The organism is Streptococcus sp. HMSC072D03, from assembly GCF_001812855.1.
In the GTDB taxonomy this organism is placed as follows: domain Bacteria; phylum Bacillota; class Bacilli; order Lactobacillales; family Streptococcaceae; genus Streptococcus; species Streptococcus salivarius_D.
Map to the genome: position 1 here is coordinate 210047 of NZ_KV810649.1, position 46562 is coordinate 256608.

Annotated in this window: 46 protein-coding genes (1 of these 46 cut by a window edge); 35 read left to right on the forward strand and 11 right to left on the reverse strand. The window is 38.8% G+C overall.

From position 1 onward, the window contains the following. On the reverse strand, positions 1-163 hold the beginning of the coding sequence (pabB, locus tag HMPREF2877_RS04930; RefSeq protein WP_070578945.1) for an aminodeoxychorismate synthase component I. 1568 nt of this gene lie to the left of the window's left edge; only the first 163 of its 1731 coding nucleotides appear in the window; the start codon lies at positions 161-163; its stop codon lies off the left edge, out of view. Between the two features lie 199 nt (positions 164-362). Here pabB and HMPREF2877_RS04935 point away from each other — a divergent pair, with 199 nt between their 5' ends. The 3 genes from HMPREF2877_RS04935 (at position 363) to metF (ending at position 4226) form a co-directional block, all read left to right on the forward strand. Beyond that, positions 363-662 (forward strand): hypothetical protein, encoded by a 300-nt coding sequence (locus tag HMPREF2877_RS04935; protein WP_070578948.1) that lies wholly within the window; start codon positions 363-365, stop codon positions 660-662. Positions 663-914: 252 nt separating this feature from the next. Beyond that, a complete protein-coding gene (gene metE, locus HMPREF2877_RS04940) occupies positions 915-3164 on the forward strand; it encodes a 5-methyltetrahydropteroyltriglutamate--homocysteine S-methyltransferase (protein WP_070578951.1) in 2250 nt (749 codons plus the stop codon). A 186-nt stretch (positions 3165-3350) separates the two neighbouring features. Then, entirely contained in the window at positions 3351-4226 is an 876-nt protein-coding gene (gene metF / locus HMPREF2877_RS04945) for a methylenetetrahydrofolate reductase [NAD(P)H] (RefSeq protein WP_021144026.1), read from the forward strand. Positions 4227-4360: 134 nt separating this feature from the next. Here metF and HMPREF2877_RS04950 read toward each other — a convergent pair whose 3' ends face one another. From HMPREF2877_RS04950 to HMPREF2877_RS04970, 5 genes are all read right to left on the reverse strand, one after another. Then, on the reverse strand, positions 4361-6079 hold the full coding sequence (locus HMPREF2877_RS04950; RefSeq protein WP_004182081.1) for a phospho-sugar mutase: 1719 nt from the start codon (positions 6077-6079) through the stop codon (positions 4361-4363). Positions 6080-6231: 152 nt separating this feature from the next. After that, positions 6232-6792 carry an ECF transporter S component gene (locus HMPREF2877_RS04955; protein WP_004182060.1) on the reverse strand — a complete coding sequence of 187 codons (561 nt, stop codon included), beginning with the start codon at positions 6790-6792 and terminating at the stop codon, positions 6232-6234. 66 nt (positions 6793-6858) lie between these two features. Further along, complete coding sequence (locus HMPREF2877_RS04960) at positions 6859-7431, reverse strand: ECF transporter S component (RefSeq protein ID WP_045772381.1); 573 nt, start codon at positions 7429-7431, stop codon at positions 6859-6861. A gap of 28 nt (positions 7432-7459) precedes the next feature. Continuing rightward, positions 7460-8005, reverse strand: coding sequence for a phosphopantothenoylcysteine decarboxylase (gene coaC / locus HMPREF2877_RS04965; protein ID WP_022496697.1), 546 nt, complete (start codon positions 8003-8005; stop codon positions 7460-7462). Continuing rightward, positions 7998-8681: a phosphopantothenate--cysteine ligase gene (locus HMPREF2877_RS04970; protein WP_070578955.1), complete on the reverse strand. Its 684-nt coding sequence runs from the start codon at positions 8679-8681 to the stop codon at positions 7998-8000. Before HMPREF2877_RS04970 ends, coaC begins: the two co-directional genes overlap by 8 nt. 194 nt (positions 8682-8875) lie before the next feature. Here HMPREF2877_RS04970 and HMPREF2877_RS04975 point away from each other — a divergent pair, with 194 nt between their 5' ends. The 3 genes from HMPREF2877_RS04975 to HMPREF2877_RS04985 all read left to right on the forward strand — a co-directional run bounded on the left by HMPREF2877_RS04975 (position 8876) and on the right by HMPREF2877_RS04985 (position 12823). Next, complete coding sequence (locus HMPREF2877_RS04975) at positions 8876-10546, forward strand: formate--tetrahydrofolate ligase (RefSeq protein ID WP_004182072.1); 1671 nt, start codon at positions 8876-8878, stop codon at positions 10544-10546. Between the two features lie 197 nt (positions 10547-10743). Further along, on the forward strand, positions 10744-11418 hold the full coding sequence (locus HMPREF2877_RS04980; protein WP_002891134.1) for a response regulator transcription factor: 675 nt from the start codon (positions 10744-10746) through the stop codon (positions 11416-11418). After that, entirely contained in the window at positions 11408-12823 is a 1416-nt protein-coding gene (locus HMPREF2877_RS04985; protein WP_004182392.1) for a sensor histidine kinase, read from the forward strand. Before HMPREF2877_RS04980 ends, HMPREF2877_RS04985 begins: the two co-directional genes overlap by 11 nt. Before the next feature lie 77 nt (positions 12824-12900). On the opposite strand, the gene rpsT is transcribed toward HMPREF2877_RS04985, so the two are convergent. Together rpsT and coaA are read right to left on the reverse strand one after the other, a co-directional pair. Further along, positions 12901-13137 carry a 30S ribosomal protein S20 gene (rpsT, locus tag HMPREF2877_RS04990; protein ID WP_004182129.1) on the reverse strand — a complete coding sequence of 79 codons (237 nt, stop codon included), beginning with the start codon at positions 13135-13137 and terminating at the stop codon, positions 12901-12903. Positions 13138-13206: 69 nt separating this feature from the next. Continuing rightward, entirely contained in the window at positions 13207-14127 is a 921-nt protein-coding gene (gene coaA, locus HMPREF2877_RS04995; RefSeq protein WP_038676170.1) for a type I pantothenate kinase, read from the reverse strand. Positions 14128-14239: 112 nt separating this feature from the next. Here coaA and HMPREF2877_RS05000 point away from each other — a divergent pair, with 112 nt between their 5' ends. From HMPREF2877_RS05000 to HMPREF2877_RS05035, 8 genes are all read left to right on the forward strand, one after another. Further along, the gene (locus HMPREF2877_RS05000) at positions 14240-14830 is read left to right on the forward strand and encodes a class I SAM-dependent methyltransferase (RefSeq protein WP_014633038.1); all 591 of its coding nucleotides are present in this window, start codon (positions 14240-14242) and stop codon (positions 14828-14830) included. Further along, complete coding sequence (locus HMPREF2877_RS05005) at positions 14827-16104, forward strand: pyrimidine-nucleoside phosphorylase (protein WP_014634600.1); 1278 nt, start codon at positions 14827-14829, stop codon at positions 16102-16104. Before HMPREF2877_RS05000 ends, HMPREF2877_RS05005 begins: the two co-directional genes overlap by 4 nt. Before the next feature lie 33 nt (positions 16105-16137). Then, positions 16138-16800, forward strand: a complete 663-nt coding sequence (gene deoC / locus HMPREF2877_RS05010) for a deoxyribose-phosphate aldolase (RefSeq protein WP_070578959.1) — start codon at positions 16138-16140, stop codon at positions 16798-16800. Further along, a complete protein-coding gene (locus HMPREF2877_RS05015) occupies positions 16787-17185 on the forward strand; it encodes a cytidine deaminase (RefSeq protein WP_022496691.1) in 399 nt (132 codons plus the stop codon). The genes deoC and HMPREF2877_RS05015 overlap by 14 nt, the downstream gene beginning before the upstream one ends. Positions 17186-17252: 67 nt before the next feature. Next, complete coding sequence (locus HMPREF2877_RS05020) at positions 17253-18317, forward strand: BMP family lipoprotein (RefSeq protein ID WP_277619134.1); 1065 nt, start codon at positions 17253-17255, stop codon at positions 18315-18317. 98 nt (positions 18318-18415) lie between these two features. Beyond that, positions 18416-19954: an ABC transporter ATP-binding protein gene (locus HMPREF2877_RS05025; RefSeq protein WP_022496690.1), complete on the forward strand. Its 1539-nt coding sequence runs from the start codon at positions 18416-18418 to the stop codon at positions 19952-19954. Continuing rightward, complete coding sequence (locus HMPREF2877_RS05030; RefSeq protein ID WP_070578962.1) at positions 19947-21014, forward strand: ABC transporter permease; 1068 nt, start codon at positions 19947-19949, stop codon at positions 21012-21014. Before HMPREF2877_RS05025 ends, HMPREF2877_RS05030 begins: the two co-directional genes overlap by 8 nt. A 1-nt stretch (position 21015) precedes the next feature. Continuing rightward, the gene (locus HMPREF2877_RS05035) at positions 21016-21972 is read left to right on the forward strand and encodes an ABC transporter permease (RefSeq protein ID WP_037600844.1); all 957 of its coding nucleotides are present in this window, start codon (positions 21016-21018) and stop codon (positions 21970-21972) included. Positions 21973-22064: 92 nt separating this feature from the next. On the opposite strand, the gene HMPREF2877_RS05040 is transcribed toward HMPREF2877_RS05035, so the two are convergent. Continuing rightward, entirely contained in the window at positions 22065-22700 is a 636-nt protein-coding gene (locus HMPREF2877_RS05040; protein ID WP_022496688.1) for an MBL fold metallo-hydrolase, read from the reverse strand. Positions 22701-22795: 95 nt separating this feature from the next. On the opposite strand from HMPREF2877_RS05040, the gene HMPREF2877_RS05045 reads away from it, so the two are divergent. The 17 genes from HMPREF2877_RS05045 to HMPREF2877_RS05125 all read left to right on the forward strand — a co-directional run bounded on the left by HMPREF2877_RS05045 (position 22796) and on the right by HMPREF2877_RS05125 (position 40908). Then, positions 22796-25282 carry a bifunctional DnaQ family exonuclease/ATP-dependent helicase gene (locus tag HMPREF2877_RS05045; protein WP_038676166.1) on the forward strand — a complete coding sequence of 829 codons (2487 nt, stop codon included), beginning with the start codon at positions 22796-22798 and terminating at the stop codon, positions 25280-25282. 157 nt (positions 25283-25439) lie between these two features. Continuing rightward, a complete protein-coding gene (locus HMPREF2877_RS05050; protein ID WP_004182029.1) occupies positions 25440-25922 on the forward strand; it encodes a cell wall elongation regulator TseB-like domain-containing protein in 483 nt (160 codons plus the stop codon). A 4-nt stretch (positions 25923-25926) separates the two neighbouring features. Beyond that, a complete protein-coding gene (locus HMPREF2877_RS05055) occupies positions 25927-27108 on the forward strand; it encodes a pyridoxal phosphate-dependent aminotransferase (protein ID WP_070578965.1) in 1182 nt (393 codons plus the stop codon). A gap of 36 nt (positions 27109-27144) precedes the next feature. Beyond that, a complete protein-coding gene (asnS, locus tag HMPREF2877_RS05060) occupies positions 27145-28491 on the forward strand; it encodes an asparagine--tRNA ligase (protein WP_002891115.1) in 1347 nt (448 codons plus the stop codon). A 26-nt stretch (positions 28492-28517) separates the two neighbouring features. Beyond that, the gene (locus HMPREF2877_RS05065; protein WP_070578968.1) at positions 28518-28925 is read left to right on the forward strand and encodes a hypothetical protein; all 408 of its coding nucleotides are present in this window, start codon (positions 28518-28520) and stop codon (positions 28923-28925) included. 109 nt (positions 28926-29034) lie between these two features. Beyond that, the gene (locus tag HMPREF2877_RS05070; RefSeq protein WP_013990481.1) at positions 29035-30234 is read left to right on the forward strand and encodes an MFS transporter; all 1200 of its coding nucleotides are present in this window, start codon (positions 29035-29037) and stop codon (positions 30232-30234) included. 352 nt (positions 30235-30586) lie between these two features. Next, positions 30587-30967 carry a RidA family protein gene (locus HMPREF2877_RS05075; protein WP_002891112.1) on the forward strand — a complete coding sequence of 127 codons (381 nt, stop codon included), beginning with the start codon at positions 30587-30589 and terminating at the stop codon, positions 30965-30967. Between the two features lie 174 nt (positions 30968-31141). Next, positions 31142-31795: a 7-cyano-7-deazaguanine synthase QueC gene (queC, locus tag HMPREF2877_RS05080; RefSeq protein ID WP_004182407.1), complete on the forward strand. Its 654-nt coding sequence runs from the start codon at positions 31142-31144 to the stop codon at positions 31793-31795. After that, positions 31795-32238, forward strand: a complete 444-nt coding sequence (gene queD, locus HMPREF2877_RS05085) for a 6-carboxytetrahydropterin synthase QueD (protein WP_004182408.1) — start codon at positions 31795-31797, stop codon at positions 32236-32238. The genes queC and queD overlap by 1 nt, the downstream gene beginning before the upstream one ends. Continuing rightward, positions 32231-32947 carry a 7-carboxy-7-deazaguanine synthase QueE gene (gene queE / locus HMPREF2877_RS05090; protein ID WP_004182409.1) on the forward strand — a complete coding sequence of 239 codons (717 nt, stop codon included), beginning with the start codon at positions 32231-32233 and terminating at the stop codon, positions 32945-32947. Before queD ends, queE begins: the two co-directional genes overlap by 8 nt. A gap of 122 nt (positions 32948-33069) precedes the next feature. Continuing rightward, complete coding sequence (gene queF, locus HMPREF2877_RS05095; protein ID WP_004182410.1) at positions 33070-33561, forward strand: preQ(1) synthase; 492 nt, start codon at positions 33070-33072, stop codon at positions 33559-33561. 257 nt (positions 33562-33818) lie between these two features. Then, entirely contained in the window at positions 33819-35846 is a 2028-nt protein-coding gene (locus HMPREF2877_RS05100) for a CAP domain-containing protein (protein ID WP_070578971.1), read from the forward strand. Positions 35847-35972: 126 nt separating this feature from the next. Further along, positions 35973-36743, forward strand: a complete 771-nt coding sequence (locus HMPREF2877_RS05105) for a DUF1003 domain-containing protein (protein ID WP_013990485.1) — start codon at positions 35973-35975, stop codon at positions 36741-36743. Beyond that, positions 36724-37614, forward strand: coding sequence for an RNase adapter RapZ (rapZ, locus tag HMPREF2877_RS05110; protein ID WP_013990486.1), 891 nt, complete (start codon positions 36724-36726; stop codon positions 37612-37614). Before HMPREF2877_RS05105 ends, rapZ begins: the two co-directional genes overlap by 20 nt. Beyond that, positions 37611-38585 carry a YvcK family protein gene (locus tag HMPREF2877_RS05115; RefSeq protein ID WP_014633047.1) on the forward strand — a complete coding sequence of 325 codons (975 nt, stop codon included), beginning with the start codon at positions 37611-37613 and terminating at the stop codon, positions 38583-38585. The genes rapZ and HMPREF2877_RS05115 overlap by 4 nt, the downstream gene beginning before the upstream one ends. Beyond that, positions 38582-39493, forward strand: a complete 912-nt coding sequence (gene whiA / locus HMPREF2877_RS05120; RefSeq protein ID WP_070578974.1) for a DNA-binding protein WhiA — start codon at positions 38582-38584, stop codon at positions 39491-39493. Before HMPREF2877_RS05115 ends, whiA begins: the two co-directional genes overlap by 4 nt. Positions 39494-39510: 17 nt before the next feature. Then, positions 39511-40908, forward strand: coding sequence for a C69 family dipeptidase (locus HMPREF2877_RS05125; protein WP_070578977.1), 1398 nt, complete (start codon positions 39511-39513; stop codon positions 40906-40908). Positions 40909-40962: 54 nt separating this feature from the next. On the opposite strand, the gene HMPREF2877_RS05130 is transcribed toward HMPREF2877_RS05125, so the two are convergent. Further along, complete coding sequence (locus HMPREF2877_RS05130) at positions 40963-41784, reverse strand: PrsW family glutamic-type intramembrane protease (protein ID WP_070578980.1); 822 nt, start codon at positions 41782-41784, stop codon at positions 40963-40965. 157 nt (positions 41785-41941) lie between these two features. Here HMPREF2877_RS05130 and HMPREF2877_RS05135 point away from each other — a divergent pair, with 157 nt between their 5' ends. The 3 genes from HMPREF2877_RS05135 (at position 41942) to HMPREF2877_RS05145 (ending at position 44562) form a co-directional block, all read left to right on the forward strand. Next, positions 41942-43486, forward strand: coding sequence for a metal ABC transporter solute-binding protein, Zn/Mn family (locus HMPREF2877_RS05135; protein WP_045772396.1), 1545 nt, complete (start codon positions 41942-41944; stop codon positions 43484-43486). Positions 43487-43704: 218 nt separating this feature from the next. Then, positions 43705-44103, forward strand: a complete 399-nt coding sequence (locus tag HMPREF2877_RS05140; protein ID WP_004182418.1) for a hypothetical protein — start codon at positions 43705-43707, stop codon at positions 44101-44103. Positions 44104-44247: 144 nt separating this feature from the next. Then, a complete protein-coding gene (locus HMPREF2877_RS05145; protein ID WP_004182419.1) occupies positions 44248-44562 on the forward strand; it encodes a hypothetical protein in 315 nt (104 codons plus the stop codon). Positions 44563-44616: 54 nt separating this feature from the next. Here HMPREF2877_RS05145 and HMPREF2877_RS05150 read toward each other — a convergent pair whose 3' ends face one another. Next, positions 44617-45624 carry a YeiH family protein gene (locus HMPREF2877_RS05150; RefSeq protein WP_004182420.1) on the reverse strand — a complete coding sequence of 336 codons (1008 nt, stop codon included), beginning with the start codon at positions 45622-45624 and terminating at the stop codon, positions 44617-44619. 172 nt (positions 45625-45796) lie between these two features. Here HMPREF2877_RS05150 and HMPREF2877_RS05155 point away from each other — a divergent pair, with 172 nt between their 5' ends. Further along, a complete protein-coding gene (locus HMPREF2877_RS05155; RefSeq protein WP_070578983.1) occupies positions 45797-46510 on the forward strand; it encodes a glycoside hydrolase family 73 protein in 714 nt (237 codons plus the stop codon). The last annotated feature ends 52 nt before the right edge of the window (positions 46511-46562 follow it).

Below are 46562 nucleotides of genomic sequence, written 5' to 3' on the forward strand. Positions count from 1 at the left end.
AAACATAACCTACTGCATAATAGCCCTTATTTTGATAGGCTTCGACTTCAGTTAAGAGATGCTTAACTTCCTTAATGTCCTTTGTTTTTAGTTCTTTAATGGCGTCTGTAAAGATTTGTCTGACACCAAGTTCTTTAAAATCAATAACAGTTTTCTTATGCATACTTAGAGTATAACATAAGAAGTTTCCCTCTGGTTCTTTTTCATGTTTTAATTCTCTTTCTCAAAATTTTAACTAAAAATGAACTTTTTTGACAGTTTTACATATGTTATAATAGTGGTGACTAAAAGAAGATTTCAGAGGGAAGTATGACAAAAAAAACAATTTAAAGAAGGGTAACAGCAGTTTTTTACATAAAAAAATGAAAAGAGGGACATCTAAAAGTAATTCATGGAAGCATCAAATGTACGAGCTAGAAATTGCCATTGCTAAAGAGTCAAGTAACAAAAAAAGAAATGAACTTATTAACATTCATAATAGCTATATGAGTGAGTATGATAGCTTAAAGAAACAAATCATTTGGTTAGTCGTATTGGGAATTTGTTTCTTATTGGTATTGGTAGTTTTTGGTTATTATATTTGGAAAAGTTACAATAGTGAGAATATGTCTTATACATCATCTTGCCTTCAAGAGAAAGTACTGAGCACCTATAGAGCTTAGTATCCTAATCCTAGTAAATAATAGAGTCTCTAGACAAAAGTCTAGGGATTTTTTGTTATAAAAAAGGATTTATCAGGTTGGTATATAGTTATTAGCTATAACAATATCTAAACAAAAGGAGATAACAGGAGCTGGAAACCCTTTGTTTTATAGGTTATAGTCTAAAACTATATATAGAGAAAACTAATAGCAATTATACAGACACCCATTTCTTTGGTAAGATAAGTTCAACAACAAAGAGGAGGACACAAGATGTCAACTACTATCATTGGTTTCCCACGTTTGGGTGAATTCCGCGAATTAAAATTTACAACAGAAAAATACTTTAGAAATGAAATTACTGCAGATGAACTTTTAACAGCAGCCAAAGACTTGCGTGCAAAACACTGGAATATTGTTAAAGAGAAGGGTATCAGTGAAATTCCTTCAAATGATTTTTCACATTACGATAACTTCCTTGATGCAGCTTTCCTTTTCAATGTCGTACCTGAATCTGTTCAAAACTTGGATTTGACAGATCTTGAACGTTACTTTGCTTTGGCGCGTGGTTACCAAGGTGAAAAAGGGGATGTACGTGCCCTTCCTATGAAAAAATGGTTTAACACTAACTACCATTACATCGTTCCTAAATTTGAAAAAACAACAGAAGTTAAACTTGCTGGTCACAAGATTTTTGATGAGTACCAAGAAGCTAAAGAATTGGGACTTAACACACGCCCAGTTGTGGTTGGACCATTCACATTCCTTCAATTATCTGACTTTGAAGATGGTGTGAAAGCAGAAGACTTTGTAGACAGCTTTGTGGCAGCTTACCAAGAAGTCTTCGCAAAATTGGCTGAGCTTGGTGCGACTCGTATTCAACTCGATGAGCCAGCCCTTGTTAAAGATTTGACAGCTGAAGAAAAAGCTCTCTTCTTGAATATCTACAACAAACTCTTGGCTGATAAAAAAGGTCTTAAAGTCTTGATCCAAACTTACTTTGGTGATGTTCGTGATGTCTACAATGATCTTGTGAACTTGCCAGTTGATGGTATTGGTCTTGACTTTGTTGAAGGTAAGAAAACACTTGAATTGGTTAAAGGTGGTTTCCCAGCTGATAAGACTCTCTATGCCGGTATCGTCAACGGTAAAAACATCTGGCGTAACAACTACGAGAAGAGTCTTGAAATTCTTGAACAAGTTCCAGCTGAAAATGTTGTTTTGACAACATCTTGCTCACTTCTTCATGTACCATTTACAACTGCTAACGAAGAATTTGAACCAGCTATCTTGAACCACTTTGCTTTTGCGGTTGAAAAATTGGACGAATTGCGTGATTTGGATGCTATCCGCAATGGTCAAGGTGCAGAAGCCCTTGCAGCCAACAAAGAACTCTTTGCGACTGAGCGTGTTGGTGAAAATGCTGAACTTCGTGCTCGTATTGCAGGCTTGACTGAAGCTGATTACACTCGTTTGCCAGCATTTGCAGAACGTGAAGTGATTCAAAAAGATGCTTTCAAACTTCCATTGCTTCCAACAACAACTATCGGTTCATTCCCTCAAACTAAGGAAGTTCGTGCTAAACGTTTGGCTTTCCGTAAGAATGAATTGTCACAAGAAGAATACGATGCATTCCTTGCTGAAATCACTGATGAATGGATTAAATGGCAAGAAGAAGTTGGATTTGATGTGCTTGTACACGGTGAATTCGAACGTAACGACATGGTTGAATACTTCGGTCAAAACTTGTCAGGTTACCTCTTCTCTAAAAACGGTTGGGTGCAATCATATGGTATGCGTGGGGTTAAACCACCAATCATTTGGGGTGATGTGACTCGTCTTAACCCAATCACTGTGAAATGGTCTAGCTACGCACAAAGCCGTACTGACAAACCTGTTAAAGGTATGTTGACTGGACCTGTTACTATCCTTAACTGGTCATTCCCACGTGAAGACATCTCTATCAAGGATTCAACTCTTCAAATTGCTCTTGCAATCAAAGATGAAGTTCTTGACCTTGAAGCTGCAGGCGTTAAAATTATCCAAATTGACGAAGCTGCTCTTCGCGAAAAATTGCCACTCCGTCGTAGTGACTGGTACGAGGATTACCTCGACTGGGCTATTCCAGCCTTCCGTTTGGTTCACTCAACAGTAGCACCAGACACACAAATCCACACTCACATGTGTTACTCAGAATTTACAGATATCATCCCAGCTATCGACAACTTAGATGCTGACGTTATCTCATTTGAAGCTAGCCGTTCAAATCTTGAAATCTTGGATGAACTTAAAGCTCAAAACTTCCAAACAGAAGTTGGACCTGGGGTTTACGATATCCACTCACCACGTGTCCCACAAGACGGTGAAATTGACCACACTATCGAAGCAATCTTGGCTAAAGTACCAAGCGGTAAAGTTTGGATCAACCCTGACTGTGGTTTGAAGACTCGCGGAATCAAAGAAACTAAAGAAAGCTTGATCAAGCTTGTAGAAGCTGCAAAAGCAGCTCGCGAAAACTTGTAAGCAGAAGTTATCATACGTTGAAGACCTTCTTCCTTAAGTGTAGAAGGTTTTCAATAGCGAATAATTTTCTAAAGATTTTTGCAAGCAGGCTATGATTAACAAGTGTTTAACTGAACTCATGAAGTCAGTAGGCACTTAAAACAGCTTTCGTCTTAACAAAAATCTAAAAAGAAGAAGGTATAAAATATGACAAGCCAAACACCATCACTCTCTTTTGAAGTCTTTCCACCTAACCCAGCAGTAGGTAATGAAAAAATCCTACGTGCTCTTGAGGATATGCAAGGATTGGCTCCACACTTTATCAGTGTGACAGCTAGTAATAACAAATATAATATCAAAGAGACGACGGTTCCTTTGGCAGATCATATTCAAAATGACCTAGCTATCCCAACGATTGCCCACCTTCCAGCTATCTATTTGAGTAAAGAAAAGGTTGCTGATACCTTACGTGACTTGGATGCCGTTGGTGTACACCGTATCTTAGCCCTACGTGGCGATATCATTCCTGGTGTGGAACCTCTTAAAGACTTTAAATATGCCACTGATTTGATTGAATTTATCAAGGAAGAAGCTCCTCAATTTGATATCATCGGTGCCTGCTATCCTGAAGGGCATCCAGATTCGCCAAATCAAATCTCTGATATCCAAAACCTTAAGAAAAAGGTTGATGCAGGTTGTTCTGGTCTTTTAACCCAACTCTTCTTTGACAATGAACGTTTCTATGATTTTCAAGATAAATGTACCTTGGCTGGAATTGATGTACCAATTCATGCGGGTATTATGCCAATTTTGAATCGTAACCAAGCTCTACGTTTGCTTAAGACTTGTGAGAATATCCATTTGCCACGTAAGTTCCGTGCCATTTTGGATAAGTATGAGCATGATCCTGAGTCACTTAGAGCGGCAGGTCTTGCTTATGCGATTGACCAGATTGTCGACCTTGTTACTCAAGATGTTGCAGGCGTTCACCTCTACACCATGAATAATGCAGAAACTGCTCGTCATATTCACGAAGCGACTCATTCCTTATTTAAGCATCATTCACAAGTTAGCGCTCTATAATTGAATCATAAAACTACCACCTATAGTTTAATCTATAGGTGGTTTCGTGTTTATAGTATGAAAAAAGTGACTTCCTTAATTCTAGTAGTGTAATGTATAAAAAAGACTCAGAGCTTAGCTCTAAGTCTTAAATATTACTCGCCTACGAAAGCATTGATTTCTGCTTCGATATTCGCAATTTTTTCTTTAGCATCTGCTTCAGATTCACCAACTGTAGCGATGTAGAATTTGATTTTTGGTTCTGTACCTGAAGGACGAACGGCAAACCATGAATCATCAGCCAAGATGTATTTAAGCACGTTACTTGGAGGAGTTGTCAATTTTTCAACGCCGTCAGCAGTAGTAGCTGTTTGTTCCAAGAAGTCTTCTGTCTTAGCAATGTCTGTGTTGTTGAATTGTTTAGGAGCATTGCCACGGAATTTATCCATGATTTTCTTGATTTCAGCAGCTCCGTCAACACCTGAAAGGGTAACAGAGATGGTTTTTTCTGCGAAGTAGCCGTATTGTTTGTAGATTTCTTCGATACCATCTGCCAAAGTCATGCCACGTGAGCGGTAGTAAGCTGCGATTTCAGCAACGATAAGAACAGCTTGGATAGCATCTTTGTCACGTACGAATGGTTTGATGAGGTAACCGAAGCTTTCTTCGAAACCAAGCATGTAAGTGTGGTTGTGTTGTGTTTCAAATTCATGAATTTTTTCACCAATAAATTTGAAACCAGTCAAGACGTTAAACATCGTTGCGCCGTAGCTTTCTGCAATCTTAGTAACCAACTCAGTTGATACGATTGATTTACAGAGGGCAGCATTGGCAGGAAGTGTACCAGCTGTTTTGTGAGCTTCAAGAATGTATTTAGCAATGATAGCTCCGATTTGGTTACCAGAAAGGTTGAGGTAAGAACCATCTGGTTGACGAATTTCAACACCAAGACGGTCAGCATCGGGATCAGTTGCAACCAATACATCAGCGTCTACTTTGCGACCAAGTTCTTCAGCAAGAGCAAATGCTTCTTGGTTTTCAGGGTTTGGAGATTTAACGGTTGAGAAGTCAGGGTCTGGTACAGCTTGCGCTTCAACAACTTGTACAGCTTCAAATCCAGCTTGCGCAAGAGCACGACGTGCCAACATTTCACCAGTACCATGAAGTGGAGTGTAGACAATCTTCATGTCACGACCGTATTCATTGATTAAGTCTTGGTTGATGTTAACGCCTTTAACTTCTTTCAAGTATTCAGCGTCGACGTTTTCACCGATAACTTCAATCAAGCCGCTAGCTTTGCTTTCTTCAAGGTCAGCCAATTGCACAGTGAAAGGATTTTCGATAGCACGGATGTAGTCTGTCAATGCATCTGCATCTGCTGGTGGCATTTGTCCACCGTCTTCTCCGTAAACCTTGTAACCATTAAATGGTGCAGGGTTGTGGCTGGCTGTTACCATGATACCAGCAAATGTGTGAAGATGACGTACTGCAAATGACAATTCAGGTGTTGGACGAAGGCTTTCAAATACGTAAGATTTAATACCGTGAGCTGCCAAAACTTGTGCAGATTCAAATGCAAATTCTGGAGAGAAGTGACGGCTGTCATAGGCAATAGCAACACCACGTTTTTTAGCTTCTTCCCCTTTTGAGTCAATCAATTGGGCCAAACCTTCAGTTGCTTGGCGAACAACGTAAATGTTAATGCGGTTAGTACCAGCACCAATCAATCCACGCATACCAGCTGTACCGAATTCAAGGTTGGTATAGAAGGCATCTTCTTTCGTTTTTTCATCCATTGCGACCAACTCATCATGAAGGTAAGCAGGCAATTCAGCGAAGTCGAGCCATTTTTGATAATTTTCAGTGTAAGACATAGCAATCTCCTTTATATTTTTAACCGCTTACATTATAACAAATTTTTTCAGAAAATTCTAGCGATAATTGTAAATCTTTTTAAAAAGAAAATGGTATCTAAAATGTAAATGAAAATAAAAGAGCCAAGACATATCAGTCTCGACCTAACTAATTATTTTAATCTTTCAAGTGTCGGAACGGCTGCAGTTGTGACAAGAACTGTAGCAATAACTTCAATAAGAGAGTTTGTTGTCAAAATTAAAGCAAGAAAATGTTGAAAACTACCACCATAGATGTTACCGAAGAAGATATAAATTCCCAATAGAACAAAAATGGTATTGGTCATAGACCCGACAATAGCAGCTGTCACTAAACCAGTACGATTGTGTAGCCATCGATAGACGAAGTAAGGAGTCACTCCGATTAAAATACGTGGAAACAGTGCAATAATGAGAGAATAGAGATTTCCATGTGAGACAAAGGGACTAAAGAGGAAACTTGCTGGCGTCAAAACCAATGTATTCATGGTCACACTAAAGAGGCCCATGAGGAGTCCCAAAACAGCTCCGATTCTAGGTCCATAAATGACGGAAGCGATAACAACAGGAATATGAACTAAGGTCGGTTGAATACCAGACGGAACAAATTCGAGAATGAAGGAAGTTACAAAATGAATGGTGAGCATTACTGCAAAAAAGATGGCAATTCTTGCAATAGCGGTTGATTTTTTCATAAAAATTCTCCTTAACGGTTTATAGAATAGTATCTGATTTTCGGCACTATCCATAGATTAAATGATTTACTTTTTCAATCGTAAAAGCATAGGAGTGATACTTACTGTCAAAAGTCCAGCAATAATCATTTCAGCAATCGAATTTGTTGTGAAAATGGTTGCCATCAGTGTTTTGCCACCTGCTGTGTAGAAGTTAGGGATTAGGAAATAGATGCCGAGAAGTACGAAAAATGTATTTGTGAAAGCACCTAAAACCCCAGATAGCATCAGACCTAGACGGTTTTGAAGTAATTTGTAGACAAAGTAAGGGAAAATACCGATCAGGATACGAGGAACGATGGCAATGACTGCAGATGCCCAAGTTCCCCCTTCAACAAAAGGACTAAAGAGATAGCTACTAACCGTATAGATAACAGTGTTTCGAATAATACTCATAATTCCCATGAAGCCACCCAAATAAGCTCCAATTTTAGGACCGTAGACGATGCTAGCGATAATAACTGGGATATGGGTTAGGGTTGGTTTGATTGGAAGTACAAAAGCAGCAAAGATGGTTTGACTGAGTACTTCGATTACAACCATTGTAGCTATCAAGAGGGATAACTGAGCCGTTTGGTTTGCTTTATTTTTCTTATTCATCATAAACTCCTTTTTATTCTCTGCAAGGCTATTTTGTTAAAGCATTGTCAATGGATTCAATAATGTCATCAATATCAGCTAAGGCACCACGTCCTGTATCTCCACAAGCCAGTAAACCTGATTTTGGAAGAATTTCTTGGTAGCCAAGGTCATGCAAAGTATTTAGATTCTTCTTAGTCAGTGGATTTTCATACATTTTCGTATTCATTGCAGGGGCAATTAGTTTTGGGGTGGTGCTAGGTAAAGCTAAAGCAGTAGCAGTAAGCATATTATCGGCTAGACCATATGCTAATTTGGCAATGGTATTTGCTGAAGCTGGAGCTACAACAAAGAGGTCAGCTTCTTTACCTAAGTCAATATGATTAATACGTTCAGCCAATTTTTCTTCCATGACATCAGTGTGAACAGGGTTCTTCGAAAGGACTTGAAGTGTCAGAGGGGTGATAAAGGCTTGAGCAGCTTCAGTCATAATGACGTGAACGTCATAACCTTTTTTCTTTAACCTACTTGTTAGATCAGCTGCTTTATAGGCAGATATTGATCCTGAAACAGCAAGGATGATACGTTTAGTCATGGCATATCCTTTCAAATAAGGCTCGAGCAATCGCAGATTTAGTCGTAACTTTCTCCTCGTTTTTTTCGTCAACAAGATAGGCAATATGCTGATTTGGAGTAATGTCACTCAAGTCGTTGGCAACAATAATATCAGCTTTGTTGTGTTTCAGACTTGCACGAGCAACCTCAAAAAGCTCTTCTTTACTTACATTAACCAAAAGTTTGAAGCCAATCAATTGAATATCAGGATTCCATTGTTTGACGAGGCTAATGACCTTCGGTGTTTTTTTAAGAAAAAGAACCTGATAATCAGAAGCCGATGATATCTTGCTTTCAGTGTTAGATTTATGCAAGAATTGAGCGAGATCTTCGGTGTCCTCCAGTTCAGCAAAATCCGTCATATAAATAGGAGTATAATCAGAGACTGCCATACTATGTATAAGAACATCGTGCTCTTTGACGAGTGGCTCCATCTTTTTGAGAAGACTTTCTACGTTCGTAATTTCTGTAATCTTTAGATTTTCTTTCGGTTCTGGTTTAACCGCTGTCTTGGTCGTTACTAAGGTTACTTGGTGACCCTTAGCCAAGAAAAGTTCAGCGATTTCCTTTCCTAGATAACCTGTTGAATGGTTTGTGATTTCACGTACAGCATCAATCTTTTCAGTGGTACCACCCGATGTAATCAAAATTTTCATAGTAGTATTGTACTAAAAATTGGGTCTTTAGTAAATAAAAAGTAAGTATTTTTGAGGCGTACCCCTATAAATTAAAGTTATAACGATTTATAACAAAACAAAAACCGAACATTGAAAAGTAATTAACCAAAAATAATGCGTTTTTTATCAAACTCTGATATAATAGATTCTAGAAAAATATAGAGGAGTGTCTCATGAAAACAGATATCGAAATTGCTCAAAGTGTAGAATTAAAACCAATCACAGAAGTAGTTGAAAAAGTTGGAATCGGCTTTGACGATTTGGAACTCTACGGAAAATATAAGGCAAAATTGTCATTTGATAAAATCAATGCTGTCAAAGACAATAAGCCAGGAAAATTGATTTTGGTGACAGCTATCAACCCAACACCAGCTGGTGAAGGGAAATCAACCATGTCAATTGGTCTTGCAGATGCTCTTAACAAAATTGGTAAGAAAACAATGATTGCCCTTCGTGAACCATCACTTGGTCCGGTTATGGGAATCAAAGGTGGTGCTGCAGGTGGTGGTTACGCTCAAGTGCTTCCGATGGAAGATATCAACCTCCACTTCACAGGGGATATGCACGCTATTACTACAGCGAATAATGCTTTGTCAGCCCTTCTTGACAACCATATTCATCAAGGAAATGCTCTCGGCATTGACCAACGCCGTATCATTTGGAAACGTGTGGTTGACCTTAATGACCGTGCGCTTCGTCATGTAAACGTTGGTCTTGGCGGACCACTTAATGGTATTCCACGTGAAGATGGTTTTGATATTACTGTTGCGTCTGAAATCATGGCGATTCTTTGCTTGGCTACTGATATTAATGACCTTAAAGAACGTTTGGCAAATATTGTAGTTGCCTACCGTTATGATCGTACACCAGTTTATGTACGTGATCTTGAAATTGAAGGTGCGCTTACCCTTATTCTTAAAGATGCCATCAAACCAAACTTGGTACAGACAATTTATGGGACACCAGCCTTGGTACACGGTGGTCCATTTGCCAACATCGCTCACGGATGTAACTCAGTTCTAGCTACAGCTACAGCTCTTCGTTTGGCTGATTATACGATTACTGAAGCAGGTTTCGGTGCTGACCTTGGTGCTGAAAAATTCCTTGATATCAAGACTCCAAACCTCCCAACAACTCCTGATGCCGTTGTTATTGTTGCAACACTTCGTGCTCTCAAAATGCACGGTGGGGTAGCCAAAACTGACCTCTCTGAAGAAAATGTTCAGGCCGTTCGTGATGGCTTCGCAAACTTGAAACGTCATGTAGAAAACGTTCGTAAATTTGGTCTTCCAGCAGTCGTTGCTATTAACGAGTTTGTTGCTGATACAGAAGCTGAAATTGCAGCCCTTAAAGAACTTTGTGCAGAAATCGATGTTCCTGTTGAATTGGCTAGCGTTTGGGCTAATGGTGCTGATGGTGGTATTGACCTTGCCAACGCAGTAGTTGATGCTGTTGAAAATGGTAATGCCGACTATAAACGTCTTTATTCTGATGATGATAGCTTGGAAGAAAAAATCACTAAGATTGTTACTGAAATCTATGGTGGTAAATCAGTTGTCTTCGAGAAAAAAGCTAAGAACCAACTCAAACAATTTGCAGAATTCGGTTGGGATAAATTGCCAGTATGTATGGCTAAAACACAATATAGCTTCTCAGATAACCAATTCTTACTTGGAGCACCAGAAGGTTTTGATATCACTATCCGTGAATTTGTTCCTAAAACAGGTGCTGGATTTATCGTAGCTCTTACAGGAGACGTCATGACAATGCCTGGTCTTCCAAAAGCACCAGCAGCCCTCAAGATGGACGTAGCTGAAGACGGAACAGCTGTTGGTTTGTTCTAAGAAGAAATATCGATATAAACAGTACCTATTGGTGCTGTTTTTTTGTTAGAGTTATGAAAAACTTAAGGAAAGTTTAGTAGACTAAATCTAAATAAAATAAGATCAAAGCACTAGATGATTACGTCTATTTTAGATATAATGATAAAACTTAGTCAAAGTGTTATTTGTATCTTTGACACCTAACAAGGGGGATAACTATGATTAAAATACTACTAGTAGAAGATGATTTGAGTTTGTCGAACTCAGTTTTTGATTTTTTAGATGACTTTGCTGATGTGATGCAAGTCTTTGATGGAGATGAAGGTCTCTACGAAGCTGAAAGTGGCGTCTATGATTTGATTCTTTTAGACCTTATGTTACCTGAAAAAGATGGTTTCACGGTTCTTAGAGAATTACGTGAAAAAGGTGTAACAACTCCTGTACTTATCATGACGGCTAAGGAAAGTCTAGATGATAAGGGTCATGGCTTTGAACTGGGTGCAGACGACTATCTAACCAAACCTTTCTATTTAGAAGAGTTGAAGATGCGTATTCAAGCACTTTTGAAACGATCTGGTAAATTTGACCAAAACACACTTTCTTTTGGTGATGTTCGTGTCAATCTTGCTACAAATTCAACCTTTGTGGGGGATAAAGAAGTAGAACTTCTTGGTAAAGAGTTTGATTTATTAGTTTACTTCTTACAAAATCAAAACGTAATTTTGCCTAAGTCACAAATTTTTGACCGTCTTTGGGGATTTGATAGTGATACCACAGTATCAGTTGTTGAGGTTTATGTTTCTAAAATTCGTAAGAAACTTAAAGGAACAGACTTTGCTGCCAATCTCCAAACCTTGAGAAGTGTGGGGTATATTTTGAAGAATGCTGACTAAATTTTTCAATTATCTCTTTAGGAGAATCAAGTCAGACGGATTTAAGTCGTTCATTCATTTCTTTGCCACTTTTTCTGGTATTTTCCTTATCATGACTGTCATGATTTTGCAGATTCTGAGTTACGGCGTTTATTCCAATGTGGACTCTAGTCTGAAAATGGCAGCCACTAAAACCAATTCTTATTTAGAAATGGAAATGCTAAAACGGGAACTTTTTCTGACTTCTGAGGTAGATCAAAATAATACGACAACCATTTACCAAGCCTATGATACTAAAGAGTCGACAGCTGAAACACCTGACTCGAGTGGCTCTAAGAAAGAGCCTAAGAAGAAATCAAAAATTGAAGATACCCCTCACGATTTATCTGTTGCGGCAAATACTAGTGTCTTGGTACTTGATAAGAATGGAAAAGTCCTTAATGTTGTTGATAAATTTTCAAGCTTATCCAATTTACCAATAGACAAAAATAACATTGATGTTATCAGCAAGGGAAGTGCTCAGAATTATTTCGATCAAACGGAAAAGTACCGTCTGATTACTGAAAAAGTAGATAATAGCCTCTATCCTGATGCTAAGTACCTTGTTATTGCGATTAATACAACTCAATTGGAAGAAGCCACTGAACGTTATGTTAAGCTAATTGTCATCATGATGAGTTTCTTCTGGCTTTTATCTGTTGCGGCTAGTATGTATTTGGCTAAGTGGTCAAGACGTCCTATCCAGGAAAGCTTGGAGAAGCAGAAGGCTTTTGTTGAGAATGCTAGCCATGAGTTACGGACACCGCTTGCTGTGATTCAAAACAGATTAGAAGTTCTTTTCCGCAAGCCTGAGAGCACCATTCTAGATAATTCAGAGAATATTGCTTCAAGTCTTGATGAAGTACGCAACATGCGTCTTTTGACGACTAATCTTTTGAACTTGGCTCGTCGTGACGATGGTATTAAACCAGAAATCGAAACCTTAGAACCTGCTTTCTTTGATACAGTCTTTACCAACTATGCCATGATTGCAGAAGAAAATGAGAAAGGTTTCACGGCTCAAAACCAAGTTGGTCGTCCAATCCAGACTGATAAAACGTTATTGAAACAGTTAATGACCATCTTATTTGATAATGCGATTAAATATACGGAAGATGACGGACATGTTACCTTTACTGTCCGCACTAATGACCGGCATCTTTATATTTCTGTAGCTGATAATGGTCCTGGAATATCAGATAGTGATAAGAAAAAAATCTTTGATCGATTTTATCGCGTAGATAAGGCTAGAACCAGACAAAAAGGTGGGTTTGGACTTGGCTTATCCCTAGCGCAACAAATTGTTTTAGCCCTTAAAGGAACAATTGTTGTTAAAGATAATCAACCAAAGGGAACGATTTTTGAAGTTAAGATCACCGGAGTTTAATTAATAAAGAAAACCTGCTAGACGATAATCTAGCAGGTTTTTTAGGTAATAAAAAAACTCCTAAATGGAGCTTTCAATTAGTTAGCCAATTTAGCTGCAAGACGTGATTTATCGCGGCTTGCTTTGTTTTTATGAATCAAACCTTTAGAAGCGGCTTTATCGATGCTAGCTGATGCAGCACGGTAAGCTTCTTCAGTTGGGTTAGCGTTGAATGCTTTAATAGCAGTACGCAAAGCTGATTTTTGAGCTGAGTTTTTTTCGTTTTGTTTAACGTTAAGTTCAGCGCGTTTGATAGCTGATTTAATATTTGCCAATGTTTTCACCTCCAAAATTTATCTAACTATGTCATTATACGTTATTTTAGGCCCCTTGGCAAGCTTTTTCTATTTTTTTAAGTGGATGAAGTCGATTTTATGATTGTCTCCCTTGTGAAGAATCAGTTCAGCTCGACTTCGTGTAGGTTCGATATAATTTTCCAGGTTAACCAAATTGATATCACGCCAGGTTTTTTGTGCTAAAGATAAAGCTTCATCCTTACTAAATTTAGTGAAACGATGGTAGTAGTTGTTTTCATCTTTTTTGGCGAGCTCAAGAAGGGTTTGAAAACGTTCGAGATACCAGGATTCGATATTATTAACTTCAGCGTCAATGAAGAGAGAAAAATCGAAATAGTCACTCATGTAGAGCCGTTGGTTAATAGGGTTCTGGAAAACATTAATCCCTTCGACAATTAAAAAATTAGGCTGTCTGATTTCTTGGGTAAGTCCTGGTACAATATCATAAATTTCATGAGAGTAAACAGGAATATTGACATCACCACCATTTTTTATAGTATCTAAAAAGTTGAGAAGAAGTGGCATATCGTAGGACTCAGGGAAGCCCTTACGATTAAGGATGCCTTTTTCTTTCAAGGTTTGGTTAGGATAGAGAAAGCCATCAGTTGTCACAAGTTCAACATTAGATTGGGGAAAGGTACGCTGCAACAAGAGTTGAAGCAAACGACTGGTAGTGGATTTGCCAACAGCAACTGAACCAGATACCCCAATAATAAATGGACGGTTAGTCTGTGATTTTTGTAAAAAGATACTCTTAGAAAAGGTTAGATCGTTGGCAGTTTTCTGATAGATACGAATGAGATTGATAAGGGGAAGATAAATGTCACTAACTTCTTGCACATCAATCTTATCATTAAGGCTTCGAATGGAATCCAGTTCTTCTGCAGTCAATGGGGCATTGTCCTCTTTATGAAGGCGTTGCCATTCCTTGCGTGATATCGTTTCGAAATTGATAAATTCATTTAGCATAAATAATATTATAGCAGAAAAAAAGGTCGAATGTAAGCCTTGTCATTTCACTAGTCTTACTTTGCTATTTATGATACGATAAAGAAAAAGTACTATCTAGAAGGAAAAAATAATGTCAAAAATGTATTATGCTGAGACGCCAGATGCGGCTCATGATATTCATGATTTAAAGGTTAATTTATTAGGAGAAAGTTTTCAGTTTTATACAGATGCTGGGGTTTTCTCTAAAAAAATGATTGATTTTGGGAGTCAAGTGCTTTTGAGTGCATTGGATTTGGAAGCTGGCAAAACGCTTTTAGATGTGGGTTGTGGCTATGGTCCTCTCGGTATCAGTTTAGCCAAGGTCCAAGGAGTTAAAGTCACTATGATCGACATCAATAGTAGGGCGATTGATTTAGCTAGACAAAATGCTCAACGAAATAAGGTTGAAGCTACTATCTTCCAATCAAATATCTATGAAAATGTCACTGGAAGTTTTGACTATATTATTTCTAATCCACCTATCCGTGCGGGCAAGAAGGTGGTTCATCAAGTTATCGAGGAGGCATATGATTATCTCAATCAAGGTGGTAACCTAACTATTGTTATTCAGAAAAAACAAGGTGCTCCGTCAGCTAAGGCTAAGATGGAGGATGTGTTTGGTAATGCTGAAGTCGTTAAAAAGGCTAAAGGATATTATATCCTTAGAAGTGAGAAATTATGAGAACAGTTGATTTAATTGAAAAGAAAAGAGATGGTGGCGAGTTAAGCACAGAGGAAATTTCATATCTCATTAATGGCTATGTGTCTGGGGAAATACCAGACTATCAGATAGCTGCTTTGGCGATGGCGATTTATTATCAAGGTATGTCTATTCGTGAAATCCATGATTTGACCACTGATATGGTTGCTTCAGGTGAACAATATGATTTGTCAGAAATTCCAGGTGTTAAGGTAGATAAACATTCGACCGGAGGTGTTGGTGATAAGGTAACCATCATTCTGATGCCGCTTGTAGCTAGCTTTGGTGTTCCAGTGGCTAAGATGAGTGGTCGTGGTCTCGGACACACAGGTGGAACGATTGACAAATTAGAGTCTATCAAAGGCTATCAGGTTGAGCGTAGTAAGAAAGAATTCATTCAGCAAGTTAAAGACATTGGGATTTCCCTTATTGGTCAGTCTGAGCATTTGGTTAAGGCTGATAAACTTCTTTATGCCTTGCGTGATGTCACTGCAACAGTAGATTCCATTCCTCTAATCGCAAGCTCTGTTATGTCCAAAAAGATTGCAGCAGGCGCTGATAAGATTTTACTGGATGTTACTGTTGGTCAAGGCGCTTTTATGAAAAATATGTCTGACGCTGAGAAGTTGTCTGAAACCATGGTTGCACTAGGTCATGAGGTCAATCGTGAAACGATTGCAGTTATTACAGATATGAGCCAGCCACTAGGTAAGGCTATTGGTAACCGTTTAGAAATCACAGAGGCTATTGAAATTATGCAAGGTAAGGGACGTGAAGATATCACTGACTTTATCTGTGAGTTGGCTGAGATTCTATTAGATTTGGCTCAGGTTGAAGCTAGTCAGGAAGAGATTCGTCAGCACTTAGTGGGTGGAAAAGCCCTTGCTAAGTTTGAAGAACTCATTCAAGCTCAAGGTGGTGATTTGACTGATCTTTATCGTCATAGCAGTGCTCCTGTCGTGACAGATATTCATGCTCATGAAACAGGTTACATTAAAGAGTTACCTGCAATGGCATTTGGAAAATTTGCTATGCAATTAGGAGCAGGTCGAGCTACGAAGTCAGATAGTCTTAATTATGAAACAGGAATTGTATTTGAAAAGAAAGTTGGCGATTCTGTGACTCAGGGAGACCTTATTGCCAAGGTCTATAGCCAAGAAATTTTATCTGAAAAAATGCTGACTGAATTCGAAAAAAATGTTATTATGGGTAGTGAATGTAAAGAAACGACAGAAATATTAAAAATAATTCGCTAACACTTAATTTAATCCTAATCAAGGAGTTTGTTTATGTCTGTTAATAGCTATATTGACCATACCTTACTAAAAGCTGATGCTAATAAAGAACAGATTCTTTCCTTAATTGATGAGGCTAAGAAGTATGAGTTTGCCAGCGTCTGTGTTAATCCAACTTGGGTCAAAACGGCAGCTGAATTGCTAAAAGATAGTTCTGTTAAAGTTTGTACGGTTATCGGTTTTCCTTTGGGAACATCGACTTCTGCAGTTAAGGCTTTTGAAGCCAAGGATGCTATTGCCAATGGGGCGGATGAAATTGATATGGTAATCAATATCGGTGCTCTTAAATCTAGAAATCTTAAATTAGTTGAAGACGATATTAAAGCTGTTGTTGAAGCTAGTGGAAGAAAACTTGTGAAGGTTATTATTGAAACTTGTCTATTGACTGATGAAGAAAAGGTCGAAGCTTGCCAATTAGCAAAACTGGCAGGTGCAGATTTTGTGAAGACATCTACAGGGTTTTCTACTGGTGGTGCTACCATTGAAGATATTGAACTTATGCGAGAAGCTGTTGGTCCTATTATGGGAGTCAAGGCATCTGGTGGAGCACGTACACTTGAGGCGGCTAAAGCCTTTATCAAAGCTGGTGCAACCCGTATTGGTACTTCGTCAGGAGTGGCCATAATGAAAGGGCAAGAAAGTCATGACAGTTATTGAAAAAGAGCAAGTGATAAATGCAGCACAAGAGGCAGCTGAAAATGCCTATGTTCCCTACTCTAAGTTTAGAGTTGGTGCGGCTTTGATTACAAAAAATGGAGAAATCTTTCAAGGCTGCAATATAGAAAATGCCTCTTTTGGATTGACCAATTGTGCAGAAAGAACGGCTATTTTTAAAGCGGTATCTGAAGGACACCGTGATTTTGAGTGTCTCGCTGTTTACGGTGATACCAAAGAGCCTATATCACCATGCGGTGCATGTCGCCAAGTGATGGTTGAATTTTTTAAATCCGATTCTAAAGTGATTCTTATCGCTGAAGATAAATCGACAGTCGAGATGACAGTCGGAGAGTTGTTACCATACTCTTTTACAGACTTACAATAGTCTAGTTGTTTTATTCTTTATTAAGCAAGTTTTCTTGCAAGTTATAGGAGGAGTGTTCAAGATGAAATTGAACAAGAAAATTATCGGTCTTGGCCTTGTTGCTGTAGCAGCACTTGGTCTTGCAGCATGTGCTCGTGGCGGACGCGGTGGATCATCAGCTGATTCTAAAGTTAAAGCTGCTATCGTTACAGATACTGGTGGGGTAGATGATAAATCATTTAACCAATCAGCATGGGAAGGACTCCAAGAGTGGGGTAAAGCTAACAAACTTAAAAAAGATTCTGGCTTTACTTACTTCCAATCAAACTCAGAGTCTGACTTTGCAAACAATATGTCAGCTGCTCAAAGCCAAGGTTACAACCTCATCTTTGGTGTTGGTTTTGCCCTTCATGATGCTGTTTCAGATGCTGCTAAGGAACATGAAGATGTTAACTACGTAATCATTGATGATGTCATCAAAGACCAAAAGAATGTTGAGAGCGTTTTGTTTGCTGATAACGAAGGTGCTTACCTTGCAGGTATCGCAGCAGCAATGCAATCAAAAACAAATAAAGTTGGTTTCATTGGTGGTCAAACATCAGATACAATTACACGTTTTGAAGCTGGTTTCACAGCAGGTGCTAAATCTGTAAAACCAGACATCGATGTACAAGTTCAATATGCTGAATCATTCTCAGACGCTGCTAAAGGTACAACAATTGCTTCAACTATGTACGCTTCAGGCGTTGACGTAATCTATCAAGCAGCTGGTGGTACTGGTACTGGTGTCTTCACAGCAGCTAAAGAAGTTAACGAAAAACTTGATGCTGACAGCGATAAGAAAGTTTGGGTAATCGGTGTTGACCGTGACCAAAATGCAGAAGGTAACTATACATCTTCAGACAAGAAAAAATCTAACTTTGTTTTGACTTCAACAATCAAAAAAGTTGGTACAGTTGTTAAAGATATCGCTAACGGACAACTTAAAGGCGATAAATTTGAAGGTGGTTCTACTAAGACTTATGGTATCAAAGATGGTGGTGTTGACATCGTAACATCTAAGCTTCCTTCTGATATCAAGGATGCAGTAGAAAAAGCTAAAGAACAAATCAAGAATGGTGAATTGAAACCAACTGATGGTCTTAGCAAATAATCCATAATATCTAAACTGGGACAATTTTTGTCTCAGCAAAGGGAAGCAGTTTATATTTCCCTTTGCTGATATAAAAATAATTCTTGAAAGGAGATTGTATGACGAAGCCAAATATCATTGAGATGCACGATATTACCAAAAAATTTGGTGAATTTGTGGCAAATGATCATATCAATCTTGATGTGAGACCAGGAGAAATCCATGCCCTCCTCGGTGAAAATGGTGCTGGTAAGTCAACCTTAATGAACATGCTTGCAGGTCTTTTACAGCCAACAAGCGGGATTATTAAGGTTAATGGACAAGAGGTGACGATTGATTCACCTTCGAAAGCAACGAAATTGGGGATTGGGATGGTTCACCAACACTTTATGTTGGTTGAAGCTTTTACAGTTGCTGAGAATATCATCCTGGGTAGTGAGGTAACCAAAGCTGGTGGTGTCCTTGATATGAAGAAGGCTATTAAGGAAATTACTGAGCTCTCTGAAAGATATGGTCTTGCGGTAGATCCAACAGCTAAGGTGGCAGATATTTCTGTTGGTGCTCAACAGCGTGTTGAAATCCTTAAGACTCTGTATCGTGGTGCTGATATTTTGATTTTCGATGAACCGACTGCGGTATTGACTCCGTCTGAAATTACTGAACTTCTAAACATCATGAAAACCTTGGTCAAAGAAGGCAAGTCAATTATCCTTATCACCCATAAATTGGATGAGATTCGTGCGGTTTCTGACCGTGTCACAGTTATCCGTCGTGGTAAATCAATTGATACAGTGACAATTGAAGGATCAACAAATGCTGACTTGGCCGAAATGATGGTTGGTCGTCATGTCTCCTTTAAAACAGAAAAAATTCCTTCAAATCCAAAAGAAGTTGTTCTTTCTATTAAAGATTTGGTGGTTAATGAGAACCGTGGTGTTCCTGCCGTTAAGAACTTATCTTTAGATGTTCGTGCGGGTGAAATCATCGGTATTGCCGGTATTGATGGTAACGGTCAAACAGAGCTTGTTCAAGCGATTACTGGACTACGTAAAGTTAAGTCTGGTGACATTACTATCAAGGGTGAATCTATTATTCATAAGACAACTCGTCAGATTACAGAGATGAGTGTTGGTCATATTCCTGAAGACCGTCACCGTGACGGTATGGTTCTTGAAATGACAGTAGCTGAAAATATTGCCCTTCAAACCTACTACAAGGAGCCAAATTCGAAAAATGGTATCTTGAACTATAATGTTATCAATGCTAAAGCTCGAGAATTGATGGAAGAATTTGACGTTCGTGGTGCTGGAGAGTTGATTGCTGGTGGTGACTTGTCTGGTGGTAACCAACAAAAAGCTGTTATCGCCCGTGAAATTGACCGTGACCCAGAGCTTCTTATTGTCAGTCAACCAACTCGTGGTCTTGACGTAGGTGCCATTGAATACATTCGTAAACGTATTATCGCTGAGCGTGATAAAGGTAAGGCTGTTATTGTAGTCAGCTTTGAATTGGATGAAATTCTTGATATGTCAGACAGAATTGCAGTTATCTACGATGGTGCAATTCAAGGTATCCTAGATCCTGCTGAAACGAATAAGCAAGATCTTGGTATCCTAATGGCTGGTGGACAATTGAATAAGGAGGAAGCAAATGTCTAAGAAAACACAAAATTGGGCAGTTCCTTTGATTGCTGTCCTCTTGGGAATGTTGATCGGGGCTGTATTGATGTTAATCTTTGGTTACGATCCATTCTGGGCTTACTATGATCTCTTCAGTACAGCCTTCGGTTCTTTGAAAAATATTGGTGAAATTCTTCGTGCCATGAGTCCCTTGATTCTTATCGCACTCGGATTTTCTGTAGCATCTAAAGCTGGTTTCTTTAACGTTGGTTTGCCTGGTCAGGCTTTAGCAGGTTGGACTTTGGCTGTATGGTTTGCATTATCATTTCCAGAATTACCAAAAGTAGTTTCAGTTTTCTGTACAGTAATCATCGGTCTAGTAGCTGGTGGTATCGCTGGTGCAATTCCGGGTATTCTTCGTGCTTACTTGGGAACTAGTGAGGTCATTGTTACCATCATGATGAACTACATCATTTTGTATGTAGCAAACAATATTGTTCGATTTGGTTTTACAGCCGACATGTTACGTTCATCAGAAGCATCTAATAAGGTCGCAGCCTCTGCAAGCTATCAAACAGAATTCTTATCCTCTCTAACCGGTGGCTCACGTTTTAATATTGGTTTCTTCCTTGCTCTTGCAGCAGTTTTCCTTGTTTGGTTCATGCTCAAGAAAACAACAACTGGTTTTGAAATTACATCTGTAGGTCTTAACCCTCATGCATCTGAATATGCAGGGATGTCATCAAAACGTGTTATTATCATGTCTATGATTATTTCAGGTGCCCTTTGTGGACTTGGAGGAACAGTAGAAGGACTTGGTACCTTCCAAAATGCCTTTGTTCAAAACTCTTCATTGGCAATTGGTTGGAACGGTATGGCGGTTGCTCTTTTGGCTACTAATTCACCTATTGGTATTCCGTTTGCTGCCCTTCTTTATGGTGTCTTGTCTGTAGGTAAGAGTGGTATGATTGGTGTGCCTCCTGAAGTTATCGACGTTGTATCTGCTTTGATTATCTTCTTTGTCGGTGCTAACTATATTATTAGATATTGGGTTCGCCCTCGTCAAAAGTCAGTGAAAGCTAAAGGAGGACAAAACTAATATGGACTTCATTACAATTTTAGCCTTGATTGTTGCCTCTATGCTGAAATACTCAGCACCATTGATTTTCACAAGTATCGGTGGTACTTTCTCTGAACGAGGCGGTATCGTAAATGTCGGTCTTGAGGGAATCATGGTTATTGGAGCCTTCGCAGGTGTTCTCTTTAACTTGAATTTTGCAGATAGTTTTGGTGATGCAACTCCTTGGATTGCCGCAATTGTAGCAGGTCTTATTGGTCTTGTTTACTCATTGCTCCACGCGGTTGCGACCATTAATTTCCGTGCGGATCATGTTGTCTCTGGTACGGTATTGAACTTGATTGCTCCATCTTTAGCAGTCTTTCTGACACGTGTTATCTTTGGTGCCGGCCAAACACCAGCTATTAGCCATAACTTTAAAACTGTATCATTTCCAATTTTGAGCCACATTCCAGTCTTGGGTAAAGTCTTCTTTACGAACGTTTCCTTGATTGCATATGTAGCGATTTTGGTTTCAGTTGTGTCTTGGTGGGTTATCTTCAAGACTCGCTTTGGTTTGCGTCTTCGCTCAGTAGGTGAGCACCCACAGGCAGCGGATACACTTGGTATTAATGTTTACCGTATGCGCTACTATGGTGTCATGATTTCAGGATTCCTTGGTGGTGTTGGTGGTGCAGTTTATGCTCAATCCATCTCTAACAACTTTGCTATTACGACGATTGCAGGTCCTGGTTTCATCGCCTTGGCTGCTATGATTTTTGGTCGTTGGAATCCAGTTGGAGCTATGCTCTCAAGTTTATTCTTCGGTTTGTCACAATCATTGGCAATTATCGGGAAACAACTTCCGCTTATTTCACATGTACCAAACGTCTACTTGCAAATTGCACCATATGTCTTGACAATTATTGTCTTGGCTGCATTCTTTGGTAAAGCAGTAGCACCAAAAGCTGATGGTGTTAACTATATCAAATCTAAATAAATACAATCTAGTATTTCAAGTAAGAAGGTCTTTAGACCTTCTTTTTTATGCATGTAAAAAGCCCAGCTTTATAGTTTGCTGAGCTTTTATTCTTATGAAAAATGTGGGTTAAAGTTTTTTTCGTGGCCTATAGTAGTGTCCCAACCGTGTCCGGGGAATACCTTGTAGTGGTTAGGAAGGGTGAAGAGTTGCTCTCGAATACTAGTGAGTAACTGATCGTGGTTTCCTGTTGGGAGGTCCCAGCGTCCAATTGTTTCTTTAAAGAGGGCATCACCAGAAAAGACGATTTCTTCTTCATCGAAAATTAAAGAAATGCCCCCGATAGAATGTCCTGGGGTTGGAACAACTTTAAACTGGAAATCCTCGATGTTATAGTCCTGAGTGAAATCGAAGTAGTATTCTGCTGGATTGACAATAACGTCTTCCATATCGTCATGACGTGGAAGTCCCGATAAATTATCAATAGGATTCATCAACCAGTCTTTTTCAGCCTCTGCAACATAAACAGGAGGGTAATTATAAGCTTGACGGACTGCCTCAACACTCATAATGTGATCGTAGTGTGTATGTGTCAAGAGGATAGCAGCAACAGGTTTATCACTTGCTTTAAGCTCAGCTAAGATAGCAGAAGTATCACTTCCTGGATCAATGACTAGACAGGCTGTATCGTTTTCTAAAATATAGGTGTTTTCCTGGGCAACAGGATTTAAAATTCGTCTTATTTTCATAGCTCTAGTGTAGCACGAATTTCAGGCTTTTTCCAATATCAGAATGATGGCTTTGTCTTTTTTTGGGGCTTTGGATATGCTATAATAAGGTCACTATGAGTGAAAAAAACACGAATAAATATGCTATTGTTGACTTGGAAGCGACCTCCGCTTCGTCAACGGCTAGTATTATACAGGTGGGAATTGTCATCATGCAAAATGGTCAGGTGTTTGACGAATTTGCGAGTGATGTTAACCCACACCAAGAACTAGATGATCACATTATTCATTTAACAGGGATTACTGATCAGCAGTTGGCTCAAGCCCCAGATTTCTCAGAAATTGCTAGAACCATTTTTGAACTGATTGAGGACTGTATTTTTGTTGCCCATAATGTTAAATTTGATGCCAATTTGCTTGCAGAGGCACTTTTCATGGAGGGCTTCGAACTAAGGACTCCTCGTGTGGATACTGTCGAATTGGCTCAGGTCTTTTATCCGACACTGGAACAATATAAACTCTCCCATTTATCCAAGGTTCTTAATCTTGACCTAGCTCAGGCCCATACCGCTATTGAAGATGCGAGAGCGACCGGACAGCTTTTATTTCATTTGATGGATAAGATTGCCAGCTTACCTAGACAGACCATTGAGATGCTTTTGACCTTTTCAGATAATCTTCTTTTTGAGACTGAGTTGGTTATTCGTGATGCTATAAGAGGTCAAAATTTAGGCCTTTCAAAAGAATATGTCATGCTTGAAGAATCTGGAATTGTTCTTCGTAGACCTTTGACTTATAAGTCTGAACGAAAACTGTCTCAAGATTTTGATACCAATATTGCACTCTTAGATTTGGAATCAAGGCCTAAACAAAAAGAGTTTGCTGAGGCAGTAAGAAGGGAGCTTGATAATACTGATATTTCCATGATTCAGGCGCAGACTGGAATCGGAAAAACTTATGGCTATTTGCTTCCTTTGTTGGCGCAATCTGATGTAGATAAAGTGGTAGTGGCTGTTCCGACCAAGCTCCTTCAAAATCAGATTATGAATCAGGAAGCTACAGCCTTATCGGATGTCTTTAATATTAACTTCCATAGTCTCAAAGGACCTCAGAATTATATCAAGTTAGATGCCTTCTACCAAACCTTACTTCGTCAGGATAGTAACCGTTTGATTAATCGTTACAAAATGCAACTTTTGGTGTGGTTGACTGAAACAGAGACAGGGGATCTTGACGAAATCAGACAAAAACAGCGCTATATGGCTTATTTTGATGAGATTAAGCACGATGGTAAGTTAAAAGCTGATAGTCTTTTTGCTGAATATGATTTTTGGCAACAGTCCTACCAAAAAGCCCAGGAAGCTAGGGTAGTTGTGACCAACCATGCTTATCTGTTGACGCGTATGGAAGATGATCATGATTTTGTTCGAGGAAAAACTCTTGTGATTGATGAGGGGCAAAAGATGGTTCTGGCTTTGGAACAATTTTCACGTCATCAAGTCAATCTTACTGTCCTGTTGCAACATATTCATCGAATTCTTGATAGTGGTAGTCAAAGCTTGCTTCAACAACGATTGCTCGAAAATCTGCAGTTTGAAGTTAGCCATCTAATCCAAGAACATCAACAATTTCCTCAGAAGCAGTATAATCGCCAGCAATTAGATCGTTTGCTACAAACCATTTCTGAACTGGAAGGTGAAAGTGATTTTATGGAGATGTTGTCTCCACTGAAGACACCGCTTTACAGCCATTTCTGGCTTGAAACAGATTATTATCAAGAACATCGTGTGACTTATTTAAAGGCGTCACGCAAAGAGCTCTTAGAGCTTTCTGCTTATCTACCAAGTGCCCAAAAAGTGATAATTGTTTCAGCAACTATTGATGTGGGACCTGATGTAGATGTGGCTGATTTGTTGGGCTTAGATCAGGTACGCAAGGTTAGCCTCCCAATGGACACTTTACCCAATCAAGCTATTTGGATTGATCAAAGTATGCCTATGATTGGTGTTTCTTCTGAGGAAGAGTATGAAGTTGCTCTTGCAAAACGTCTCCAGAAGCTATCTGAAATGGAATATCCAATTTTAGTACTATTCACGTCTCGAAAGAGTATGATGGCTGTTTCAGATTTATTGGATCATAGGGAAGTTCGTCACCTAACTCAAGAGAAAAATGGGACTGCTTTTAATGTCAAAAAACGTTTTGATAGAGGTGAGACCAATCTCCTTCTTGGTATGGGGTCGTTCTGGGAAGGTGTTGACTTTGCCCAACAAGATAGGGTAATTGAGGTTATTGCACGTCTGCCGTTTGACAATCCTAAGGATCCATTCTATCAAAAGATTGAATCTTGGTTTTCTAAGCAAGGAAAGAGCACCTTTGATAGTTACAGTCTTCCCATGACGGTTTTACGTTTTAAACAAGCTATTGGACGTGCTCAAAGACGTCCAGAACAGCGCTCGGCTATTCTTCTTATGGATAATCGCCCGCTCGTTAAGAGTTATGGAAAACTATTTCTAAAAGAAGTGACACAAGAAGTTGCGCTTAAGCCCGCTAAGTTCGAGGAAGTCAAAGAGGATATTCAGGATTTCTTAGAACAAGAAAGTTAACTTTTTAAAACCAACCTTTTCTAAGATTACTTAGGTTTTATAAATTTTACTGACTTATAAAAAAGATAGACTTAATTGCTCAATACTAGCTATATTGCTATGTAAAGATTTATCATTTTCTGATATAATAAATTCAGAAACTTTTTTAGGAGGCATTATGCGTAAACAACGTTCACCCTGGACCAAAAAGCAACAGTTCATTTTTGGAATAATTGTAATCGTTGTGACCTTAATTGCCTCTTTGACTGCTATTCTTATTGTAGCGACTAAGCCTTACGTAGACGCTGAAAAGAAGGTTATTGCCATAGCAGAGAGCAAAGCAGATATTAAGACTGTTACTGAATTTGATATCTACCATGGTGAGGCTACCTATTACGGACTTCTTGGAAAGTCTGGTCAAGGTGAGAAACTGGCTGTTATCGTGAGTCATGATTCAGGTGAGGTTGATATCTACAAGCAATCGGATGGTATTAGTAAGTCAGTGGCTAAGAAAGCTGCTAAAGCCTATGGTGCTAAGGATATATCCTATGTCCACCTAGGAAAGTATGGCAAAACTCCTATTTGGGAAGTGAAGTCAGGAACCCAGTATTATCTGGTTGATTTTATCTCAGGTCAGGTTATTAAAGTGGAAGGACTATAATGAAATGACAAAATTATCAAATCGTGTATTACAAATGGAAGAAAGTGTTACTTTAGCTGCCAGTGCGCGTGCTAAAGCTCTTAAAGCTCAAGGACGTGATATCTTGAGTTTGACACTTGGTGAACCAGATTTTGTAACACCTAAGAACATTCAAGATGCTGCCATTGCCTCTATTGAAAATGGTAAGGCAAGTTTCTATACCGTAGCTTCTGGACTTCCAGAACTTAAGGATGCGATTAGCACTTACATGGAAAACTTCTATGGCTATGCTGTAAAACCAAATGAGGTTGTTGTCGGCACTGGTGCGAAGTTTATCTTATATGCTTTCTTTGCTACGGTCATCAATCCTGGTGATGAAGTCATTATTCCAACACCCTGCTGGGTTTCGTATGTAGACCAAGTTAAAATGGTTGAGGGTGTTCCAGTCACTTTCCAAACGACTGAAGCTAATCACTTTAAAGCAACAGTTGAACAACTTGAAGCTGCTCGCACTGAAAAAACTAAAGTTGTCTTGCTTAATTCTCCATCAAATCCAACAGGAATGATTTACAGCAAGGAAGAATTGCAAGCAATCGGTGACTGGGCGGTTGAGCACGATATTTTGATTTTAGCAGATGATATCTATGGCCGTTTGGTCTATAATGGCAATACCTTTACTCCAATTTCAAGTCTTTCAGATGCCATTCGTAAGCAAACAATTGTGATTAATGGTGTTTCCAAGACCTATGCTATGACAGGTTGGCGTGTTGGTTTTGCTGTCGGAGATCCAGAAATTATTTCAGGTATGGCTAAGATTATCAGTCAAACGACATCAAATCTTACAGCAGTTTCTCAATATGCTGCTATTGAAGCCTTAACAGGTGATCAATCTTCTATCGAAGAAATGCGTCAGGCCTTTGAGGAACGTTTGAATACGATTTATCCACTCCTAGCTGAAGTGCCTAGCTTTGAAGTCATCAAACCTCAAGGTGCCTTTTACCTCTTCCCTAATGTTAAAAAAGCGATGGAAATCAAAGGCTACACAAATGTTAATGATTTTACAAACGCTATTCTTGAGGAGGCTGAAGTCGCTTTGGTAACAGGTGCAGGATTCGGCGCGCCTGAAAATATTCGACTTAGCTATGCAACAGACTTGGATACTTTGAAAGAAGCAGTCCGCCGAATCAAAGCCTTTATGGAAAAATAGAATTAATATAGATCAAAAGAAAAGAGAAGTAATTACATGTCTAAACAATTAGTTTCAATTATTGATGTGCCTAAACACGTGGGCGAAGAAATCACTATCGGTGCATGGGTAGCTAACAAATCAGGTAAAGGGAAATTGGCCTTTCTTCAATTGCGTGATGGAACTGCCTTCTTCCAAGCGGTAGCTTTCAAACCTAACTTCATCGAAAAATACGGTGAAGAAGAAGGTACTGAAAAATTTGATACTGTTAAACGCCTTAGCCAAGAAACATCAGTTTATGTGACTGGTGTGGTCAAAGAAGACGAACGTTCAAAATTTGGTTACGAGTTGGATGTGACAGCAGTAGAAGTCATCGGTGAATCACATGATTATCCAATCACACCAAAAGAACACGGAACTGACTTCTTGATGGATAATCGTCACCTTTGGTTGCGTTCACGTAAACAAATGGCTGTCCAACAAATTCGTAATGCGATTATTTACGCAACTTACGAATTCTTTGATAAAAATGGTTTCATCAAATTTGATAGTCCAATTTTGTCAGGAAATGCAGCTGAAGATTCAACAGAATTGTTTGAAACGGATTACTTTGGTACACCTGCTTACCTAAGCCAATCTGGCCAGCTTTACCTTGAAGCTGGTGCCATGGCTCTTGGTCGTGTCTTTGACTTTGGTCCTGTTTTCCGTGCCGAAAAATCTAAAACTCGTCGTCACTTGACTGAGTTCTGGATGATGGATGCTGAGTATTCATTCTTGTCACATGATGAGTCACTTGATTTGCAAGAAGCTTATGTTAAAGCTCTTATTCAAGGTGTTATTGATCGTGCGCCACAAGCTCTTGAAATCCTTGAACGTGATGTAGATCTTCTTAAGAAATACATTGCTGAGCCATTCAAGCGCGTGTCATATGATGAAGCTATCGATCTTCTTCAAGCACATGAAAATGATGAAGATACTGATTACGAGCACCTCGAACATGGAGATGACTTTGGTTCACCACACGAAACTTGGATTTCAAACTATTTTGGTGTTCCAACATTCGTTGTTAATTATCCAGCAAGCTTCAAGGCCTTCTACATGAAACCAGTTCCTGGTAATCCTGAGCGCGTTCTTTGTGCAGACCTTTTGGCTCCAGAAGGTTATGGTGAAATCATCGGTGGTTCAATGCGTGAAGATGACTACGATGCTCTTGTAGCTAAAATGGATGAACTCGGAATGGATCGTTCAGAATACGAATTCTACCTTGACCTTCGTAAATATGGTTCAGTACCACACGGTGGTTTTGGTATCGGTATTGAACGTATGGTTACTTTCGTAGCTGGAACAAAACACATCCGTGAAGCTATTCCATTCCCACGTATGTTGCACCGTATCAAACCATAAGAAAAATTCTTTAGGAGTGCAAAAGTATGAAAAGATGGTTACTTGGTCTGTTGGTCTTGCTTTGTATGGTTTCAATGGTAGCTTGCAGCAAGTCTGCTCCCTCACTAGAGGGTGAATGGCAGGCACAAGATGCCTTAAAGAAGGATTATACGATTGTCTTCAAGAAAGATAAGGTCAAGATTGGTGAGCAGGATTATAACTATACAGTGGATGGTCCCAAGTCTAAAGATGACTTTACCTATTATTCGCTAAAAGTAAAAGATCAGGGAAAAGAAACGTCTTATACATTATTTTTCCCAACTAAATCCAAAGAGGTTGCTCTTTTTCTACAACCAAATGATGAGAAAGAACCCATTAAGGGTCAAATGCTCTTTGCACTTAATAAAAAAGACAAACCAGACTATTATAGCTATGTTAAAAAGTATATGAAATAAAAACGCCAACTGGCGTTTTTACTTTAAATTAAGGAGGTGAGGAAAATGTAGGCAACTCTAAGTAAGTCTTTTAGAAACAATCAAATTACATATTGAAAGTGAGAAAACGATGTTTAAAAGAACTTACAAAGGCAATATTCCACTTCTAGCAGGACTGGAATTCACATCTTATTTTGGAATCACCAGTTTTTGGATTTTATTTTTCATTCAGAATGGTCTTTCCTTACTTCAAATCGGTTTACTAGAAAGTATCTTTCATGGGACAAGTCTCTTGTGTGAGATTCCATCAGGTATGTTGGCCGATCGGTTTAGCTACAAGACCAATCTCTATTTGGCTCGCTTGGCCAGTATTGGATCCTCTGTCTTGATCTTACTTGGTCAGGGAAATTTTTGGATCTATGCGATTGCCATGATGGTCAATGCTTGGTCTTACAATTTTGACTCGGGGAGCAGTACGGCTTTCTTATATGATTCAGCAGTTGAAGCAGGTCAAAAGGACCGCTATCTTCAGATTTCTAGCTTTTTGTCTGGTGTGGCAGAAGTCACCCGAACTCTAGGTACAGTTGTTGCTGGTTTCTTTGTTCACGGAGCCTTGGCCTGGACCTATCATATTGCGATTGGCCTTTCATTAGTTTCCATTCTCTTGATTTTTCTGATGAAGGAGCCAGAAACTAAGAGTGATGAAAGAGATCGCTTAACCTTAAAACGGATATTGGTGGTGGTGAAACAAGAATGGCAGGAGAAACCGGTCTTATTTTACTGGATGCTCACCTATCAACTGCTAGGAACCATCATGTGTATGTTTTATTTTTACTACCAACAGAAAATCAGTGACCTAGCCAGTTGGCAAGTATCGCTCATCATGCTTGTTGGTAGTCTCTTAAATCTTCTAGCTGTTTATCTAGCTAGTCAAATCGGGAAAAAATGGAATAGCAATCAAGTCTTTCCAATTCTGGTTGCGCTGACAGGGTTGGCCTTGCTGTTGGTATGGTTGAGAACTCCATTCGCCTATCTAAGTGTTTATCTCTTGACCAATGCACTTTATGCGGTTTATCAACCCATTTACTACAATGATTTACAAGGCTATTTACCATCCAGTGTACGGGCAACCATGCTGAGCATCAATTCGATGATGTTTAGTCTATCCATGATTGTCATCTTCCCACTGACGGGTTGGTTCATCGATAGTTATGGATTTGTAGTAGTCTTTATCATCCTGGGCCTTGTAACGCTATTCTCTTTCCCTCTCTTACTGATTGGATTGTGGAAAATGGGCAAGATAATAAATAAAGGGACAAAGATGGATTAATATTCCAGACTTTTATTAGTCTACATAAGTTTAAATTGGATAATAGCATCTTGCTTAACAAAATCCGAACGAACTCTCTCTGCTGTGCAGGGAGAGTTTTTTTATCTGATAAATTGTGGTAAAGTAGGCACATCCTTTACAATAAGAATCGAGTCGTGTGAAATCTTTAGGCCAAATGCTCTTTGCACTTAATAAAAAAGAAAAACCAGACTACTATAGCTATGTTAAAAAGTATCTGAAATAGTAGGAGAAGGATTAGCCTAGCGCTGATTCTTTTCTTTTTGGAATTATATGTTTCAATTTTCAGAATATTTTGTTATAATAGCAACATATTAGTCAAAGGAGAACTATCATGGCAAAAACTATTCATACTGATAAAGCACCAGCAGCAATCGGACCTTATGTTCAAGGTAAAATCGTAGGCAACCTTTTGTTTGCTTCTGGTCAAGTACCATTGTCACCAGAAACAGGTGAAATCATTGGTGAAACAATTCAAGAACAGACAGAACAAGTTCTTAAAAATGTTGGTGCTATTTTGGCAGAAGCAGGTACAGACTTTGATCACGTTGTTAAAACAACTTGCTTCCTAAGTGACATTAACGATTTCGTTCCATTTAACGAAGTGTATGCAACTGCCTTTACATCTGATTTCCCTGCACGTTCTGCGGTAGAAGTGGCACGTTTGCCTAAAGATGTTAAAATTGAAATCGAAGTTATCGCTGAGATTGATTAATGAAGAGAGCCTTGGCTCTTTTCTTTTTTTCTCAACTATGTTAGACTATTAAAGATAAATCATTTTCGATGTTTGGGAGACACCATCGCTAAAAAAAACCATTACTGGCGTTTTTTTGGCTCCCCCAAGGGGCCTTTTTATGTGTCTCAGACATCACGAATAAAGAGGAATATTATGAAACGTCAATCAGCTTTGGTCGTCTTTAGTGGCGGTCAAGATTCTACTACTTGCCTATTTTGGGCTCTAAAACATTATGAAACAGTTGAATTAGTTACTTTTGCATATGGCCAACGTCATAGCCTGGAAATTGAAGTAGCTAAAGAGATTGCGCAAGAACAAGGGCTTAAACACCATGTTTTGGACATGTCTTTGCTTGGTCAAATCACTGAAAATGCCTTAACATCTGATATTGAGATTGAGGCAGAAGAAGGTGAAGTTCCTAATACCTTTGTGGACGGGCGTAATCATCTTTTCCTTTCTTTTGCAGCTGTTCTAGCTAAGCAACGTGGTATTACTGATATTGTTACGGGTGTTTGTGAGACAGACTTTTCTGGTTATCCAGACTGTCGTGATGTTTTTGTCAAATCGCTTAATGTCACACTTAATCTAGCCATGGCCTATGATTTCGTTATCCAAACCCCTCTCATGTGGTTAGATAAGGCTGAGACTTGGGCTTTGGCTGACCAACTTGGAGCTTTTGACTATGTTCGTGAAAAAACGCTAACTTGCTATAACGGTATTATTGGAACTGGTTGTGGAGAATGCCCAGCCTGTCACTTGCGTCAAAAAGGCCTTGAAAAATATCTAGCAGAAAGAGGAGAAGCTTAATGTTCTTTGCACCGAAAGAAATCAAAAAAGAAACAGGTGAGTCTTTGGTTTACAATCCTCACCGTACAATGGTTTCTAAAGAGTTTACTTTTGATGCTGCTCACCATCTCTTTAATTATGAAGGCAAATGCAAATCACTTCATGGTCATACCTATCATCTTCAGATTGCAGTTAGTGGTTACTTGGATGAACGTGGCATGACCTATGATTTTGGTGACCTTAAGCGCATTTATAAGGACCATTTGGAACCTCAGTTAGATCACCGTTATCTCAATGAGACTTTGCCTTATATGAACACAACTGCGGAAAATATGGTTTTCTGGATTTTCCAGATGACGAGTCAACATCTGCCTGAGGAGAGAGGACTTCGTTTGGAATATGTGCGTCTTTATGAAACACCAACAGCCTTTGCAGAGTTTAGACGGGAGTGGTTGGATGACTAGAGAACGTGTACTCAAACTACCAGTGCTTGAAATTTTTGGACCGACCTTTCAAGGAGAAGGTCGAGCAATCGGCCAAAAGACCATGTTTGTAAGGACAGCAGGATGTGATTACCATTGTGATTGGTGTGATTCTGCCTTCACTTGGGATGGTTCAGAGAAACCAACTCGTATGACAGCTGATGAAGTTATTGAGGCTTTGGATGCGCTAGGAACTTATGACTATGTTACTCTGTCTGGAGGGAACCCAGCTCTTTTAGCGGCAAATATGGCTGAACTCGTTTCAAAACTCAAGGCTAGAGGAGTAACTTTGGCCGTTGAGACACAGGGTTCTCGCTGGCAGGAGTGGTTAAAGGATATTGATCAAGTAACCTTAAGTCCTAAACCACCATCATCCAAGATGGAAGTCAATATGGAAACCCTTGACTTTATTGTTTCACAACTTGATCCTGATAAAGTTACCTTTAAGGTTCCTGTTTTCGACGATGATGATTTAGCCTTTGCTAAAATGATTCAAGAACGTTATCAGCCAGATGTCATGTTTCTTTCGGCTGGTAATCCTGAACCGAAAGCAGAAGGTAATATTGTCCAACATCAATTAGATCGCCTCAAAGAGCTTTGGGAGACAGTAGCCGCTGACGACTCGTGGGGCAATGTGCGTGTTCTCCCTCAGCTTCATACTCTGCTCTATGATAATGAGCGCGGAGTCTAATCTTCACATTCTATAAACTTAGAATTGATAGTTTTTTTACTTTTTTAATGATTAACATTAGAAATTTAGATTAAAAATTGACCATATAAAGGTCTAGAAAAATTAACAATAAAGGAAGAAAAATGTCACAACAAGAAGAAATGAAAAACCTCACTCTCCTTGGTAATAAGGAGACACCTTATATTTTTGAATACTCTCCACAAGTCTTAGAGTCTTTTGATAATCGTCATACTGATAATGATTACTTTATCAAATTCAACTGTCCAGAATTTACGTCACTTTGTCCTATTACTGGGCAACCTGATTTTGCCAGTATTTATATTTCTTATATTCCAGACCTGCTCTGCGTTGAGTCTAAATCTCTAAAGCTTTACCTCTTTAGTTATCGTAATCACGGAGACTTCCATGAAAACTGTATTAATACCATTGGTAAAGATTTGGTGGAGCTTTTGAACCCCCGTTACTTGGAAGTTTGGGGTAAATTTACACCTCGTGGTGGTATTTCGATTGACCCTTATTATAATTACGGTCGTCCTGAAACGAAGTATGAGAAGATGGCAGAGCAACGTCTCTTTAATCACGATCTTTACCCAGAAAATATTGATAATCGTTAATGTTACGCTAAAAGTCCTTATACAAATAGAGGGCTTTTTTTGTTTAAACACTTGCCTTTAAGCCCTAAAAGAGGTCCGCCTAACCGTTTTTCACAAAGAAAGTTAGGTCTTTGTTAGTCTTCTATTGGTTTAGTCTGAGAAACTTCTATTATTAAAATAATTTGACAATAGAAGTTTTATTTCTTACAATTAAAGTGTAAATGGAAATGTAAGCGATTGCTTATAAAAGGTATATTTTTTTAAAAGGGGAAAAGACAATGAGAAAGAGTTTACGATTATTTTCATGTGCTGTCCTAGGGGCAGCTATTTTAGCACCAACGGTAGTTGGCAACAATCATGCACAGGCCGATAGTTATTATGGCCGAGGTTACTATAATAACTATTCTTATAATCCATGGTATAACAACTATTATCCAAACTATGGTTATAACTACGGATATAATGGCTATTACCCAGGCTATAATTACAATTATGGCTATAACTACGGTTACAATAATTACTATCCAAATTATAACTATGGCTATAACTATAACTATAATTATGGCTATAACAACTATAATCCTGGTTACAACAACTACAATGAATCAGGTACTTATCGCTATAGCAATGGCTATTTGTACTACATCTTGAGTGATGGTAGCTACTATGTTAACTATAACGGTCGTTGGGTTCGTGGTGGTGACTATAATAACAACAATAGTGGTTCTAACAATACACCAACGACAGGTTATGAGGTTTTGAGAAATGACCCTCACTACCGTTATGAAAATGGTACTCACTATTATTTGAAAGATAATGGCGATTATTACTATTATTCAAATGGTAAGTGGGTACTTGTTAAGGCTTCAAGCACAGATTCTGAAGCTCCAACAACTTCAACTGTAGATTCAACGTCATCAGCAACTTCAGAAGCACCATCAACCGTAGATTCAACGTCATCTGCAACTTCAGAAGCGCCATCAACCGTAGATTCAACGTCATCAGCAACTTCAGAAGCACCATCAACCGTAGATTCAACATCGTCTGCAAGTTCAGAAGTAGCTTCAACTGTAGATTCAACGTCATCAGCAAGCTCAGAAGTAGCTTCAACTGTAGATTCAACTTCATCAGCAAGTTCAGAAGTAGCCTCAACTGTAGATTCAACTTCGTCTGCAAGTTCAGAAGCAGTATCAACTGTTGACTCAACTTCATCAGCAAGTTCAGAAGTAGCGTCAACTGTAGATTCAACCTCTGCCACAACTTCAGATGCTGCTTCAACAGGTAATTCAACTTCAGTAATCACCTCAGACTCAGTTGCTACTTCTGAGACAGGTTCAACATCAGAAACAAGTTCTGAAGCTCCTGAACTTGAAAAACCACCGTATGCGCCTGAAACAAACATTGACTATGATAAGTTGCCAAAACCAACATTGCCACCAACAGATTATCGCATGTATTCAGATCCACGATTTGTAGATGACAACGGTACCTATTACTACCGTGTGGCATTGACAGATGAAGATAATGCGCGTGGTATCGATGGTTACTACAAATGGGTTGATGGTAAGTGGAAACTCTACAATGGTACTGCCAATGATGACCCTGAGCTTGATCCAGATTTCCATAAACCAGCAGGAAACGACGAATACATGTACGATGACAATGCATCAAGTGTTAAGTTGTATTCTGAAAATGTAGTTGGTACTGGTAAAGCTGGTGAAGCTCTTCCATTCCAAAATGTGGATGAATTCAAAGATTATGTTATTAAGAATTTTGCTCCAAAATTCTTAGATAATGCTGGCTGGGATTGTAATGTAACTTGGGAAATTGAAGATGTTGACAACTTCAACGCTTCTAAGGGCAGTGCTTGGGCACGTGACTATGTTATTACAGCTAATCTCAAGAGTGGTGTTGACGACAAAAAATATAGTGATGTTGAATTTGGTTATGTTAAATTTGTTTATCATGTAGAACCAACTGAAAACTCTGATTATGTTGAAGTTGACTCAGCTAAGGCTGCCTTTAATGAAATCAATGCTCAACGTACAGCTGCTGGTTTGCCAGCACTTACATGGTCTGATGATCTTTACAATAGCACAACCCTTCCACATGCCAAAGATATTTCACACACTTACAACAGTGATGGTATTGTTTACCGTCGTGAATCTGATGGTTCAGTTGTAGCCAATAAATGGTTGAGTAGTGGTATTCGTGAACTTCTCATGAGTCCAGATGCTACTCAAGCAGCAGTAGCTTGTGTTGTCGCTGGTGACGGTACTTACTACTGGACTTTAAATTACCAATAAGAAGAGTTTAAATTAATTGTCCCAATAATGGAGGAGTCTGAGGTTAGTCTTGGACTCTTTTCCTTTATCTATTGAACGTTTAAGCTTTCAATATGGTATAATAGAGCCTAGAAAGAAGGCGAAAATATGCAGGTTAAGAGAGTTCAGGATTATATCTCTAAAGAGTGGTTCGATGAAACCGATGGCTCCTATTTCGAACGTCTAAATAGTCGTTTGCAAATACTTTTGAAAAAAGATTACCCTGATTTAAGAGGACATGATTTTATTAGTAATATCAGTCTTTTGGATTATAGGTTAGTTTTTCTTGATGAAGTTATTGCTAATGCTAATGAGAAAAACGAACATGTTCGGGAAACCGTTCACGATGTGACCAAGAGTTTATTGTACGAGGATCAAGACATCCAAGAACAATTGGATAGTAGGATCACTTTTGGTCAAAAAGTAGCGGATGAAGTGGCCCGATTTGGTGGATCTTGGACTTTTATCTTGTCATTCGTTGCTTTTATGGCTATTTGGATGGGGCTTAATGTTGTTCAACCTTTTGGGATTGCCTTTGATAAGTATCCATTTATTCTGTTGAATCTGGCCTTGTCCACTTTAGCGGCCGTTCAGGCACCATTGATCATGATGAGTCAGAATCGAGCATCGGATTATGACCGTTTACAAGCGCGTAACGACTATCACGTCAATACCCAGTCTAAGGAAGAAATTCGACTTCTGCATGAAAAAATTGACCACTTGGTTCAACAAGACCAATCAGATCTTCTGACAATTCAAAAATTGCAGACAGAAATGATTATGGGGGTTAGCCAACAAGTTGAGAAGATGTCAGACGATATTCGTGCCTTGAAAGAAGAAAGACTAGAAAGGGAGTCTCATGGGAACGAAAAAAATTAATTTAGTTGTTGTAACAGGGATGAGTGGTGCAGGTAAGACTGTGGCCATTCAATCCTTTGAGGATATTGGATACTTCACCATTGATAATATGCCACCTTCTTTGGTACCTAAGGTTATCGAATTGGTAAAACATAGTGAAGAGACAGATAAGATTGCTCTTGTCATTGATATGCGCAGTCGCTTGTTCTTCGATGAGATCAACGATATTCTGGATAAATTGGAAAGCAATGAGGAACTTAATTTCAAGATTCTATTCTTGGATGCCACGGATGGTGAATTGGTTTCTCGTTATAAAGAGACACGTCGTAGTCACCCACTGGCAGCAGATGGCCGTGTTTTGGATGGCATCAAGCTAGAGCGTGAGCTTTTGTCACCGCTTAAGAGTTTGAGTCAGAACGTGGTTGATACGACAGAATTAACTCCACGCCAGCTGCGTAAGGCTATTTCTGAACAGTTCTCATCTGAACAAGACCAATCTTCTTTCCGTATTGAAGTTGTGAGTTTTGGTTTTAAATATGGATTGCCATTGGATGCAGATTTGGTTTTTGATGTTCGTTTCTTGCCAAATCCTTATTATGATCCTGCACTTCGTAACCTCACAGGTTTGGATAAAGAGGTTTTTGATTATGTCATGAACCATAAGGAATCAGAAGAGTTTTACAATCATTTGACACAGCTTATTAAACCAATCTTGCCTGGCTACAAAAAAGAAGGTAAGTCTGTTCTCACTATTGCTGTTGGGTGTACAGGTGGTCAGCACCGTAGTGTAGCTTTTGCACATCGTCTGGCCCAAGATTTAAAAAATGATTGGACAGTCAATGAAACACATCGTGATAAGGATCGACGTAAGGAGACAGTGAATCGTTCATGAGAAATCCAAGAATTACAGTAATAGGTGGGGGAACTGGTATCCCAGTCATTCTTCGTAGTTTGCGTCATAAGGATGTTGATATCACTGCTGTGGTAACTGTAGCTGATGATGGAGGTTCTTCAGGAGATTTGCGTGATATCATGCAACTGACACCTCCAGGGGATTTGCGTAATGTTTTGGTAGCTATGAGTGATATGCCTAAACTTTATGAAAGAGTTTTCCAATATCGTTTTGATAAAACCGATGGTGCTTTGGCTGGTCATCCACTCGGAAACCTAATCATCGCTGGGATTTCAGAGATGCAGGGCTCTACCTATAATGCCATGCAGCTTCTGACGAAGTTTTTCCACGTTACAGGAAAAATTTATCCTGCTAGTGAGACAGCCTTGACGCTTCATGCCGTTTTTCAAGATGGCCATGAAGTAGCAGGTGAGAGTAGTATTGCCCAGTACGATGGCATGATTGAACGCGTTTATGTGACCAATACCTATAATGATGAAGAGCCTAAGGCCAGTCGTAAGGTTGTTGATGCTATTATGAATAGTGATATGATTGTTTTAGGTCCTGGATCTCTTTATACATCGATTTTGCCCAACCTAGTTATACCAGAGATTCGTCAGGCTCTTATCGAGACCAAGGCTGATGTCACCTACATTTGTAATATTATGACTCAGTACGGAGAAACTGAACAATTCTCAGATGCCGACCATGTGGCTGTGCTTAATCGTCATCTTGGCTCTGATGTGATTGACAATGTCTTAGTTAACATCAAGAAAGTGCCTAAAGAATACATGGCTAGTAATAAATTTGATGAATACCTTGTTCAGGTTGAGCATGATTTTGAGGGCTTACGTCGTGAAGCAAAAACAGTTGTGTCTTCTAATTTTCTGCGACTTGAAAATGGTGGTGCCTTCCACCATGGTGACTTGGTAGTGGATGAGCTCATGCATCTAGTGAGGAACAAGTCATGAGTTTCACGATTAAGGTTAAGGAAGAGATAATTGCTGCTTCAAGCAAAGACAAGGCTGAATTGTCAGCATTGATTAAGATGTCTGGTTCGGTTGGATTGACTAATCAAGGCTTGACTCTTTCCATCTCAACAGAAAATGCAAAGATTGCAAGACATATCTACCAATTAATGGAAAGTCGTTATCAGAGTAATCCTGAATTGAGACATCACAACAAGACCAATCTCAAGAAAAATCGTGTTTACACGGTTTTTGTAGCTGACCATGTCAATGATATTTTGTCCGATTTACAATTGGCGGATTCTTTCTTTGGCTTTGAAACAGGTATTGAAACATCAGTAATGGAAGATGACGAAGCTGGAAGATCGTATTTACGAGGCGCTTTTTTGGCTACCGGAACGGTACGTGATCCTGAAAAGGGACGTTATCAATTAGAAATTTTTTCCGTTTACCAAGACCACGCAGAGGATTTAGCTTCTCTCATGAAAAAATTTATGCTCGATGCCAAGGTTTTGAGTCATAAAAACGGTTTTGTGACCTATCTTCAAAAAGCTGAGGACATTATGGATTTTCTCCTTGTTATCGGTGCAATGAACTCTAAGGATACCTTCGAAGAGATCAAAATTATGCGAGAAACCAGAAATGATCTGAATCGTGCCAATAATGCGGAAACAGCCAATATTGCTAGAACGATTAGTGCTAGCATGAAAACAATTAATAATATTATCAAGATTATGGATACGGTTGGCTTGGAGATTTTACCGGTGGAGCTGCGCCAAATTGCCCAACTCCGTATTGCCAACCCAGATTACTCTATCCAGCAGATCGCAGATAGTATAGAACCTCCACTGACCAAGAGTGGTGTCAACCATCGTCTCAGGAAAATCAATAAGATTGCGGACGATTTGTAAGTAGAAAGGAAGCTTTTATGGCTTGTACAACGATTTTAGTAGGTAAGAAAGCCTCATATGACGGCTCTACCATGATTGCACGTACTGAGGACTCTCAATCAGGCGTTTTTACGCCCAAAGAATTTCTCGTCGTGACCCCTGAAGACCAACCGCGTCATTACCAGTCTGTGCTTAGCAATTTTTCAATTGATTTGCCAGATAATCCTCTACGTTATACTTCTGTCCCAGATGCGCTTGGGAAAGACGGTATTTGGGGTGAAGCTGGTATTAACTCAGCTAATGTTGCCATGAGTGCAACAGAAACAATCACGACTAATGCGCGTGTTCTCGGCGCTGATCCTCTTGTTAAAGATGGTTTTGGAGAAGAGGACATGTTGACTTTGGTTTTGCCATATATCAAGACGGCGCGTGAAGGTGTCCTTCGTTTGGGACAACTCCTTGAAACTTACGGAACTTATGAGTCAAATGGTATTGCTTTTTCAGACACTGAAGAAATTTGGTGGTTGGAAACAATTGGTGGTCACCATTGGATCGCAAGACGTGTTCCAGACGATGCCTATGTAACTAACCCAAACCAACTTGGTATCGACCACTATGAGTTTGAAAATCCAGACGACTATCTTGCCTCACCAGACATTCGAAATTTTATTAATAAACATCACTTGGATTTGACTTATTCTAATGAACACTTTAATCCACGTTATGCTTTTGGTAGCCAACGAGATAAGGACCGTCATTATAATACACCACGCGCTTGGGCTATGCAGAAATTTTTGAACCCAGAAAAAGACTATGATCCAAAATCATTCTTTATTCCATGGTGCCAAAAACCATACCGCAAAATTACAGTTGAAGATGTTAAATACGTTTTGAGTCTTCATTACCAAGATACGCCTTATGATCCTTATGGACCTCAAGGAGATGCGGTAAGTCAACGCCAATTCCGTCCAATTGGTATTAACCGTACTAGTCAAACAGCTCTCTTGCAAATGCGTCCTAACAAACCATCAGAAACAACTGGTATTCAGTGGTTAGCCTATGGATCAATGCCATTTGGTACAATGGTGCCATTCTGGACTCAGGTCGGAACAACACCTGCTTATTTCCGTCAAACAACTGATAAAGTAGATACAGGCAATTTCTACTGGAGTAATCGCTTGATTGCTGCTATCTGTAATCCTCATTTCCAACAGCATGAGGCTGATTTGGATGCCTATGTAGAAACAACGATGGCTCTTGGCCATACCATGATTAATCATGTTGATACCGCTTTGGCTAATGATGAAAGTATTGATTTTGAAGCAGAAAATCAAAAGATTAGTGAACAGATTCAGTCAGAAACGGATAAACTATTGGCAAAAGTCTTAGATGATGCAAGTAATTTGATGACCAATCGTTTTTCTATGAGTGATTAAAGTCATCAAAAAAACCTTTCCATAAAATGGGAAAGGTTTTTTCGTAGTCTAATCTTATTTGTTTTCTTCATCCAGTTTCGAGAGGAGCTGATAAAGTGTAATGAAGAAGAAAAGATTGAGTGAAATGAGAAGGCCTGATGCCCATGGCAAATCGCTTTCTAAATTTCGAAGAGGTGAATTCCAAGCAAAGTGTGCCACAAAAGCACCACAAGCATAAAGAATACCAATAAGACTGTACTTGGAATTAATGAGTTTTTGACGTGAACGCCATATAAGGACTAGCCCCATAGCAAGGAAGGACGTGTAAAGCCAGTGAGACGATACAGCACCAATAGTTCGACCAAGGATTCCCGAAATCGTATAAGAAAAACCATCAGGCAAATCTGAAAGGATATAGGAGAAGTCTTCACTAATCTGGAAGCCAAGACCTTCCGTAATAGCGACTAGCAAGAGTCCCTTGTAACTATTTGTTGGCACCATATAGATAGCAAAGAGAAAAGCAGCTAGTTTGAGGGGTTCTTCAACTAGGGGGGCCATAAGGGCATCCTCAAAGCGGTAGAAGAAACTCTTTGAAGAAAGATGAGCAGTCACCCAGTCGTGAGAAATGGTATTGGCATAACCAGCTATCCATCCTGTGATAAAGACTCCACCAATTAGAGCAAATACGAGAACAAGTGGTTTCACCTGCCATCTCTTGCCTAAGTATCGAACCAGAAATATTCCTGGTAGGATATAACATAAGGCAATCAGTGTTGATAGTCCAATAATACCGTATGCTGAACCAGACAAGGCACCTGAGGTGTATGATTGCGTATCATAAGTCAGGCCAATGGATGCAAGCAATAAAAAAAGATATAGGGTTAATTTACGAAACATGTATAACCTACTTTCCAAATGATATTTCCAGTATATCAAATAATTCTTTTTCATCGAAATATTTCAATTTTTTTATTTAAAGGCTTGCAAAATAAATGAAGTGTGATATACTTAACCAGTAAACTATTAACTGGTTAAGTATTTTGAAAGGAATATCATGAAAAAGAAACGCATTTTTGGCCTAGCAGGAATAGCAGCAGTTGTTTTAGCTGCTGGTGCAGGTATTTATTATACGACTAGTCACCACGGTTCCAAAGGAAATAGTGACTTGAAGGTTGTGACCAGCTTTTACCCTGTTTATGAATTTACAAAGCAGGTTGTTGGCGATGAGGGAGAGGTGTCTTATCTTATTCCCGCTGGTAGTGAAGCCCACGATTTTCAACCATCTACTAAGAATGTCGCTGACATTGAAAAAGCAGACACTTTCGTCTACCTAAATGAAAATATGGAAACCTGGGTTCCAAAAGTTGAAAAGTCTATCAACACTAAAAATACAAAAATCATTAAGGCAAGTCAAGGCATGGTTCTCTTACCTGGAATAGAGGAAGAAGATCATGATCACGGTGGAGAAGAGCATCACCACGAATATGATCCTCATGTTTGGCTCTCACCTAAACGTTCTCAAAAATTAGTTGAAACTATTAGGGACGGTTTGATTGCTCAACACCCAGATAAAAAAGCAGTCTTTACAACTAATGCTGAGAAATATCTTAAAAAATTAAAAACTTTGGATAAGGAGTATACTGAAGCCTTTAGTCAAGCGAAACAGAAAAGTTTTGTTACCCAGCACTCAGCTTTTGCCTACCTTGCTTTAGATTACGGTTTGACACAAGTACCAATTTCAGGTGTTTCAGCTGAATCTGATCCATCTGCAAAACGTATCGCTAGCCTTTCTAAGTATGCCAAAGAATATGATATTAACTATATCTACTTTGAGGAAAATGCTTCAAGTAGCGTTGCCAAAACCTTAGCTAACGAAGTAGGAGTTAAGACAGCAGTTTTAAATCCAATTGAATCACTAACTAAGGAACAGTTGAAAAAAGGTGAAGATTATGTCAGTGTTATGACTGAGAACCTAAAGAATCTTCGTTTAACAACAGATGTTGAAGGGAAAGCTATCCAACCTGAAACAGGAAGTGATGATAAGAAAACAGTCCAAAATGGTTACTTTGATGACAAAGATGTCAAAGATAGAGAACTTTCTGATTGGTCTGGTGAGTGGCAATCGGTCTATCCTTACCTCCAAGATGGTACTTTAGATCAAGTATTTGAATACAAATCTCTATTGAATAAGGATAAAACCGCACAAGAGTACAAAGAGTACTACACTAAGGGCTATCAAACAGATGTTTCTAAAATTGCTATTGATGGTAAAAAGATGACCATGACTTTCACAAAAAATGATGGAAGTAGCGTGACACACACTTATCGTTATGATGGTTATAAGATTTTGACTTATGCTTCTGGTAAAAAAGGTGTCCGTTATCTCTTCACAGCAACTGACAGTCAAGCTGCTGACAATCCTTACCAATATGTCCAATTTTCAGATCATCAAATAGATCCAACAACTTCAGCACATTTCCATATTTTCTTCGGAAATAGTAGCCAAGATGAGATTCTAAAAGAGATGGACAATTGGCCAACTTACTATCCTGAAAAACTTAGTGGCTTGGAAATTGCACAAGAAATGGTTAGTCATTAATACTAGAATTGCACTCATTCGTGAGTGTTTTTCTTTTTTTAAAAAATCTTTCATTTCTTAAACTCTTAGAAAATCGCTAGTGTCATTATTTTTAAATAGAAATTTAAAGCATGGTATTTTTTCTAAAAAAATCCTGTAAAAAATTAAATAATTACTACATTTTTTCATTCTTTAGTGGTACAATAATAGTACGATTTTCAGATGACCAGGAGAGACCCATGAACCAGTATTTAGTAGCGATACATTATATTCAACTGCTTCAAGCAGAACTCGATATTCTAAATCATGATGCACGCTTGCTTTTTGATTTAAAGATTGAACCGAATCTTGCTAAACGAGAGCTTGCTGACTTGAAAGTGTCCCTATCTAAATTATCTGACAAAAACCTTTATATCGAAGGTACAATCTGGTATCAACCAAGTTTGTTTGCAATCATTGATCAAAATTTAGGGGTTATTGATGACTGGCTCAAGGAATTAGATGACTTCTTTGAATTTACCTATAGTACAACAGTTTTCACTGTTTTGAAAGAAAATGAAAATCGAAGTTACGACTTATTACTTGGTCTCTATAGCCGTCTTGAATACGTTATTTCAGAAATAAAAAATTGCCGTTAGTCCTTAACGGTTTTTAGTTTGTAATGGATTTACAATTTAGATTATAAACATCAAATAATTTGACAAAATCCCCAAATATATGTAGAATAAATTTGATAATGCTCTAATAAAAAGATTCTTAAATTAAAGGAAAATAATAAAGAAGTGAGTAATCAGGGGTTGAAATCAGGGGATTTTTTGAAATATTATTTGGTGAGCCTTAGTTCACTTAGTGTTTTGTGTCTTATTTTTTATGGACTCTATTCTCTAAACGGGCTTATGCCTTTGTCTTTAGATGGTTCTTCACATATTGATGTGAAACATTATTCTGGACAGGCACCTACTACATTAGTAAAAAAAGACGGTGTTTATAGGGTTCAGGATATTAGCGGTGAAACTAAAAGTTATCAAGTTGATTTGAAAGTAACTAACGATGGGGACAAGGTTATTCAAACCTATGTCTTTGAGTATAAAAAATGATTCTATAATAAAAACTCACAAACTTAGCAAGATTGTGAGTTTTTAAGATGCCTTTTACCAAAGTCCTAATACCTTTTGCATGAGAAGAGAAGCAAGACTGATTAATAACCAACAGACTCCTCCCACTAGAAGTGCTGGGCCTCCTTTAGTGATTAGTTTTTTGAGATTTGTTTGGAAACCAATAGCTGTCATGGCCATAATAATCATAAATTTCGAAAGGTCTTTTAAAGGTGAAAAGACGGCAGGTGTTACACCGAGTGACATTATAACAGTTGTAATCAGTGAAGCCAAAAGGAACCAAAGGATAAAGTTAGGCACTGCTTTGGTCAGCGAGAAGGCTTCCTTTGTATTGTCCTTTCGAGACTGCCATACAGAAAGCCCAAGAGTTATAGGGATGATAGCAAGTGTTCGAGTCAACTTAACAATTGTCGCCTGCTCTAGAATGGATGTTCCATGTAAGCTATCCCAGGAACTAGCTGTAGCTGTCACAGAAGAAGTATCGTTGACAGCTGTTCCGGCAAATATGGCAAAGCCTTGATTACTAAGTCCCAACCAGGATCCCAAGTGAGGGAAGAGTAGAGCTGCTAAGATGTTGAAAAAGAAAATTACAGAGATTGCTGTTGCAATAGATTCATCTTTAGCCTTGATTACAGGAGCAGTTGCAGCGATAGCAGATCCCCCACAAATAGAAGAGCCAACACCTACTAAAGTAGCAATTTCACTATCTAGCTTGAACACGCGATGGACGATATAAGCAGTAAGCAGTGCCGTAGTAATAGTCACTAGAATAATGGGAAGTGATGTTACGCCAACCTTAAAGACTTGGGAAAGATTTAGTCCAAATCCAAGAAGAATAACAGCGTATTGTAATACTTTTTTAGAAGTGAATTGCATTCCTGCTTTAAGTTTCTGAGAATCTCTTAAAATAATTCCTAGCAGAAGTCCTATAAATAAACCAAGGACTGGCCCACCAATAATAGGGAATAAGTTTCCAAGGAACCATGCTAGGAGAGATATAAGTATTGCAATACTTAATCCGGGTAAGAATTCTTTTATTTTCATTCATCTATCTCCTTAAAATTTGACTATATTATAGCTTATTATAAATATGATGTAAAGGTGATGTTTGCTTTATTTATCAAGGAAAATAGTTCTGAAAGTTGCGACTTGTCAGTTTTTCTGATAGAATAGTATTAAAATATTATAATCAAAAATCTTATGAAGGAAGGGTTGTATGTATCGTCATTTAAAGAAGTATATGATTTTTACCGTGGGAGCTTTTATGTGTTCACTTTTTTTGGTTCTAGCTTTTACAACAGATAGAAAAAATGATAACAGTGTTAATGCTAAAGCTGAAGCTGCTTACAATCAAACTACGACGGCTTTTATTGATAATATCGGAGAGACTGCTAGACAGATTGGTCAAGATTACAATATCTATGCTTCTGTTCTAATTGCTCAAGCCATTCTGGAATCAAATTCAGGTCAGTCAGGTCTGAGTCAAGCTCCTTATTACAACTTCTTCGGGATTAAAGGCACTTATAATGGGAATTCTGTGACCATGCGTACATGGGAAGACGATGGTACAGGGAAGACTTATGAGATTGATGAACCTTTCCGTTCTTATGGAAGTCTAAGCGATTCTTTAGCCGATTATGCTGCTTTGATGACGTCATCAACTTATGCTGGCACATGGAAATCAAATACAAGTAGTTATGCAGATGCCACTCAAGCATTGACAGGAACTTATGCAACTGACAGTCTTTACGCTTCTAAATTAAATAGCATTATTGCATACTATGGTTTGACTGCCTATGATCAAGCTCCAGTTACCCAAGCAACTGGTTCAACAAGTGGCCTTGTTTGGAACAGCTATAGGGGCTCATATACAGATGCTGAGACCTTATCTATAGATGAGGCTTGGGCAAGCTATAAAGATTATAAATAACAATGAGAGTCGAAAGGCTCTTTTTTTGGGCTCTTTGTCAACTGTAGTGGGT

Coding starts and splice junctions, on each gene's coding strand:
- HMPREF2877_RS04935 (WP_070578948.1), top strand. CDS start 363: ATGAAAAGAGGGACATCTAAAAGTAATTCATGGAAGCATCAAATGTAC.
- metE (WP_070578951.1), top strand. CDS start 915: ATGTCAACTACTATCATTGGTTTCCCACGTTTGGGTGAATTCCGCGAA.
- metF (WP_021144026.1), top strand. CDS start 3,351: ATGACAAGCCAAACACCATCACTCTCTTTTGAAGTCTTTCCACCTAAC.
- HMPREF2877_RS04950 (WP_004182081.1), bottom strand. CDS start 6,079: ATGTCTTACACTGAAAATTATCAAAAATGGCTCGACTTCGCTGAATTG.
- HMPREF2877_RS04955 (WP_004182060.1), bottom strand. CDS start 6,792: ATGAAAAAATCAACCGCTATTGCAAGAATTGCCATCTTTTTTGCAGTA.
- HMPREF2877_RS04960 (WP_045772381.1), bottom strand. CDS start 7,431: ATGAATAAGAAAAATAAAGCAAACCAAACGGCTCAGTTATCCCTCTTG.
- coaC (WP_022496697.1), bottom strand. CDS start 8,005: ATGACTAAACGTATCATCCTTGCTGTTTCAGGATCAATATCTGCCTAT.
- HMPREF2877_RS04970 (WP_070578955.1), bottom strand. CDS start 8,681: ATGAAAATTTTGATTACATCGGGTGGTACCACTGAAAAGATTGATGCT.
- HMPREF2877_RS04975 (WP_004182072.1), top strand. CDS start 8,876: ATGAAAACAGATATCGAAATTGCTCAAAGTGTAGAATTAAAACCAATC.
- HMPREF2877_RS04980 (WP_002891134.1), top strand. CDS start 10,744: ATGATTAAAATACTACTAGTAGAAGATGATTTGAGTTTGTCGAACTCA.
- HMPREF2877_RS04985 (WP_004182392.1), top strand. CDS start 11,408: ATGCTGACTAAATTTTTCAATTATCTCTTTAGGAGAATCAAGTCAGAC.
- coaA (WP_038676170.1), bottom strand. CDS start 14,127: ATGCTAAATGAATTTATCAATTTCGAAACGATATCACGCAAGGAATGG.
- HMPREF2877_RS05000 (WP_014633038.1), top strand. CDS start 14,240: ATGTCAAAAATGTATTATGCTGAGACGCCAGATGCGGCTCATGATATT.
- HMPREF2877_RS05005 (WP_014634600.1), top strand. CDS start 14,827: ATGAGAACAGTTGATTTAATTGAAAAGAAAAGAGATGGTGGCGAGTTA.
- deoC (WP_070578959.1), top strand. CDS start 16,138: ATGTCTGTTAATAGCTATATTGACCATACCTTACTAAAAGCTGATGCT.
- HMPREF2877_RS05015 (WP_022496691.1), top strand. CDS start 16,787: ATGACAGTTATTGAAAAAGAGCAAGTGATAAATGCAGCACAAGAGGCA.
- HMPREF2877_RS05025 (WP_022496690.1), top strand. CDS start 18,416: ATGACGAAGCCAAATATCATTGAGATGCACGATATTACCAAAAAATTT.
- HMPREF2877_RS05030 (WP_070578962.1), top strand. CDS start 19,947: ATGTCTAAGAAAACACAAAATTGGGCAGTTCCTTTGATTGCTGTCCTC.
- HMPREF2877_RS05035 (WP_037600844.1), top strand. CDS start 21,016: ATGGACTTCATTACAATTTTAGCCTTGATTGTTGCCTCTATGCTGAAA.
- HMPREF2877_RS05040 (WP_022496688.1), bottom strand. CDS start 22,700: ATGAAAATAAGACGAATTTTAAATCCTGTTGCCCAGGAAAACACCTAT.
- HMPREF2877_RS05045 (WP_038676166.1), top strand. CDS start 22,796: ATGAGTGAAAAAAACACGAATAAATATGCTATTGTTGACTTGGAAGCG.
- HMPREF2877_RS05050 (WP_004182029.1), top strand. CDS start 25,440: ATGCGTAAACAACGTTCACCCTGGACCAAAAAGCAACAGTTCATTTTT.
- HMPREF2877_RS05055 (WP_070578965.1), top strand. CDS start 25,927: ATGACAAAATTATCAAATCGTGTATTACAAATGGAAGAAAGTGTTACT.
- asnS (WP_002891115.1), top strand. CDS start 27,145: ATGTCTAAACAATTAGTTTCAATTATTGATGTGCCTAAACACGTGGGC.
- HMPREF2877_RS05065 (WP_070578968.1), top strand. CDS start 28,518: ATGAAAAGATGGTTACTTGGTCTGTTGGTCTTGCTTTGTATGGTTTCA.
- HMPREF2877_RS05070 (WP_013990481.1), top strand. CDS start 29,035: ATGTTTAAAAGAACTTACAAAGGCAATATTCCACTTCTAGCAGGACTG.
- HMPREF2877_RS05075 (WP_002891112.1), top strand. CDS start 30,587: ATGGCAAAAACTATTCATACTGATAAAGCACCAGCAGCAATCGGACCT.
- queC (WP_004182407.1), top strand. CDS start 31,142: ATGAAACGTCAATCAGCTTTGGTCGTCTTTAGTGGCGGTCAAGATTCT.
- queD (WP_004182408.1), top strand. CDS start 31,795: ATGTTCTTTGCACCGAAAGAAATCAAAAAAGAAACAGGTGAGTCTTTG.
- queE (WP_004182409.1), top strand. CDS start 32,231: ATGACTAGAGAACGTGTACTCAAACTACCAGTGCTTGAAATTTTTGGA.
- queF (WP_004182410.1), top strand. CDS start 33,070: ATGTCACAACAAGAAGAAATGAAAAACCTCACTCTCCTTGGTAATAAG.
- HMPREF2877_RS05100 (WP_070578971.1), top strand. CDS start 33,819: ATGAGAAAGAGTTTACGATTATTTTCATGTGCTGTCCTAGGGGCAGCT.
- HMPREF2877_RS05105 (WP_013990485.1), top strand. CDS start 35,973: ATGCAGGTTAAGAGAGTTCAGGATTATATCTCTAAAGAGTGGTTCGAT.
- rapZ (WP_013990486.1), top strand. CDS start 36,724: ATGGGAACGAAAAAAATTAATTTAGTTGTTGTAACAGGGATGAGTGGT.
- HMPREF2877_RS05115 (WP_014633047.1), top strand. CDS start 37,611: ATGAGAAATCCAAGAATTACAGTAATAGGTGGGGGAACTGGTATCCCA.
- whiA (WP_070578974.1), top strand. CDS start 38,582: ATGAGTTTCACGATTAAGGTTAAGGAAGAGATAATTGCTGCTTCAAGC.
- HMPREF2877_RS05125 (WP_070578977.1), top strand. CDS start 39,511: ATGGCTTGTACAACGATTTTAGTAGGTAAGAAAGCCTCATATGACGGC.
- HMPREF2877_RS05130 (WP_070578980.1), bottom strand. CDS start 41,784: ATGTTTCGTAAATTAACCCTATATCTTTTTTTATTGCTTGCATCCATT.
- HMPREF2877_RS05135 (WP_045772396.1), top strand. CDS start 41,942: ATGAAAAAGAAACGCATTTTTGGCCTAGCAGGAATAGCAGCAGTTGTT.
- HMPREF2877_RS05140 (WP_004182418.1), top strand. CDS start 43,705: ATGAACCAGTATTTAGTAGCGATACATTATATTCAACTGCTTCAAGCA.
- HMPREF2877_RS05150 (WP_004182420.1), bottom strand. CDS start 45,624: ATGAAAATAAAAGAATTCTTACCCGGATTAAGTATTGCAATACTTATA.
- HMPREF2877_RS05155 (WP_070578983.1), top strand. CDS start 45,797: ATGTATCGTCATTTAAAGAAGTATATGATTTTTACCGTGGGAGCTTTT.